The organism is Terrisporobacter mayombei, from assembly GCF_020748465.1.
Lineage (GTDB): Bacteria > Bacillota > Clostridia > Peptostreptococcales > Peptostreptococcaceae > Terrisporobacter > Terrisporobacter mayombei.
On record NZ_JAHZMP010000002.1, the window covers coordinates 806011 to 861028 of the forward strand.

The window sequence follows — 55018 nt, forward strand, 5'->3', positions numbered from 1 at the left end:
TAAAGGAAGCTTTGCCACGTCTGTCAAGAATATTACAAAGAACGTAGTTTCAACAGTACTCATAAAAGAAAATCCAACTTCACTTATTCCCCACAAGTTTCTTATCTGCTTGTTAATCTTCTTCATATACTCACCCCTTCACAATTATTTTAAATTTTCTAAGTACTTTATTTCTTTTATTAACTAAATTATAAAATCCATAATTTGTATACACAACGTAAGTATTTACAAATATTTTTTATAAATTTCACAGATTTGTATATTAATTTTTTGTTTAATTATTATAAAATTCTTAATATTTTTTGTTGTATATGGACAAAAACATTTTTAACTTTTAGTAATATTCAACTTTGTTTTTTTGTAGTAAGAAATAGTTCTAAAACTATGTTAATATTTAAATGTGGTAACTTTTATAAAAGGAGGATATTTCTTTGATCACAATAAAAAAGATTGCAGACAAGTTATGTGACTATGATATAAATACATCTATAATAAAAGACTGTGAATTAATTGATTTTAGATATTTATCAAAAAGAATTTCAAATTTCAATCCTTATAGCCTTTATATTTTTAAAGCCAGTAATTTACCAAATGAAATAATATGTCAAGAGAAAATAAACTTTTTAATAATAAAGGATAAGCCACTTCCAAGTTTTTTATTAGAAGAAACTACAAAGGAAAAATATAATTACATAATATTAAACAATAAGGAATTGCCAATTTACAAATTAATTTATATTGTTCAAGATATTTTTAACTTAAATACTTCTTTAATTTCTTTTCAGGAAGATATTTTAAATGCCATTTTCAATTCAAAATCAATAGATGACATTATTAAAATAAGTTTTAATTATTTAAAAAATCCCATAATACTTTTAAATTCCATGTATCACACTTGCTCTTATTATTATGGTGAAATAGTTATAGATGATCCTTCTTGGAATTATCAATTAAAAATGAGCATTCCACATCCTATATACTCTTTACTCTATAATCAAAATACAAAAAATCGTAAGATGGGAGAAAATAAAGAAGAAATAATTACTACTTTTTTTCCTGAGGTAATGAAATATAAAGAAATGACAATTCCTATTGTTCATGATAATTTCACCATTGCTAGAATAAGTGTATTGGAGTGTAATAATGCTCTAAATGATCGTGATTTTGAAATACTTAAAACACTTGGAAAGTTAATTTATCCCTTACTTTTGTTTGATAAACGTTTCTTAGTGGAAGATAATACTGAATTTGATAACATAATGAACTATTTACTTAAAACAACAAATCCAAATAAAGTGCTTCTTAAAAACTCATTATCAACTCTTAATATTGATAATTCAAATAATAAATATTTACTTATTTTAAGAGATAATGACAATGTAAATTCAAAAACAAAAATAAATTATGTAAAACAGTATATTGCATCTTTATTTTCAAAACATATTGTTTTTGTTTATAAAAATAGCATAATTGTAATTTATAATAATAAAAATTCTTATAAAAAGTTCTGTGAGTCTGATGAATATGAAGATTTTATAAAATCAATAAAAGATTATACTTTAAAAGTTGGTGTTAGCAAGTTATTTAATAGCTCTGAAAGTTTTAAAATTGCTTATGATCAATGTGAAAAAGCCATTTGTTTCGGTGAATTAATTAATAAAAAAGAAGATTCTCCATATTACTTTGATGATTATGTTATTTTTAATATAATCTTATCTTTTTTAGAAAAAAGAGATTTGAATAATCTTTTAGATTCAAAGTTGAAAGATTTAATCTTAAGTAATAGCAACGATTTATATTATACTTTATACTCTTATATTCAATGTAGAGGTGATACAAAGCTGACTTCTGAAAAATTAAATATACATTATAATACTCTAAAATATCGACTTAATAAAATAGAAAACTTATTTAATATGGATTTGGGTGATGAAGATTATTTGGTCAAACTAAAACTTTCGTTTAATGCTTTAGATATGAAAAAACTTGGAGGTGCTATAAATGTCCACCACTATGAATGAAATAAGTAAATATTTATTAAAATATAAACCTAAAGTTTTAATCCAAGAAAACATAACTATTTCCAATTACTACTATTTACATAATAAACTTAATGACTTTAACTCCAACTGCTTATATGTTTGTAAGTCTTCTCAATTACCAAATAATATTAATAATAATGACATAATAAATTTACTAATAATTTTAGATGCTCCTTTGCCCTCCTATTTACAGTGGTGGGATAGATATAATTTAATTTTGCTGGAAGAAAATAGTTGTAACATATATGTACTTTTGGAGAAACTTCAAGATTTAATAAATATGGATAGCACTTTAAATCACCTTACAACAAAACTAATAGACGGTATTTCTAAAAATTTACCTATTAACGAATTAATAGCCATCGTTTATAATTATTTAAAAAATCCAATTCTGCTTACTAATACTTGTGGCTATGTATTGTCTTCTTATGTGGGAGATGATCCTATTGACGAGCCTATTTGGGAAGAACAAATAGGTACTGGGTATGCAGATGTTAGTTATTTAAAAAATATATATTATGATTTAAATTTTAGACAATCTATTTCTTTCTTTAATCAACCCATAATGGTGGATTATACAGATATGATGAACCATAGAATGTTAATTTCCACATTAAAAAAGGAAAATTTTAATGTAGCCAATATTCATGTATTAGAAGTAAATAAACCTTTTTCAAGAATTGATATGAAAATTCTAGATATGTTAAATAAAATACTTCTACCCTTAATTTCAAATGATAGTAGAATTGTTCTTTCAAAGCAAAGTCCCTTTGATTATCTTTTTTACTATTTAGTAAATTGTAAAGAGTATGATGAAAATTATATTAACGATTATTCTAATATTTTCGACTTAAATTTGAAAAATGATCTACTTTTAATTTATATAGAAGATTTAAGTCATATAGATTCGTATCAGAAATTAAAGTATTTATATGATATGATAAGTCACATATTTTATAATAACTACATTTACTTTTATGATAATAAAATATTCATTCTTTATAAAGGAAGTAAAAAGCTAAAAGAAGATGAACATAGATTATTTACTCAATTTTTAAAAGAAAATAATTTAAAAGCTGGTGTTAGTCAGCCTTTTGTAAATTTAAAAGATTTTAAGAATGCAAATTATCAAGGAATTAAAGCCATTTATGTATCAAAAAAAATGAATAGAGGTGAATACATTTCTTATTACAATGATTTTATAATTAATAATTTAGTATTTACTTTTATTAGAAATAACAATATGAATGATTTAATTGACATTGCTTTAATGGATTTTATTGGTGAAAGTAATGAGGAGGTTGTTGAAACATTAAAAATTTATTGTGAAAATAATGGTGATATGCAAAAAACTTCTGGCGAGCTACATATTCATTATAATACTTTAAAATACAGACTTCAAAAGATTAAAGATTTATACTGTATGGATATTTTTGATAGTGATTATATTCTAAAACTAAAGTTATCTTTTTTAGCTTTAGATTTTCTTCAAAGCAAGATATAAAAAAGTACCCTATATTTTATAGGGTACTTTCTATATTCTTATATTATAAAGTCTTCGTCTTTTAATTCTTCGTATATACCCTTTTGATATCCATTGCCTTTTGTAGAGAAGAAATCATGTGTCTTGGTTTCTGTACTTAGACCATTTAAAACTATTGGATTTACAGGTTTTACTTCGTAGTAATCTTCAAATCCTAAATTTTCAAGTGCTCTATTTGCGTTATATTGTAAGAAGCTTATAACCTCTTCTTCTAGGTTGCTGTCTTTATAAATAAGCTTGGTATATTCTATTTCATTTTCCATAAGGTCGTTAAAAATTTTATACATCTTATTATTTAATTGTCTTTTTTCTTCTTCATTGAAGCTTTCATATTTTTCTTTTGCAAGAAGTCCTATATACTTTCCATGTAGTGATTCATCTCTTAAAATAAGTGATATTATCTCTCCACTTGATACCATTTTTCCTTGTCCTGCTAAAAATAGCGGGTAGAAAAATCCTGAATAAAATAGAAAACTTTCTAGAAATACACTTGTTACCATGGATAAATATAAACTTTTTTCATCATTTGTATTTTCGTATTGTTCTAAAATTAACTGTGCTTTTCTTTGTAGAGTTTTTTCTTCTTCTATCCATTCAAATAAGTCATCTATTTCTCTATTTGAAAGTAGAGTTGTAAATATTGATGAATAACTTTTTGCATGAATTTCTTCCATAGTTCCCATAAATGAAAGTACAGCCTTTCTTTGAAGGTTATCTGTTAAACTCATCATGGAAGGTATTCCGTTGTTTCCCTGTTTTGTATCAAGTAGTGTTAAGCCTGCTAAAACTTTTTTATATAAGTCTCTTTCCTTTTCACTTAGGTCATTCCAAACTTTTAAATCCTTTGATACAGAAATTTCTTCTGGAAGCCAAAACTGCTTCACATTTTGTTCCCAAAAGGCTTGTGTAAAATTGTCATCTTCTTTGTTCCAGTTTACTGCTTTGTGTATTTTATTTAAAGTAAATGTCATAATTTTCTCTCCCTATACAGAACACATTAGACATTCATTATCATCTCTTGTCATTTTTGTTCTTGTGTAATATAAACTTTTTAAACCTTTTTTATAAGCATAAATATAATATCTTGCTATATCTCTAGTTGTTTTGTCATCTGTTACAAATAATGTGGTAGATATTCCTTGGTCCACATGACTTTGAGTTGCTGCTACTATGTCTATAACTTTTCTCATGTCCATTCTATAAGCTGATTGATAGTAAAGCATGTTCTCATTAGTTAAAAATGGCATAGGATAAATTGTTGTAGAATCTCCATAAGTTCTAACTTCCACTGGCTCTGTTATTGGCATTATACTGCTTGTGGCATTTTGCACGTAGCTAATGCTTTGTGTTGGTGCTATTGCTGTTAAATAGGCGTTGTATATACCATTTTCTTTTACTTCATCTAATAGTTTTGACCAGTCATTTATAGTCGGAATATAAATACCTTCAAACAATTCTTTTGTTTTATCAGTCTTTGGTAAATAACTTTCATTGTAGTATTTTGATAAAACTTCACTATCCTTACCTTTTGCATATTCTGATTTTTCAAATCCGACAAAAGTTTCTTTTCTTTTTATTGCTATATTCATAGATGCTTTTATGGCATAAAATCTTATCATAGCAAAGAATACATTACAAAAATCCACAGCTTCTTCAGAGGTATAAAGTATATTTTCTCTAACTAAATATCCATGTAAGTTCATTGCTCCAAGGCCTATAGAATGTGATTTATCATTTCCATTTTTTACTGTTGGAACTTGTTTTATATTAGTTTTATCTGAAACAAAAGTTAAGGATTTTATGGCTGTTTCTACTGTTTTTTCTATATCTTTATTGTCCATAACATTTGCTATATTTAATGATCCTAAGTTACAACTTATATCTTGTCCCCATATGTTGTCTTCTGTATAACCATTTATGTGTGAAGGTGTTTGATATTGGAATATTTCACAACATAAGTTTGACATTTTTATAAGTCCTAAATCTTTTAAAGTATGTTCTTTATTTGCTGTGTCTATAAAAATAACATAAGGATAGCCACTTTCTTGTTGCATCTGTGCTATTTTAGTAAGCATTTGTCTAGGATTAATTTCTTTTTTTCTTATATCCTTATCATTTACAAGCTTGTCATACCATTCATCCATTTTCATATCATCTAAGTGAATTTTATACTTTTTGTATACACTGTATGGATAAAATGCGTAAGCTTTCTCATTTTTTTCTGCTAATTCCATAAATTTATTGTGAATTATAGCACCTAAAGATAAAGTAGTTAATCTTATTTTTTCGTCTGCATTTATTTTCTTTGTATCCATTAATAATTCAAAATCTGGATGGAATACACTTAAATAAACTGCTCCTGCTCCTTGTCTAGCTCCCATCTGATTAAAGTAACTAAATGATTGCTCAAGCATTTTTGCAACTCCAACAGGACCTCCAGCTGCTCCTTCAATTCCTTTTATAGGATCTCCACATGCTCTTAGCCTACTTAAATTTAGAGCTACTCCTCCACCTATTTTAGATAAATGGTTGGCAGAAGATATTGCATAAGAAATTCCCTCTGTGCTATCTTCCACTGAAAGTAAAAAACAAGATACCATCTCACCTGCTCTTGCTCTTCCTGCATTTAAAAATGTTGGAGTGGCTGGCTGAAACTCTTGTTTTATTAATTTATCTGCTAAATTTAAAGTTAAATCCTCGTCTCCATCACCTAAGGCTAGTGATACTATTAAAACCTTGTCATTGTATGTTTCTAATATTGTTTTGTTATCGTCACTTTTTAGGGCATAGTTTTGATAAAATTTATTAGCACTCATATAAGATTGGAATTTAAAATCGCAATTTTTTATATGAGTGTACATCTTTTCTATAAAGTCTATGCTGTATTTATTTATTACTTCTTTGCTGTAATAATCATTCTCTATTAAATAATTTAATCTTTCTTCTATGCTATTGAAATTTTTTAATCTTGGATTTACATATTCATCTAAATAACTTTCTAAAGCTTCTTTGTCTTTCTCTAATTGATATTTTCCTTCATTGTCTTTTATTATGACTTGGTTGTTAAGTTCTATCCAGTTCATCTTTACCTTCCTTTTATAAGCTTAATTATATGTATTTTTTAAAGAAAACACACTATATATAGTTATTAATATCATTTTTGATACTACATATAGTATATACACAATTTATCATTACTTTAAACTTTTTTATTAAAAATAAATGATAGAGATTTAAGAAGATTTTTCAAATAAATTTACAATTAAAAAAGGTGTATCAAATTTATTGATACACCTTCAAATAATATTATTTTCTGTTTTCTAAGAATTTAACTAAATTGTTTACTGTTGCCATGTCACTTCTTTCTAAGTCTGTTGGTTGAAGTGCTATTCCAAGTCTATCTTCTATCTCAACTAAAACTTCTATTATAGCTAATGAATCTAAAAGTTCTGCTTCAAATAAATTTAAATCTAAATCATCTCTTATTTCATCACATTCTAATACGTCTTCAAATATACTTATAACTGTTTCTTGCATAATCTATCCTCCTAAAATTTAAGCGAAATGTCCTGAGAAAATTAACAATCCAAAACATGCTATATGGAATGTTATAACTATTTGTACAATCTCAAACCATTTTTCTTTCTTGTGTTTTTTATAAAACTTTGATTTTTTCTGATATATGTCAGTACCTACAAGCACTAGACCTTGGTATAGTCCGTAAAGGATGTAATACCATGTAAGTCCATGCCAAACTCCCATAACACCCATTGTAATCATCTGAGATACATGAGATGCTGTAGCTCTTTTTTTGAATCTTTTATTTCTAATAAACCCAATAGTGAATCTAGAAAAAATATAATCACCAAACCATCTTGATAAACTTATATGCCATCTTGTCCAAAACTCTTTCATGTCCTTACTTATAAATGGTTTATTAAAGTTGTCTGGTGCGTGTATTCCAAAAATATAACTAGTACCTACTGCAAACAAACTATATCCTCCAAAGTCAAAGAATAAGTATAGGCTGTATGCATACATGTAGTTAATAACATTTACAAAACTTAATTCTGCTGGTATGTTGCTCATCCAAAGTATATTTATTAAAAATGCTATTACGAATTTGTATCCAACTCCCATAAATATTTTTTTAATTCCTGGGATTAAATATTCGTTTATATATTCTTCTCTTGGTATTTTTTTCTCCAACTCTTGCTCAAATCTTCTAGATCTGTCTATAGGACCAGAACTTAGTGTTGGGAAAAATAATACAAAATAAAGCATACTACTAATATTAACTTCCTTTATTGCTCCATCATAAATTTCGATTACCATTTGTATAGTTCTAAAGTTCAAATAAGATATTCCAATAAATCCTATAAGACCTAAAGATGTAAATGGTGAAATTTTATTGATTATTATTGGAAGCATGGAAGAAAATAAAAATAATCTATATATAAGCTTGCTATCTGTTTTCTTTCTTACATATTCATATCCTTTAACTACTATTACTTCCCATATTATAAATCCTATTAAATATGAAAGTCTAACATTTACGCCTACAATTAATATTATCATGAAAACTGTTGCTATCATACCATAATATTTTATATTTTTTTCTCTAAGTCCTAAAACTATTGCAGGTATTGCAGTTAATAGTAATATATAAAGATAAAAATAATCTCCATATTGTGAAAAAGTCATTAATTATCCTCCATAAGTTTCCTTCTATCTATTTTCCCATTTACATTTGTTGGAAAGTCTTCTATAATTTTTATAGTTCTTGGTACCATATATGAAGGAATATATTTATTTAACTCTTTCTTTATTGCTATACCCTTTTTCATATTGCTTAGTTCATTATCTTCTTTTAGCTGAACTATTCCTTTTAAGTAAGCAATTTTTTCATCTTTATACACAGGTATAACAATTGCATTTTTAATATTTTCAACTTTTCTTAAATTACTTTCAATATCTTCTATTTCTATTCTAAATCCATTTAGTTTTATTTGAAAATCTACTCTACCACAGTAATATATGTTTCCATTTAACATATATCCTTTGTCACCTGTTTTATACGCTCTCTGCTTAACATTATCTATTTCATCATAGAAAAATGATTCATTTGTTTTTTCTGCGTTGTTAAAATATCCTTTTGAAATAGAAGGTCCTATTATGATAATCTCACCTTTTTCTCCTTCTTTAACTTCATTTCCATTGTCATCTACTATTTTTATTTTGCAGTTTGGCATAGGATATCCAACAGGAAGACTTTTCTCATCATTTATTAATTCATAAGACATGTCATTTACACTAACACCAACTGTAGCTTCTGTTGGTCCATATCCATTTATAACTCTTGTATTTGGGAATCTATCCAGTAATTCCTTAGCTAAACTTTTAGGAAGAGTCTCTCCTATAAATATCATTGATTCAAGTTTAGATAACATATTACTATCAAAATCTTTTTCTGTTGCACAAACTCCTGCAAAAGATGGTGTAGAAACCCATACAGCCATATTTGATCTTTTTAATTGACTAAACAATTCTTTGTAATCAGCTAGTACTTTCTTTGATAAAGAGAATAAAGTTGCTCCGTGTACTAAAGCTGGATATATGGAAGTTACTGATAAATCAAAAGAATATGCTGCTTGATTCATTATTACTTTTTCGCTTCCATCAATTTTTAAATATGGGCTTATCCAATTTACAAAACTATCTAAGTTATTTGAACTTATTTGTACACCTTTTGGTTTTCCTGTACTTCCTGAAGTAAATAAGATATAGGCATTTTTGTCACCTTTTACCCAGTTTTCTTTTCCTATTGTTTTGTTTTCATATTTTTTTATTATTTCTTTTAGTTTATCTTCGTTTATTACATTTAAATCTCCAAAATTTGTTTCTTCACTAAAGTTAAATAATACCTTAGGTGAAACTTCATTTGTTATATCAAATACTCTGTCCATTGGTAAGCTTATATCTAGTGGAACATAGGCTCTTCCAGATTTTAAAGCTCCTATCATACATGGCATTATCATATTTTCCTTGTTTCCATATATAACTATAGGTGTATCTTCTTCTTTGTATATATCTTTTAAGTATAAAGCAATTGCCTCTGAATACTTTTCTAAATCATTGTACGTAAGTTTTTCATCATTGCATATTAATGCAATTCTATCTGTAGTTGAATATTTTTTTATTCCTTCTATAATTTTCATGCGAAATCTCCCTTTTATTAGAACTCATTATATATAAATGGTAAGTCTTTAAATGAAGTAAATGTGAATACTAATATAGCTGCCACTATTATTATTGTAAATGTAGCACTCATCATTAAGTACTTATTTTTGGTCAAATTCTTTATATAATTTCTCACAAACATCCACCCAACCTTTCGTTCCAAGATGCATTACATCTCGTAAGTAGTACTTTTCATTTTCTTTGTCTCTAAGGTCCATAACTTTAAAGCCTTTTGATTTTGCAATACTTTCTGCTTTATCATAAAACTCATGTCTTTCAGTTTGAGAAATACCAGTAACATTATAAAATTTATCCATGGCTGGTAACATTATAACTACAGGTTCTATTCCTAAATCTCTACAAACATCTAGCGTAAGTTGATAATCATCAAACTCTTTTGATTCAAGAAGATTTACATCTTTATATTTATTTTTTACTTTGTTTAAATTATCACCAAAGTTCTTTTTATAGTAGATTTTATCAATACTTAGATCGTTGTCTCCAACTCTTTTTTTAGCGTCTTCAATGGCTTGTTCTTTTTCCATTTTCCAATCTATAGGTTTTTTAGGTTCTGGTTTTTTATCTTTTTGTGATGATAAAACTACTAATTGTTTATATAAAGTACCTTTTTCTTTAAGCTTTACAGCAAACTTTCTAATTTCAAAATAAGGTTTTAAAAGTACTTTTTCTATATTTGAAACAAAAGAATCAGAAGTATATAAGCTAGCATATACAGCCTCTGATTTGTATTCATCTGCATCTGCTAGTAATTCACTTGATCTAGTAGCAAATTTATTTTTATTTTCCTGTGAAATTTCTGGATTACTTAAAAACTCATAAAATTGAGTTGGTGAAAATCTAGTTTGGTAATGATGGGGAGTAACTCCGTTTTTATCCATAAACCACTGCATAGAAATTAACAAAACAACTTTCTTGTCTTTTACTTCTGGATTAAAACTTCCTAATGATGCAGCATCCTGTAAACTTTGAGTATAGGCTCTTCCTATTGGCGCTACACCATTTTTACTTCTGTTAGTGTTAAAATAGTAAGTTGGATGTTGCTTCGTTGAATGGCTTAATTCTGATGAACCTAACATCATAATATTATTTTTTTCTATAAAATGATTATTAGCAATTGTTCCTTTATCTTTTACATCACTTAATGCATCATTCATTATGGGCATTAAATCTTTTTCTTTAAGCATATAATCTATTTCCTTATCAAGGAATTTATTTAATCCACACAAAAATATACCACCAATCATTAATGGTATAATAAAATAACTTAATTTCTTCATATTTAATCTTTAATCTCCTCTAAAAAATTGCTAAAAAACCTGCGATTCGTCCCCAATTATTATATCTTATTTCAACTTTTAATATAACTAAGTGTAAATATCTTGTCAATGAAATGGGGATGATTTTCATATTACATTTTCGTAATAATATTAATAAAACTTTTTTGTAACCATTGTAATTACTACATTTCACTGTGTTTTCCACAGGTTTCAATTTCCTTATAAAAAATTTTAAATATTTACTTTTTTAACACAACTTACTTACAAAAAAAGAGCGAATATCTTCATATATTCACTCTTTTTTCCTTATTATATTTAATATATTTTATAAACTATATACAACAATATCCTACTATTTTATAGTCTGCTGGTATTTTATAATCCTTATTTAAACTTCCCACATACCATTTTAAGTCAAACATTGTTGTATCTATTATTAAACTAAAATAAAGCATTGCTATTCCTGTATCTATACTACCTTCATAGTCACTACTAAAATCATCTGTTTTAACTGCTAATATAACTTTTCCACCGTCAATAATAAATCTCCATGGTTGTCTATTAAGACTTGATGGTGCCATTCTAGCATAAGAAAATGCATCTAGTAGATATCTTTCTTCTAATTCAGTAACATTCGCATTATTTCCCCACTCATCCATGAATACGATTTCTTCAACACCTAATCTGTCTGAAGTACTTTTATGTTTACTATTTCTATCATCTTCGTATCCTAAAGCAATTATAGCTGTAACTTCTTTATCACTTGAAATATTTAGTCTTTCTTTTATTGATTTGCTATCTTTAAAAGTTATCCAACAAGAATCTATTCCTAAATCTTCAGCTTTTAATATTAGTCTTTCTCCAATATATCCGCTATTTTCTATATAGCCTTCTTTCACATCTGAAAGTATTATAATGTAGTTTGGTGCTTGTATTAAAAATCCGTTATATCCTGCCAATTCGTTTATCTTTTCATAACAATCTTTAAAGTCATACATTCTCATTTCAACTTCAATCTCAGGAAGTAATTTTTTAGAACTTTCTATATAGTTTTCTATTTCACTGAAGTGTTTTGTATCTATACTTGTGTCCTTGAAGTCTCTTACTGATTTTCTATTTAATATAAGCTTTTTGTAATCCATAATATGTTCCCCCATCTTAAAATTATTATTTGTTATATATATACCCAACTTATACCATATCTAATTATTTATTATATAATAATACTTAAATTTGTATATAATCAATTTTTTCACTTTTGTGAATGTAAGAATAAATAATATTAATATAATCGATATAAGATTTGTCATATACTACTTTATTATTTTTATTTAATTTAAATTTTTCAATTCTTTGTATTATTTCACTTTTCTTTTTTTCGTCAAACTCTTCTTTATTAATAATCTGTGAATACTCCACTTTTACATTATTAATAAAGTACAACTTGTAATTATTTTCATTCATTTTCATCCAAAGTACAAATTTACAGTTATTTTTAAACAAATCAAAAGTATTTTGTTTTTGACTTATACTTTTAAGTAACTCAATGTTACTTTTTATTTCCATGGCTTTTTCAAAGTTTAATAAGGATGATTGAGTTATCATTTCATTTTCCAACTCTTTTATAAAATCATCTTTGCCTTCAAAAGTGTTCACTAAAATTTTGTAAATTTCTTCATATTTTTCCTTTGTATTTACTCTACAAGGACCTACACATTTTTCAATATTATATCTAATACACTTTGTCTTTGTGTTGCATGTTGGTAGTTTAAAATAATCTAATAAAAAATCTCTTAGTGTAAATAGTCTTTTATTCATGGAAAATGGTCCAAAGTAAGTACAATCCTCATCTTTTTCATCAACAATATCAATCAAATTTAGATTATTAGTATTTAGCTTTATGTATTTATATTTTTCATAGTTGTTCATTAAAGTGTTGTACATAGGCCTTATGTTATGGATATAGTCACATTCCAATAAAAGAGCATCCAACTCTGTATCTGTAGTAATATAATCTATATCATTTATGGATTTTACCATTCTCTCAATTTTTCTAGATCTATTGAGATTTTCTCTAAAATAACTTTTTACACGACTTTTTAAATTTATTGATTTTCCCACATAAATTATATTGTTATAAGCATCTTTCATTATGTAAATACCAGGGCATTCAGGCATTTTCTCTATTTTGTCTTTTAAATTCATTAGTCTTTTCCTCTTGATATTTAGTTTATATTTTCAAATTAAAATTTTTCATAATGAACTTTATCAAGATTCAGATGACTATCATCATAAGGTTTCTTTTCTTCGTCCTTATGTCCAATAGCTACAAGGGATAAAACTCCGTATTTCCCCGGAATATTAAGAACCTCTCTAACAGCTTCTTCAGAATCTTTTTCTAGAGATTCTCTTTTTCTCATTTGAATCCAAGTAGACCCTAGTCCTAATTTTTCAACTTCTAGCTGAATTAAAATAGAAACTATAGAAGCATCTTCAACCCAAACATCGCTTAATTCACTATCAGCTATAATAGCAATAACAAGAGGTGCAGTTTTTAACGGTAAAGTACCATGTTTTTTGCAAGTTTCTAGTTGTAAAATTGTCTTTTTATCTTCTGCAACTATCATCTCCACTGGATTTTTACCCATAGATGAAGGTGCAAATAAGCCAGCCTTTAGTATTTTATTTAAATCTTCTTTTGATACTTTCTCATCTGTGAACTTTCTTATACTTCTTCTATTTTTTAATATTTCCAACATAAATTTCCCTCCATAACCTAATAATTTTTATTTCTATTATATATAGTAAGTTTTAATAGTTTACTTTTGTTCTTATTATATGTGAATTAAATGTGTCATTATTTTTAAGGTTAATATTTAATTTATCACTATTTTTAATTATAGCTACATCACCATTTTCCAACAATTCACATTCATTGTCTATACTTATATTTATTTTCCCATTTACAATATAAAAAACTTCTGCCCAATTTTCGTATTTATCATTATTGTCATTATCAATAGTTATTTCATTTTCCAAATTTATATGTTCTATTATACCATCAGTATTTTTATTTAACATTAAGTTAAAATCAGTTACTTTTCCATAGCTTTTAGTGTTCCAATCTCCATAAAAAGTGTCTTGGTCAAACTTTTCAAGAGTAATCTCATGGTGATTTTCATGTACTAATTCAAGCTTTCCATCTAATATCATAATTTTTCTTTTTATATTTGGTAGTTTAGTAAAAGTAGACTCTTCTAAATCGACTTTAGCTGAACTGATTCTAAATTTAAAATTTCTATTTTCATAAAGTTCATTTTCTGGATAAATATAAAGCTGAGTAGTTGTTCCCCCTGACCACTCACTTGTTGAAAGTTCCTCTTTTTTTATAACTTTAATATGACTCATAATATTCCCCCTTTTATCTAGTGAATAATATACTTTACATTAAATAAGTTAACTTTTCAATTATCATTAATATAGTTGTTCAAATTCTATATTATTTAGTAAATCATTTAATTTTTCTCTTTCATTTTCAATGTGAATTTTGTCTTGTTTATCAAGAATATTTCCAAATTCTATTAATGCTGAGTTAATTATTTGCCTATATTCACCTGTACTTTCTTCGTACATTCTTTCTCCCCTAGAAAGTACTTCTTTATTTTTTTCATTTTCCCTAGGATGAATTTTTAAATAGCTTAATTCTTCAAATCTTGCATTAGCCTCTTCTTCGCTAATTTTATCCTCTTGTTTTTGAATTATAACTCTTTTCTTTTCTCCACTAGAGTTTACTTTTACTATTACTTCTAGAAGAGAGTTTATGTCATAAGTATAGGTCACATCTATAGATTCTTCACCTACTTTTCTTCTAGGTACATTTACAGTTATTTGTCCAAGTTTTAGGTTATTTTTTACTAATCTACTTTCTCCTTGAATTATTTCCACCACAACTTTGCTTTGGTTGTCATGTGCAGTGTAAAAAGTTTCTGTTCTACTTACAGGAATAGTTGTATTTCTTTCAATAATTGGACAGAAATATGTTTCATTGTATCTATTATTTGATGAGTCAATTACAACTTCTGTTCCAAGGGAAAATGGGCATACATCTGTAAGTATTACTTCTTTTATGGATTTATTTCTTTCTTTCATAGCACCTTGCAAAGCTGCTCCCATGGCTACAGCTTCATCTGGATTTATGCTTGTATTAGGTAATCTGCCGAATATTTTACCTACAAATTTTCTTATAGTAGGAAGCTGTGTTGCGCCTCCTATTAATATTATTTCATCTATTTGATTTAATTTTATTTTTGCATCTTTTAAACTTTTTTCTATAGGTTTTTTAAGCTTTGATAAAATAAGCTCACAAGACTTTTCATAGTCGTCCATATTTATATTTGTTTCATAGATTTCACCTTCTACGTTGCATCTTATTTGAACAACCTTACTAGAGCTAAATTCCACCTTACATTTCTCACATTGCTTTTTTATATGAGATATACTTTTTTTACTTAAATCTTCTTCTTTTAATTTAACTTGGTCTAAAAACATTCTATAAAGTATATCTGTAAAATCTTCTCCACCTATGAAATTGTCTCCAGCTACTGCTCTTACTTCCATTATACTGCCGTACATCTCAAGGATGGATATATCAAATGTTCCCCCACCTAAATCAAATACTAGAAATCTAGTATTGTCGTCTCTTTTGTCTATTCCATAGGCAATTGCTGCTGCAGTAGGCTCACTTATGATTCTCTCCACCTTTAAACCTGCAAGCTCTCCTGCTTTTTTTGTTGCTTTTCTTTGTTCATCATTAAAATAAGCAGGAACACTTATAATAGCTTCTTCTACACTTTCTCCTAAGTAAAATTCAACATCTTCTTTTATATATTTTAGAACAAAAGAAGATAATTCTTCTGCTTTAAATTTCTTATCTCCTAGTATAAATTCTTTATTTGTACCCATACTTCTTTTAAAAACATCTACACTCAAGTGAGGATATAGTATTTTTCTTTCTTTTGCTATCTTCCCCACATATATATTATTATCTTCGTCTAAACTTACAACAGAAGGAGTTAAACTGTCTCCAAGTCTATTTGGTATTATTTTTATTTCTCCTTCATTGAAATAACAAGCTAAACTATTTGTTGTTCCCAAATCTATTCCTATTATCATTTTCTCACCTCTTAGCAGCCTAGTATTTCTCCAAAGCCAATTATATCCACATCTGATTGATCTATTTTTCTTCCTTCTTCTAAATATTCTCTAGCTTTATCCATATTTTCTCTTAAAATCTCCAAGTGAATAAGCTCTACTATTGCATCTATACACTTACATCTTTCGCAATGCAAACATTTAGGTGCTTCCAATGCTTTTTTTAAATATTCTTCAGCTTTTTCATATTCTCTACAAATTGCATAAGCGCCTCCTGCATACTTATACATAAGAGGAATTAAGCCTTTTTTACTTTCCAGATCCTTTGGTAGTAATCTTAATACCTTTTTGGCGTATTTAATGGCTTCATCTTCATATCCTAATCTTGAACATATTCTACCGGCAATTATGAAATTATTCTTGTTAGGTTCTTCCCCTAAATTATTATCAATTTCTATGGATTTTTCAATACAAGATAATGCCTTTTTTAAATTATTTGTATAATAGTAAAATCCACCTTTATCCATATTTATTTCGCTATCATCAGAGAGTATTAGTGAAAAGTATTTTTTTACCTCTGATAGTCTATTGCTTTGCCAAAGCATCATGGCAATTTTATGTCTATACTCTACACTAAACTTAGATAAATTCATTTCTTTTAGATATCTTTTTAAATATTCTTCACCCTTTTTTAACTGTGCAATTTGCATATATAGGACGTATGTTTCATATAAATTATCTTCGTTTTTGCTTATTTCATAATCTTCTTCATAACATTTAACAGCTTCTTGGTACATTCCAAGTCTTCTATACATTGTTGCTATTCTGAAATTTAAATATCTAAGTTCCTTTGTTTCATTTCTGTCTTCTATAGATTTTGCTTTTAAATAATATTTTAATGCTTCTTCAGGTTTATCTAGCACATTGTAATATATTCCTAAGTCATCATAAACTCTTGGATTTTTTGGCATGACCATTTCCAAATAAGTTAAATCTTCATATACACTGTCGAAATTATATAAGTCCATATTTAAGGTTATTCTATCAAAATAGTCTTCATCATCATATTCCAATTCTATTTGTTTAGTATAATACTCTAAAGCCTTGTTAAAATCTCCTCTTAGTCTATAAATATCACCTAATTTAGTGTTTGAATATGAATTTCCTTCATCTATAATATGTAACTCTTCATATATCTTTTGTGCTTCATCCAATTTATCTACTTCTATTAGATACCAGCCTTTATAATACATTAGCTCCATATTTTTGCTATCACATTCAAGTCCCTTATTTGCCAACCTTATTATGTCTTCTGGGTTTTTTTCTTTGTAAGTGCATTTTATATAATATAAATAAACTTCTTCCTCAAACTCCATAACTGTATCTTCATTTGACTCAATTTTTTCTATTATACCTTCAAAAATTTCTTTGGCACTTCCTATATCATCTTTACAATATGCTATAAGTCCTTTTATAAAATTTATACTCTCAGATTCTACTTCTTCTTTTTCTAGAAAGTCTAATATTTCTATTGCATCATCTATTTCTTCCACTTCTATTAATATTCTTGCTTTATGAACATAAGGGAAAATTTGATATTTATACATTTCTAACATTTCTTCACATACTTCAAAGGATCTTGAAAAATCACCCATATCGTATAATGCTTTTGCTTTTATCCTTTGTATTACTTGATTTTCAGGATTTAATTTTATTATTTCATTACTAAAATCTACAACTTCTTTAAGCTTTCTTTGCTTATAAAGTATTCTTGTTTTCCACTCTAAATTATTTATATCAGTAGGAAGAATTTCTAAAGACTTATTTATATATTTCAATGCTTCATCCATTTCTTTTTGATTTATATAAATAAGTGACTTTGATTTATAAACTCGACTTAAACATTTATATCTTCTATTTAAATCTGTAATTTCTATCTCTTCATTATTTTCTATGGATTTCTCCCATTTTTCTAGATAGTTAAAACTTTTAAGATTCTTATCCAAATTACTGTGAACTTTTGTCATCAATGCATAATACCCACATCCTATGGATTTATCTACTTCTATGGAATTTAATAATTTTAATGCATTATCAAAATAATTATTTTCATTATAAGCCCATGCTATTTCAATTATTTCACTTTTATTGTAATTTTTACTTGGATTTTCTTCGTATGTACTTATTATTTTTTCGTTTATATTGTCTAAAATATCAATTATGTAATAATCTGAGTATCCTTTATAGGATAAACCATATATTAAGGCTTTTGCATCTAATAGTCTATCTTCACTTTGATAAATAGAAGTTAATCCTTCTATTGCTATAGAGTTTCTAGGATCCTTGTTTAAAACTTCATAAAGATATTCCTTTGCTTCATCAAGCTTTTCTTGTTTTGTAAGTATCATTGCTTTAATTATCTTGGTTTCTACTACTTCCTCGTATTTTGGATCTATGTTTTCAATAAATTCCAAGGCTTTGTCATATTCTTTCATAGAATAGTAAATTTGAGCTTTTTTCTTATCAAGTTCTGGATGATAAATATTTAGATCATCTATTTTTTTAATTAATTCTATGGCTTTGTCATGTTCATTTTCCATATAAAAATCATTTAATTCATAAACCATACTTAAAAATTCATCATAATTTAATTCTTCATTTATATCAAATAAGGAATATAAAGGATATTCATCATCAGTTATTCTATAAACAATTACATTATCTATAAAAGGTCTTGGGTAGTTTTCATATAATTCATCTAAATTCCCCATAAAATCAAACTCTTCATTTAAAAACCTCATAATTTTGCCTGATACATAGTAATTATCCATAAGAAATTCTAAAATAGCGTCTCTAGATTCTATTTTACTATCTAATCCTTGGCATACATCATCATTTAAAAGCTGTGACCATTTATCAAGATCATTTCTTGTTTTAAAATTGTTGTACACTAATTGTACCTTTTCCATCCATAAATCTATTTCACTTTTATCTTTATTTAAATTATCGTTTTCATCTGAATTATTAGTTTCATCTCGTGAATCTGCATACTCTAAAGCTTTCTCATAAGACTCTCTTAACTGCATAAATTCTTCTGGTTTGTCCTCTGGATTTGTATTTTGTAATTTTGATAAATAAGCTCTTTTTATAATATCTTTATCTTTTGTTATGTTTACATTTAATATTTTGAATATATCCATAATTTCCCCTCACATATTATACTTTATTGTCTTTTGAAAAATATTATAGCATATAAAACGTTTTCTTGCTGTTAATTACAATTATTACAAAATAAAAAATACTGAAATATAATTTTATATTTCAGTATGAATGAGTAAAGCTGTAAAGTTTTATTTTTTCTTTATAGCTTTAAATGATGATATGTTCTCCTTAATGGCTTTTTCTGTTTCAACTGTTTCTAGAGAGGAAGTTATAAAGAAACCATCTATGTTTTCAACTTTTTCTATTATATATGCAACATCTTCTGGTTCTATTATAGGACCTCCATGGCAAATAACCATTATATCTGGATTAACTTCTTTCCCCGCTTTAATTATATCTTCTATTTTTTCAACACACTCCTCTAAAGTAAGAGTTGTTTTTACCCCTATTGTTCCTTTTGTAGTTAATCCCATATGCGCAATCAATATGTCTGCTCCTGCCTCTGCCATTTTCTTTGCTTGCTGTGGATCAAATACAAAAGGAGTAGTCAGCATGTCTAGGTTATGGGCTTTATTTATCATTTCAACTTCTAAGTCGTAACCCATCCCTGTTTCTTCTAAGCTTTGTCTAAAAACACCATCTATTAATCCTACTGTTGGGAAGTTTTGTACTCCACTAAATCCTTGCTCTTTTAATTGTTTTAAAAATATGTCCATTAGTCTAAACGGATCTGTGCCACAAACACTAGCTAGAACAGGCGTGTTTTGTACAACTGGTAGTATTTCTGCTCCCATCTCTACTACAATTTGGTTTGCATCTCCATAGGATATTAATCCTGCCAGTTGTCCACGCCCTGCCATTCTATACCTACATGAGCTATAGATAATAAGCATGTCTGCGCCCCCGGCTTCACTACTTTTAGCTGTAATGCCTGTCCCAGCCCCAACTCCCACTAGTATTTTCCCTTGATTACACCTTCATTAAATTTGTTAATAATTTCTTTTCTTGTCATCTTATTCATTGAATTTTCCTCCAGTTAGTTCTCAAATTTTTATATATAAATTATTAATTATTCTCAAATTTAACCATTTCTGCAATTGTAAAAACTGCAATTTTTGTAGAAGTAAAATTGGATTTGTCTACATCCACAATGGTTGGCATCATAATAAGGTCATTTTTCCCCACGTATTGTGATGTGTTTTCAGATGAAACTCTTGATATCATAAGCTTTGGTACATCAATAGGTAATGCCTTCATTGCAGGTGTTATTAATGAAGTCTTTTTAGAACCTGCAAAAAAAATAATTCCATTAAATTTCCCTTGCTCATAAAGTTTAGGTATTAAATTTTCCATTCCCTTTGATAAAACCTCTGATGTCAATTCTATGTCTTTTTTTTGAGCAAGAACTTTTATATCTCCCCCTGCTGCTTGTACTACTTCTTCTCTGGAAATATCTGGTTTGAAAGTTGATTTAGATACACCTGTATGTATTATATAAGTATTTAGCTCTAAACTTTCAATTAGATCTTTGGCATATAAATATTCCGTACTCTTAGTATCAAAGGAACCTGCAATTGCAACGGTTTTCATCTATAATTCTCCCCTTCTGATTCATTTTGTCAAATTAATATAAATTATGTAATTTTTGGTACCAAAATTAACCTTATATTTATACTATTATTTTTCATTTTCTAAGTAAATGTTTTTATGTTCTAACTTTTTGTGTTTATGTTTTATTGGGGAGTATCCTTTATACTTTTTGAACATTTTGCTAAACTGAGAATAATCATTATAACCGACTAATGTAGCTACAGTTGATAAAGGTATATCTTTTTTATTTAGTATATCAACTGCTTTGTTTATCCTAAATTTTACTAAATATTCTGTGAAACTACAACCAACTTCTTTTTTAAATAAACTACTTAAATAACTTCTAGATACATGAACTGATTTAGCTAAATCTGCAAATGATATGTCATTCATATAATTTTTAGCAACATATTCTTTTACATACTCAACATAATCACAGTTATTTGTAATTTTATCTAGCTTTTTAGTTATTAAATCATCTTCATCCACATTTGAAGATACTTTGAAAGTTTTTATAGTTTTTGTAATAGCTTTTTCTAATGGTATTTTATCAAAAGGAGAACCACCAATATATCCCATTAAATTTTCATTACTGTACATATATTGAATATCTAGTGGAGTTTTAATAGGTCCACCATAAATTAATTTAATTACATAAGGGTTTATCTCATTACATTTATTAAATATTTTTTCCATTTTAAGTTTTACATATTCCAGTGAAAACTTTTTTTTCTCTCCTAACAACTCGTCTTCTGTCAATCCCAGATGTACACATATAGCATCAGCTCCAGCTTCAATCATTTGCTTAGCTTGTATTTCATCAAACACAAATGCTATAGTAAATAAACCTTTATTATTGGCCTTTTTAATTAATTCAACTTCTGATAAATAACTGCATCCTGATTCTTCAAGAGCTTCTCTAAATTTACCATCAATAAGTCCAATTGAGGGGTAATTATTAACACCAGAAAAACCATTTTCAATTATTTTATCTAAATAAGCATCCATATTTTTAGTAGGATCCGTTGCATTTACTCCAAAAATGACAGGTATGTCTTTGACTAAGGGTATTATTTCTTTTGATCCAAATTCCATAACCAAATCATTACTATTACAATAGGGTAGAAAACTTGCCAATACTCCTCTTCCCATTTGCCGAAACCTTGCTGAACTAAGAGTTAAAAGGAAATCTGCCCCAGCATTTTGTGAGTACTTTGCTGTTATACCACATCCTGTTGTCACACCAACAATATGGTTTCCTTTATTTATTTGTAACATAAGCTTTTCCAGTATTTCTTTTCTCTTCATAAGTTTTCCCCTTATATATCTTTAACATTTTATACCCCTTTTACATTAAATAAAGCTACTAAATAAGTATATCATATACAAATTTAGTAGCTTTATCATTATATATTTGCCATTTCAATTTTTACTGCGTCATTAATATTTCGATCAGTTTTATTATCCGTATCATCGTCAATACGATCATCATTAGAAAGATTTAAGATTATTTCAAAGGTAGTTCCTTTATTTTCTTCACTATCAATTTCAACTTTACCATTGTGCATTTTAATTATTTCGTCTACTATGCAAAGGCCTATTCCACTACCTTCGTTTTTTCTCGATAAAATAGAATCTACTTGATAGAATCTATGGAATATTTGATCTACTTTTTCTTTTGGTATTCCTATTCCATTGTCTTTTAAACTAATATACACGAATTTATCGTCATGTTTTATACGAACTTCTATTTTTCCATTTTCATTAGTAAATTTTATTGCATTGGATAGTATGTTTAAAATAACCCTTTCTATCTTTTCCTTATCTATAGAAGTTATTATTTCTTCTGCATCTGTATCAAATAATACTTCTATATCTTTCTCATTGGCATAATCAACTGATGCAAATACTATATCTTCCACCACATAAACTATATTTTCATTTTTGCATCTACATTCATAAAAACCTGAATCAAATTTTGTAATATCTATTAAATTATTTATAAGTCTTCTTAATCTGTTACTATTTTTGTTAATTCTTTCTACTTTATCTAGTATATATTCTTTTTCTACTTTTTCATTTTTATTTACCTTCATTTCCAACAATGTGCTTGCGCTACTTATAATGTTTAAAGGCGTTCTTAGTTCATGACTCATATTTACTATAAAATCAGTTTTCAATTGCTCTCTTTCCTTAGCAATATTGTATAATTTTTTATTTTTAATATTATTTTTTCTATGCTTGAACATCATGGTGATTATATATAGCATAGTAATAAGTAAAACTATTATAATTAAATATACTTGAATTCTCTCATTTTTTGTTATTAATAAATCATAAGGTTTTTTATTAATTATGATAGTTTCTTCTGGAAGATCTGATGGATTTATATCGTACTTATATATTTGATTATAATCGACCATATAATTAGCACCTACTCTATTGATAAATGGTACTGAAGATATACCTTCTTCTTTATATATTTTCAAAACCATCTTCCCTAGTGATTTTCCATATTCACTTCCCATATCAATATATCCACCTATAACACCTTTACCTATATAGTCTTCTCTACTTGTATATATTGGTATATGTTTTATTTTTTTTATTTTGCTAATAAATTCCTCAGAATTAGCATAATCATAAGTATTTTTATCTTTAAATACTCCACATATTAATAAGGCTTCATTATTTTCATCCATGTCTTCAATTTTTTCAAGTATTTCATTTTCATATTTAGCTTCAATAAAATTTAAATTTATGTGATCGTCTAGTAAATATCTATTTCCCAATAATTTATCTTTTATATCTTTACAATAATTAGTATCATCAATTAAAACGTTTATTGTTTTTACTTGTGGCTGAAGACGTGTAATTAATTTTATTAGTTCAATCTTTGATCTACCATCCATAAAACCTGTTATATATTCTTTCTCTTCAGATGTAAGGCTTATTAGTTCACTTACACCAGTAGTAACTATTATTTTTTTGTAAAATATACTATTCTTATTGAGTAAACCTTTCCTAGCTAAATTGAATGCTTCGTCGTCTATTGTTACAACCATATCAAAGTTACTATCTCTATATTTTGTATTTAGTAATTTCTCAAAATCTCTTAAATATTTTTCATTATTATTATTCCTAATATCTAAATACTCAGTTTTTATATTAATATTAGGATTATTTTTCATTGATTCTTTGAATCCATCGTTTATACTATTTTCCCATTTATTATCTATATCGTATGAGTTTATCAAAAGAATATTGTGTATATCCTTATTATCTTTTGTCTCTCCATATATATTGGTAATTGAACTTAGGAATATTATTAATGATATTATTAGCAGCCTATTTATATTTTTCATCTTAATTTTGTGCTCCTATTTGTTAAATTATTATGCATATGTAAATATCCTTAATATTGAGATTTATATAAATAGAATAAATGATAATAAAATTTTCCCTTCATCTACTATTTATTGTTTCCTCATGTATTAAATATATTTATAATAATAATTAGACAAAAAATTTAGTTTACCTTTTCGACAATTATTATTATATATAAATATTTTATATTATATTTCACTTTAACATGACATATACCGTCAAGTTTTGACTCTCCTAATATCTATAATAAAGAACTTTTGCCTATATTTCAAATAAAAAAAGTTAAATACTAAATTTACTTAAAAAAAGTCTAAGCTTTTGCTTAGACTTTTATATAAAGTATTTCAATTTTACTATCTTCATAAATTTTAATCTAATAAACATCTGATAACTCTAAAGTTATTCTTTCTTTGTCTACATCATAATCTGTTAGTCCTTCTTCTAGTTTTATATTTGGTATTTCTATAGTAAATTCACTGCCTATATTTTCAGTACTTTCAATATATATGTTTCCTTGTAGTAAGTCTACTAATGATTTCACGATGCTAAGTCCTATACCGCTACCTTCATTTTCTCCTCTTAATGATTTATCTACTCTAACAAACTTTTCAAAAATACTCTCTAGCTTTTCTTTAGGAATACCAATACCATTATCTTTTATTTTTATATGTACATAATCTTCATTAAAAATTAAATTTACAAATATCTCGCCTCCATTTGGAGTATATTTAATTGCATTTGAAAGAAGATTAAGCATAATTCTTTCCATATATTCTCCATCGCATCTTATTATATGTTCTTCTTCTTCCGTATCAAATATAATTTCAATATTTTTTTGTTGTGCATACGTTAACACAGAAAATGTAACATCTTCACATAACCTTACTATATCGTAATTATTAAATTTAACTTCTTTAAAATTTGAATCAAGTTTTGTTAAATCAATTAAATTTGTAATCATTCTAAGCATTCTATAAAAATTTATTTTTAATCCGTGACTATGTTTTTTGTATGATAATTTAAAATCATTTTCTTTTTTGTCTAAGTTTAAGTCTAATAATTGTATGATGGAATAGAAAATGTTTAAAGGTGTTTTTAGTTCATGAGATAAGTTTGCAAAAAAGTCAGTTTTTAACTGCTGGTGAACTTTCATTTTTTCATTTTCATCTTTTAATAGTTCCAACTCTTTTCTATATGTAATATTTCTAGATGCAAATATCCAACCTTGATCATTAATTGGCGTTACCAATGTTTCAACATCTATAATTTTTTGATCCTTACATATTAAATGAAATTCTTTAAATATTATTTTCTCGTTATAATTGTAGTTACTGTTATCATTATCAATTAGTATATCCCTTACTTTAAAACCAATTATTTCATCTTCTGCACATCCTAATAACTTATATACTTCATTGTTTACATACTTGATTCTTTCATCTTTGTCCGTCACCATTATTAAGTCCCCAATTTTTTCAGTTAGTACATCAAACATTCTATTCTTTTCTTCTACTTCTTTTTTTAATTTTATCACTTCTTTATTATAATCAATTTGAACAACGTATATTTCACCATGTTCTTTACTTATTTGTTTTTTTACATCTAATAAAATTTCATTATTATTTCTTATAGGAATAACACCTCTCCAACTACTATTATTTTCTAGTGATCCCATTATAGTAGTTTGATACTTTTTGTCAAATCTCTCAAATTTATTTTTGCAAATTTGACCTAAAAATTTGAATGATTCCACGTTGTATTCACTAATTCCATATTGTTTTCTTACTGCTTTATTGGCGTAAATAACAGTCCAATTTTTCTTTAAAATATACATTTCTATATTCATAAATTCATTATCTAATATATTATAAAATACATCTAAGTCTTGCATATCTTTTAATTTATTATTCGTTTCCATATTACTTATAATTAATACTCCTATACTATACATAATTAAACCAATATACATAATTAATAGTGCTAAAGTTGCATATTTACTATTTTCTATATTTCCATTGTAAAACACTAATGCGTAAAAATCCTTCAAGCACCTGCTTAACAAAAAAACTGTCCATAAAATATATATACAATCCTTTGTACTTTTAAATTTTTTTAAATATATAGTTGAAACATAAATATAAATTATATTTCCACAAATAAATAAAATTTGTACAACATAATTTGTAATTAAGGCTTTACTACTAAAAAGTGTCATTTCTATGTAAGATAATATTAAGCATATTAATACTATACAAAAAGTAAAAATAATCTTTCGTTCCAAAATTTTATTTTTAAAGTTTGTATTTGGCATAATAGTCATTACTATAAGTATTTTATTAATAAAAAATAAATTAATCAATAAATGTTCCTCTTGAATACAAACCAATATTGTTTGATTTGAAAGATGTAAAAAAAAAGCAATAGCAAAGTATATTAAATAAAAAATTGCATCACTATTTTTCTTTAATTGATAATAATACAATGATGATATTGTGGCTGCTAAATACATCATTAGAGATAATATTGATACTAAATCATGTGTATTTCTACTTTTAATATTAATACTTAATGCTGAATCATGTATTCCTAAAGCCATTAAAATCATTATTAAAATCATTGCATACTTAGCAAAATGTATAATAAACTCTTCATTTTTTGTTGCATTGTAAACCATATCCTTACCCCCAAATAATTTCTTCGTCATTATCATATATTTTTCTGCTTTTACATTTATATAATTTGATTTTTATATGGATTTCCCTTCAAAAAATATGAATTTATTAAAACTTTCTCTATTTCCTTATCTATAACATATAAAAAAGCCCTCCAAAAAGGAGAGACTTTTCCTTATAAAACTATATGCAATGTTCTTTAATAAACTGAATTGCCGACATTACTGATTTATATAACTTTCCACTTATAAAGTTTTCCTTCATTTTATTAGACAAAGTCTGAGATTTAAGTGGCATATATTTTAGCAAGAAATAAAGTTCCACAAAGCCATGTTCCATCTCACTGTAATTTTGACAGTATACTTCTGTTCCACTGTTTTGTAGCATTTTTGCATATTTTTCACCTTCATAACGGAAATTGTCTTCTTCTCCACAGATCATTATTGTCTTTGGCATACCTTTTAATTCTTCTTTTGAAGCATAAACAGGCGATACGAAAGGATTTTTAAGTTCAGCCACGTCGTTTACATATTTATCAGGAGTTATAAAATCCCCACATATATTTTTATTTATGCTTGTAGTTAAATCTAAACAAGGGTAATTTAATATTTGTGTTTTTATATAATTAGTGTTGTTGGCTCTATCAAGAAGAGCTGCTGATGTGGCAAAATTGGCACCAATGCTACTTCCAAATATTATTACCTTATCTGTATCAAAATCAAGCTGTGATGCATTTTTCATAAAATAGCAAATCACATCATAAACATCGTTTATAGCACATGGAAACTTGCTTTTTCTAAAATTTTTATATGATATAGAAACTACATTACACTCAAACTCACTGTGGATCATATTCCAAAATAAATCGTCATAGGAGTAGTTATCCGTAGTAAATTCACCACCATAAACTCCAAATATAATAGGTGCGTTTTTTTTCTTTGCTTCGTAATAAGTAACTTCTATTTTATGTCCACTAAGAGGTAGATATATGGGCTTTCCACTTATACATATTGGTTCAGATTTCTTTTCTTTATTGTTAGATATTTTTTTTATCTGTTCTTCCACTTCTTCATATACTGGGATTAGTTCTTGTTTCATTTTACTCCTCCTCTACTTCCATTTTTTTTACTGCAAGTTAATTATCTGCTGTATGTATGTTTAAGTATATTAAACTACATTTACCTTAAGTAATCCTTAAGTTTGCATTTCCTTAGAAGTAAAAAAGCCATAAAAGTTATTATAGCGTCGGGCTATTTATATACCTTCATGGCGTGCTTTTATGTATGTTTATAGTTTTTAATCAATTATTTTTCATATATTAATAACTTCTATTTTTATTTCTTGAACCCTTTTATTTATTAGTAAATTCATATAAAATTAATCATTTAAACAAATACTATATTGAAAAAAACAAAATTTTTACTACTTAGCTTTTTCTTTTTTGTACTTATTTTTCAAGTAACTCATTTGGTAAATCTTCAGATTTCACTTCAAATCATATTGAAATAAAAAATGATGAAGCCCTAACAAATGAACATGGATATCCAGTGCTTAGAGTTAGGAACAATACAAATATGGATTTAGATGTGACATATAGTTTTTATATAAAAGAGACTGATTCATCTCATTTCAATAATAGTTTTCTTGTTAAAGCAAAAGATTCCCATGAATCACAACTTGGTTAAAATTATTAAAGAAAGGGTGTATCTTTTTTGATACACCCTTATTCCATCTTTATTGTTCTATTATTTTATCTAAATTTTTAACTATTTCTTCTATTATAATATTACAATCTTCATTAAACATATTTTCAAAAAGGTCCTTTAGATTTTCTTCAAAATCCATTGGAAGTATTTCACATAAATCTATACATTGTTGTATTAGTCTTTTTTCCCCAGGGTGGCTTACCTTATTTATAGCAAATATTATGTCAAAGTAACTTGCTAAAAACTCAGTAACCCTATGATTTATGCTAACTTTATCATTACGTTCTATAGCTTTTTTAATTTGCATGTCATAAGATGGAAGTACTCCATTTAGGAGTTTTCTATTTTTACTTATAATATTATGTCTTAATTTATCAGGATAGATTATATTATATTTTCTTTTTAATTTTTCTAATTTACCATCTTTGTCGTATAAAACTTTGCACGTATTTAGGTTATTCCATAAACAAGTGGTATATCCATTATTAGCTATATTTTTTTGTACTATATTACCTATTGTCAAATCAAAATCTTCTATATTACGATAAATAATATCTATATCAGTATTTGAATTTAAAGTGCAGTTATCCTCAACTTCCCAGTAATGATTTTCTATTTCCATTTTGCAGCAGTATTTAGATAATATGTTCATTCTAGAGCCTTTGGGAATATTTTCCTTAACATATACATAAACATCATAGTCTGATTTATCATCATATTTTCCACTTACTCTAGACCCTCCAAGGGCAATAGCTTCCACTTGGTTGCACTTAGAAATATCTCTAAACAAATCTTCTACATTTACCTTATTCAATATTTGCATCCCCTTTATTAAATTATTTATTTACCTTTACTACTTCATTCTAGCACTCTTTCTTTATATTCTATAAGTGTTTTTATACTTAAAATCTTAATCTCACAAAACATAACTTGGTTTAAATTATTCAAAATAGGGGTGTATCTTTTTTGATACACCCCTGTTTCTTCTTTATTTGTTTTTGCTTTCATAATCTTTTCCATCAGCTACACACTGTGTCCACCCGTTGTCAAACCCTTTGGCATATCCTCTGTCATAATCGCTTTTTATAGATCCGTTCCATTCATTATCACCTATTTGAGCTTTGTAATAACCATCTTCGTAACCCTTTTTGTAGCCTTTATCGTATTCACTTTCTTCCTTTTTATTTGAAGTATCGCTTGTCTCTGTTTTTTCACTATCACTGTCTTTTTCTTCCTTTTTATTTGCTGTATCACTTGTCTCTGTTTTTTCACTGTCAGTGTCTTTTTCTTCTTTTTTGATTTGTGGCTTTTGGCTTAGCCATTGTGTTTCTTTTCCACATTCTTTACAGTATTTACTTTCTTCCTTTGATTCAGCTGCACATTCACTGCAGTAGACTATTTTTTCTTCTTTTGGTGTCTCTTCTGTTTTTACATTACTTTGTGCGCACCCTGTGCTTATACTTAATACTACTATTAGCGCTAATATTAATTTTTTCATGTCTTACTCTCCCTCGTAATTTAAAGTACCATTTTTTGTTAATTAATGTAATTATATAATAGCAGATTTTTATGAAATACAAAATATGGATTTAGATAAAGTTTAGGGGTGTATCATTTTTGATACACCCCTATTATTGTATTTGACAATTAGTAAGTAAAAAATAGTATTATATATCCATTCCTATTCCATTATTCTTAAGCCACTGTTTTCTTACATCATAATCCGGCATAATAGAGGAAACCCTGTTCCAAAACTCCTTGGAGTGACTCTTATATTACATATTGGAGCAACAGCAACTAAGTCACTTAGCTTGTTTCCTGCGCTTTTCTCTATTTATATATTGACAGTTTTTAATTAAAGTTATAATATCAAAAGGATTGTAGTTTTTTTTAGTACATAGATAATTATGTTCATTTTAAAACTACTAAGAAATATAATTTTTTATATTTGGATAATCATAAATTTAAAATAAAGGATGATAAAATATGACAGAACAAAATATAAACTTGATTGATGAGGTTAAAAGAAGAAGAACCTTTGCAATCATTTCCCATCCCGATGCAGGAAAAACTACATTAACTGAAAAGTTTCTATTATATGGTGGAGCCATTCGTGAAGCAGGTTCAGTTAAATCAAGAAGATCTCAAAAACATGCAGTATCTGACTGGATGGAAATTGAAAAACAAAGAGGTATATCTGTTGCATCAAGTGTTCTTCAATTTGAATATGATAACTTTTGTATAAATATTCTTGATACTCCAGGACATCAAGATTTCAGTGAGGACACTTATAGAACTCTTATGGCAGCAGACTCTGCAGTAATGGTTATTGACTCTGCTAAAGGTGTTGAGGATCAAACAAAGAAATTATTCCAGGTTTGTAAAATGAGAGGAATTCCAATTTTCACTTTTATTAATAAAATGGACCGTCAAGGAAGGGATCCATTTGAACTACTTGAAGATATTGAAAATGTTCTAGGAATCCGTTCTTGTCCAGTAAACTGGCCAATTGGTTCTGGTAAAGAGTTCAAAGGTGTGTTTAACCGTCACAAAAATCAAGTTGAAGTATTTGATGATGGTAACCATGGACAAGCTATTGCTAATTGTATAACTGGAGATCCATCTGATGAAAAGTTTAATACTCTACTTGGTGATGATCTTCATGAAAAACTATTAGAAGATATTGAACTTTTAGATATTGCTGGAGATAATTTTGATTTGGATGGAGTACTAAATGGTGAATTAACACCAGTATTCTTTGGAAGTGCCCTTACTAACTTTGGTGTGGAGCCATTCTTGGAGTCATTCCTAGATATAACAGCACCACCGAGTCCTCGTAGCAGTAATTTAGGTGATATTGATCCTAACTCTGATAATTTCTCAGGATTTATATTTAAAATTCAAGCTAATATGGATAAAAATCATAGAGATAGAATTGCATTCCTTAGAATTTGCTCTGGTAAATTTGAAAAAGGTATGACAGTAAATCATGTACAAAGAGGTAAAAAAGTTAAGCTTTCTCAGCCTCAACAGTTTGTGGCACAAGACCGTGTTATAATTGATTCAGCTTACCCAGGTGACATTATAGGTATACATGACCCAGGAATATTTAATATTGGTGATACATTAAGTGAAAAACAATCAAATTTACAATACACTGGTATACCACAATTTGCTCCTGAACACTTTATGAGAGTATCTACAAAAAATGCTCTTAAAAGAAAACAGTTCGTAAAGGGTCTTACACAGTTATCAGAAGAAGGTACTATACAGGTATATAGACAACCTAACTGGGGTATGGAAGAGCTTATTGTAGGAGTAGTTGGAGTTTTACAGTTTGAAGTCTTAGAATATCGTCTAAAACAAGAATACGGTGTTGATATACTAATGAACTCACTACCTTACAGCCATGTACGTTGGATTGAAAATGATCTTTCTAAATTTGGTAAACTTACAATGCCAATGGATACACTACTAGTTGAGGATAGAGATAGAAATCCAGTAGTGTTATTCGCAAATGAATGGTCTATTAGAACTCTAATGGATAGAAATGAAGGTTTAGTTTTAAGAGAAACTTCTTTATAAAAAATAAATGTTAATCCCCCCTACGTATATTTTAAACGTAAGGGGGATTATTTGCTTATACATTTACCAGCCAAAGTATTCTCCAACATAGAAAATCCCATGTTTTGCTACTACCCAGTTTTCTAATATTTCTTGTGTAGCTTCTTCTGTAGGTGGATTTGTCAAAGTATATATTTTTTCATTACTTTTCACATCTGCTTCATAATGATCATTTGAAACTTGTAATGTAATTGCTTTAATTGGAAATCCTGTTCTCAAAAGCGCAAGTCTAAGTGCCCCCATGAAACTAATCTTTTTATTTTACATTATTCTTCTTAACTTAACAGAGCCTCATACATATTATTGAAATTTTTGTAACTTGTGTTTATATTTTAAAGTTTATTTACAACTTATTTATATAGTCTATTTTTTCTACATCATCTGTATTATTCATATTTCTTATTAATATGGTTCCTGTATTCAAACCATGTAAATCACTTATTTTTGATATTCCTTTAATAGTTAAAATATTATTTTGACTTTCTCCTCTACCTATAGTAACTTCAGCGTCCACATTTTTTGTATTTTCTCCTATAGTTACATTTTTCATAGATAGGTGTAAATCTTTATCACTTTCGTTCTCAACACTTACATAAACTTTAGCTTCATTATTTACTATTTTTATTTCCTCTGCTGTAAATGTAGTCTTAGCTTCATCTATATATAAAAAACTTCTTCCTGAGAATTCTTTGTAAGAAACATATTTATCACTGTCTATTTTTTGCATTTTGTTATTGTTTATCTCGTATGAAATTTCTTCTACTTTATCACCATTTTCATCAGTTTTCGTAAAAAGTAACACTTTAGTTGTTTTACTATAATCTGTTTTATAAATATATCTTTTTTTATTTTCTATAACTTCCCTAGTTCCAATATAATCAGGATATGTACCTACTTCTTTTAACTTCCATATGTTATCAAATGCAGATTCATCTATATTTTCTTTTTTTACATGATGATAAGTTACCTTTGATTTTCTGCCTAAACTTTCAACATATTGTGTTGCATCTTGGTTTATTTCTTCAAATAATTTTTCTGATCCCTTTGAACCATTTATAATATCCAACGCTTTATTGGCTTCTTTTCTTGGAAACATATCTTTTATGGATTTTTCCAAATTAGCTCCATCACTTACCATTTTCATATCTACAAAGTAATATTTATTATTATCTTTTAATTTACTGCCTTCTTCCTGGTTAGTTGTAAATGTTATTTTTAAAGGTGCTTGTGAGCTAGCATGTACCAAATTAAATATATTATTTTGGAATTCATAATCTCCATAAGTTGCTATTAAGTAAATTTCTATTTTATCATTTTTAGTAGATTTACCTAAAATTTTATGAGCTTCTACAGATAATTCTCCATCCCCAGAATATATTCCTGGATAGTTTTTTTCATGTTTTGGTCTATATTCTTCTAAAATAACATTTGATATGGCATTATCTAAATCATCATCTACTTTTATAATTTTTGCATTTGTAAGTAATACTCCACTCATTACAAGTAAACAAATTATACCTGTTACTGTAAATATCTTCTTTTTCTTAGATAAATTCTTACTATTTTTTATTAGCTCTACTCTTTCTCTCATAGTTTTCTTATCATTAGCCATATTTAATCCTACTCTCATTTTAGAAGTAAAATTAATTTTTTCTAAAACATTAAGCATTGTAATACCATATTTGTTATGTTCATCTTCATTTAAAAGATTTAATACCCTTTCATCACAAGCTATTTCCATGTCATTTCTCATTTTTTTGAAATAGTAATGAATAAGTGGATTGAACCAATGTACGAATTGTAACACTCCAAGTAAATTATCTATGTAATTATCTTTATTTTTGTAATGGCATAATTCATGTAAAAATATGTGTGTTAACTCTTCTTCACTTAAATTTATTAAATGTCTTGGTAAAATAATGTTGACTTTAAACATTCCCACAAGTGATGGTGAGCTTATTGTATCATGTACTATTACTTGAATATTTTTATTTATATTTAATTGTGATTTACAGTTTTTTAATATTTTTTCTAGTCTTTCATATTTTAATATAGAAGATTTTTTTAAGTCTTTTATAAAATAAATATAAATTACCATGTGACCAATTATTGCAAATATAAATCCAAATAACCACACAAATGACAATATTGTTGATAGTTTATCTTTATTTATACCTAATATTGGTCTTGAGGCAGTATTATTAATTACTTGACTATTTTGTCCAACATTTTCATTATCCTCATTATTACTGTAATTATCTTTAGAAGTTGAGGCTGTACTATTTACTCCATTAGTCTTATTGTCTGCCTCTATGTAGTCATTAGTTTGCGACGCATTTGAATTACTATTTGTATCATCTAATTTAGTACTGTTATTTTCTAGTTGACCTCTATTACTGCTCAGTATGTTTTCCATATTAGAATTTATTGGTATGCTATTAAACAAACTTATATTGCTCTCTGGTCCAAATGGAATTATTAGTTTTATTACTAATATAATCCAAAGTAGGTATGCATATCTTTTGTTAATTTTATTTTTTAGTAAGGTTTTTATTAGTAGTATTATAAGACCTGTCGCACTTCCAAAAACAGTAGCCCCAACTATATATCCCCAAATATTTTCCATAATTCATTTCCTCTTTTATTTACCCTCTTAATATTTTAATTTACTTATCAATATCATTTAATTTCTACTCATCTTTTAACATGTCTTTTAACTCTTCTATTTCTGATTTTGATAATTTTTTACTTTTTACAAAGCTAAGTACCATTTTATTTATTGATCCACTATAAAGTTTTTCTAAAAATGACTTACTTGCATCATCTTTGTACTCATCTTCACTAACTGTTGTGCTATAGATATATGATTTTTTATTGCTTTTGTCTACTTGTACAACTTCCTTTGATACTAATCTTGTAATAAGTGTTTGAATTGTTTTTGGTTTCCAATCACTTTTATCTTTTAGTTCTTCTATTATTTCAGCACTGGTTGCTTCTTGTTTTTGCCATAATATTTTCATTATTTCTAATTCTGATTCAGAAATATTTTGTTTCATTATTATCCCTCCCTAAACTTACAATTGTAATCTTTAATTAAATCTTACAACTGTAATCCAATAAAGTCAATAATTATTTACTAAGTAATTTTTCTGATGTATTAATTCTTCATAAACTTTGCATAAAAAAGTATTGCAAAAACAACTGATGCTGCTCCTCTTAGTCCTGAATCTGATAAACTAGATAACCTTCAATCTAGACATAATTATTTCGGTTTAAAAAATAAATTATCTGCTTATGACTATGTAAATAAATACAAGGGTAGAGTTGATAAAGTAATAAAAATTTACAATAAAATAAAAAAAGTATCATAGGACTACAAAAAAGCCTGGAGCATTAAACTCCAAGCTTTCATATTTGTTTTCAAAATAAAATCACTATAATAATTATTACTGTAGGTAAGTTTGTTTTACACAAATCTATTTACAGTCTTCAATTGCAGTTTATTTACCTGTATTAAATACCTATGATGCTTCTTTCGTATTTGTATCACTAAATTCCTTATCTGTTTCTATATAATTTTCAAGTACTCTATATTTATCTAAAAAATCATCAGTCTTTGAACTATTTTTATCTGAATATTCATTGTAGTTACCAGATGGTTCAATTGCAAAATCATAAAAATTTGTATATGAATTATATGTATCACTTATTATACTTAGCACATCTGATAAATCTTCACTACCTTCAGGTATTGATTTTAATTTACTATATAGTGATTGAATTTTTTCATCGTAAGTTTTAGCTAATTCAATCTCATCTTTTTTATCCAAAATAGCCATTAAAATAGCTGAATCTATACTAGATCCATGTTTATCCTTATAAATATTTTCATACCAATATTTTTGAACTGTATCTGAAATATCTTCTAAATTTGCCCCAGCTGATACTATTTCGTGTTGATATTCTTTTAATAATTTAATATATTCTATCCTTGCTTGTTGTTGTTCTTGTTTTTTATTATAATTATAAGCCGAAATACCTATAATGCTAATACCTACTATACATAGAATTATTATTAAGTGCTTCTTGTTAAATTTAGATGAAACTAGATTTTTTCTTGGTTTATCTTCATCTGTTTTCATCCCACATTTAGAGCAATAACACTGTCCATCTTGCAACAAGTGACCACAATTTGTGCAAAATTTATTTTCTTTTAATTCTATTTCCTCAACTTTAGTTAATTTTTCATTTATGTCTGTTTCTTGATTTTTTTCTTCCTGTGAAGGTCTTTGTTCCTCTAATTGTAAATCGTTAATGTTATCATGGTTACAAATTTTGCATACTCCATTGTTGTCTAATAAGCATTTTTTATGGTATATAGTATTACAGCTTTTACACGAAAATTTATTTTCCTTGTCAACTTCTTTACCACAAAAAACACATATATTTTTATCTGTTTCTTCCATATTAGCTTTTCCCCCACATTATATTTTTAAAATTATATGATTTTATGTGAGTATATATGTACCTTGAGTTGTAGTAGTAAGTTCTTGAAACAAATTGCCAAGAACTGCACCACCAGAGGTCATACAAGTACGAAATTCTTATTTATACCTTTATTTTCTAGTTTATTATATCTTGATATATTTTTATATAAAGTACAAATTTATTTTCATCTATAAATTACCAATATTTTAACAAAAACTTAAAGGTATCTATCTTTTTTATACAACTACTTTTTTCTTAATTTTATGCTTATGCTTTTGAACATAGCTTGCTACATCATATGAGTTTAATGAAACCATCTTTATACTTGTTTTTCAATTATACCTTGTAACCCTGTTATTAAGTCCATAACATATTTTATACTTTTAGCATCACTTTGTTTATAATGAAAATTATCCATTTTCATATAATTATCATGTCCATACTTTTCTCAAAATTTGTATGCTAGGATTGCTTTTATAGTATTTTCAACTCTTAGTATCCTCTTAGGAATGATTGATTTTAATTCAAAATCAATTTCATATAATGCTTTTATTTCTTAAAACTCAGCTTTATCTTTATATATTTCATCTGTTATTGATGTTTTTCTTGTTTCTAAAAATAAATCCTTGTATCCATTTATAATATTATAATAATTTTCTTTTTCTAAATACCTTTTTGCTGATTCATCAGTAGAAAAACATAAGCCTCTACTTTTCAAAACTTCCAACGGTTCATCAACTGTTTTAAATTCTTTTTGCTCTATAATAATTCCTTTCAACATCAGATATTTCTAGTTATAATAAAAAGGCCCTGGTCCTCAAAGGTTTCCAGAGCTCTAATCATTATAGTATATTTAGTTATCTTATAAATTATGTTCAATAGTTTATAAGTTATTATCAAGTTCTTAATATAAATCGTCAAAAATCACAACTACAATCATCATTCTGAATTATTTTCGAGACCCAGCTGATAATTATTATGTTAAGCATAAACGTTTACGACTAATTTTATAGAATCCTTCTTCCTCACTAAATTCTGATATCCACCTTTTATTTGCACACTCACTTAAAAATTCTCTATTTACTCCATTAATTTCAAACTTAGGTCTACCATTAGTAAATATCTTTTCGTGCTCAATCAAGCCTATACATTTTATAGCTTCTTGTGTTTCTGTTTTAGATAACTTATACAGAGAATTATTTAAAAGTTTTAATTTTGTATCATTTACTATATCATCCTCTTTCAATAGCTCTATAAGTAAATCATAATTAAAATCAATTTTATCTTCAATAATCATATTAATGTGTTCTACACATATATTTAATGTAGTATTTTTTATTAAATCACTAGAATCCATATAATTCTGTACTAAATCTATAAGATCTGATTTATCAAAATTATTATTAATTATGAAGTTTTTAACACTATCACTACATTCTATCTGTGATATGGATATTTGCCCTTCAAAATTAGAACTAAGTTTTATTTTAAAATCATCATCTATATTTGATGATAATAAAGTTATTAACTCATCTTTTTTAACTTTAGGCAAATCTTCAATCTTATTTATATATTTTTCAATATTTTTTTCAATAAAAATTATAAATAATTTATTATAATTTGATTGTAAAAATTCTATATTTTGAGCTGTGACTTCAAATTTATCTAATTCAACTAAGACTTCTACTCTTTCTCCTGATAGTTCTTCTATTTCTTGAGTTGGAGCAGGATATATATATTTAAGTTCTTTTAATATTTTTATATAATTTTCTATTTTTATATCTTCACATACTGCTATTGATTTAAATATTTTTTGAGAACTACCCTCACCAAATGTTTCATCTATGTATGTTTGAGAAATTTCAAACTTGATTTCACCACTATTAATGAAGTTTATCAAAATTTCATCTAGTGTACTATCCATAGCAAAATAATAAATAAGAATATTTTCTATAGAGTACTTAATTTTTCTGTTTTGTAATACATATGCCCATAGTTCCCTATTTTCTATATCTTTAAGTAGTGTCAACTCTGTATCCAATAACATTATGTATTCCTTTATTTTAGTTAGATCAACATCATTGTTATTTATTAATTTTAATGCAGCTTCTTGTACATCTAATATTTTATCTTCACAGTTATTAATTATCATTTCTATGTAATTTTGAATGTTTTCATTTACATATTCTAAAAGTTTTGAATTAGAATTTTCCAATAGAAGAGAATAGTTCTTATTTTTTATATCATATTCATTTTCAACTTTAAAAATATATCTTAGAATTAATGATATATTTTCTTGATTAAGCTTATATAGTTTATTTTTATAAACTGACTCAAATAATTCTTTATTAGATTCTTCAAACACTAAAGTCTCAAACTTAATATTTAAAATTATAAATTCTTCTATAAGCTTTTCTACATTAGGTTCTTCTATATTTAAAAACATCCTATCTGATGATATAGTATTTGATAAAAATCCGTCCTTATTAATATTTTCTATATCAACTTTATCAGAGTAGTAAAGTGTTTGTAATATACACTCTTTCATTTCTTTGTATGTAAATTGTGAACAAGAATTAATTTCTTCTAAAAATGTAGTCCAATATTTATTAGTTGTTTTTATATACGTAGCTAAATCCCTCGTGAAATTAAAATATCCTTGCATAAACTTAAACTGTCTACTATCTCTTAATTGATTCATAAATCTATCTAAATATTTTTTATTCTCATGTTGATATTGTAAAAGATATTCAAATAAATTAAAGTTTAATGTTTCTATTTCATCAAAATCTACTTCTTTAAGTCTATACAATACTAATCTCTGATTTTCTATATTATATGTCCATTCTTTAGCTTTTTTATCTGTTACACTACGTAAGAACATTTTATCATTTCTTGATAAGCTATTAGGATAAAAATATGTCATATAATCTGTATATGTTTCATCAATATATCCATTTCTAATTAAATATTTTATTAGATCAAAGTATTGACTTGATTTAATTTCATTAAAATCATTAATTTCACCTATAAAGTTTTCATAATTTACATCAAAAATTTCATTAATATTTTCTCTTGTTATAATCTCACTTAATTTCTTATAATTTAATATTACTTTTTCATCATTTAAAATATTAATTCTCTCTTTTATTTCGTAATACGTATTGCTTTGCCTTAGTTCAAAGTTTTTCTTTCTCTCAATATACTGTGGATTATTACAGTTTACAGACAATTCTCCATACATATTTCTACTTCCATATATTAAATCTAATTCTCCTATATTATTAATATGTTCCTTTTCACAATCATTAAATTTATCTTCTAGTTCTTGTATCTTTATATTTATTTTATTTATTTCTTCTTTTATTATCTCTTCTTTATTTGCAAATATTGTTGATACAAACCCTACATTAATTTGTGTCTCACTAAAGTCACGTGGAAATATATTTTTATATACAATCATTGCAAGTAACTTATTATAATCTTGCTCTGTTGTTCCAATTCTATTGTAATAAATTACGAATTCATTATAAATATTCTTCAACATTCTCATATCATCAACATATAGTGATATACCTTGCAAGAAATGTTCATCAAACTTATCAAATATATTACCTGCTTTAAGATGAGCTATAAACTGATTATATGAATTTGAGCTATCTATAACAGGTACTATAGGCACAATAAAATCAAAAAACTTAGTTCTATCTTTAGATATAAAAATATCATCTCTAACTAAATATAAAAATCTTAATACTTCTTTATGACTTCTCACTCTTTTAGAATTAACTAGTATATTTATTTCTCTTAGTCGTTGAAATATTTCATTCATATTATATCTATCTATATCCTCAAAAACAATAACGTCTGCATCACAATTTTCAAATATATATAATACTTCATTTAGATATTTATCAAAATATGATTCGTCACTTTTTTCAAAAATCTCTATTTCATTACCGCTAAAGTTTAACTTTTTAAAAATACTTTTATTTTTTTGCATCCTTACAAAATTAAATACTGCTATTACAAATATTACGCTAAAAATAACACCACTAAAAAATAAACTTATTCCTTTAGTTGTTATCTGAATAAATCTCAAGCTATAAAATTGATTCAAACTATTTACAAAATCAATCCATTCTTTATGATAACGTAGATGCAAACCTGAAACAATAAAAGCTATGATAATTGCGGTTGTCTTAATAATACTTTTATTCGGTACTGTGTTTTTTATTTTAAAATTGGTTTGAGGTATATCAGATGGATTTATTTGATGAATTAATTGATTAAGTATTTTACCTTCTAATATAGATTCCTTTATATAAGTTTTTGTATCATTATTATTTTCTTCTTCTTGCTCTTGACTATCATCATCTATTTCATTTAATTTATCATGTCTTTCAAAATTTGCTAAAGATATATGTAAAAACTTTTTAGTTGGAACGTGCTTTTTATAGGATTCTACAACACTACTTTTACCGGCACTCTAAGCACCTGTAATAGCAATATTCCTTATTTCATTGTTCTCAAATACAAAATCTAATGCCTCTTTATATGTTTTTAATTCGACGTCTTTAATTGGAGTAAGTTTTTCAAAATGTATTTTCCCCATTGTCATCCCCCTATTTTAATAATATTTTATTAACAAAAACCGATACATTTAAAGGTAGAAATTTTAAGCATAAACCTAATTATTTGATACAAAATCCCCATTCATAAGTTTTGAAATTAAACTTATACCTTGTAAACATCTGCATCTTCTGCAAATCATTTGTGTCTTCAATTAACTCTTTTGTTTTTTCAATATTTATTATAACATGTATTTCTACAAAATAATCTAGTCTGTTTTTCATCAAAATATATACTATAAATAAAAAAATGTCATTTTGAATTTTGTCAAAATGATATTTTTTATTACAACCTTACCATACTATTAAATTAGCTGTTCTAAAATTTCTTCATAAGTTCCTCTAACTAAAATGTCTTCATATATAGCCTTATACATACATTTCCATACTACATTATCATTTATAAACATTTCATTTTCTTTTTTATCCTTTATAACTTGATTTAACAGATTATATAGATCTTCTTCACTTAGTTTTAAACTCTTTGTTATTTTCTTTATCCAGTCTATAACTGCAGGTGCCAAGAATATCTGATTTTTATCATATCCTAATCCTATTGATCCACCATTTGTAGCTCCATTTAAGTCATAATAACATACTAGCATATATAACTTTAGAGCTTCTTTTAGATTTCCCATTTTTTCATATATTCTTCCTCTATCCATAATATAGCATCTATATATACCCATGTTATTATTTAATTTTTCATTAACAGAAATTTTTTCTATTTCCTCAATTAATGCTTCTTCTATAGTAATATTTCTTTTAGATACTACCTTTTTTACCTCCTTTGCACTAATTGGTAAATTATTAATTATATTATCAATAAAATGTCTTCTCGCTCTTTCATTTCTTATGTTAACCATTAATTCATTTTCTTCTTTTGTTAGTGCTATTTTCACACCTGTAAATATACTATTTTTTATTAATATATCGTTTTTGCATTTTGTACATTTACCTTTAGACACAGGTAGTTTTTCCACCTTTTCTTTACAATATGGGCAAATATAATGGTCATAGAATTCTTCATTTTTATCAAAAATATTAGTATCTATCTTTTCAAATAGAATACTTTCTTTAAATATTTTATCTGGTTCTTTCTTCTCTCTCTTCTTAGGCTTAATAGATGGAACATAGGCCTGTGATTTTCTAATCTCTTTTAATTTAGTTTTTGTAATTTCATGAGTCTCTGACAATAAATCATGAATATATGTTTTAAATTCACCATTTTCCAATAAACTTGGAATTTTAGTGTACCTTTCATCTATTGAGATATTCGCTATTAATGTTATATCTTTCTCAGGACATTTCTTCAAGTCAAATAATCTTAAGTCTATGCCGTTTTTATTGTATCTTTCAAATAATATATTTGAAAGCTCATCCTCAAAAACTAAACTTTCATTCTTGATATATCTATTATTTTTAAATCCAACTTTGCTAGCTATAGCCATTACCTCTTTAGGCATAATTTCTCCATATAATTTATACTTAGCTAAAAGATACAAATCGGATATGTACATATCATCTACATCCTCTGTATCTTCTAATAACTGTATAAATAAATCTGGTCTATTACGTATTATACAAGTAGCAATCAATGCATTTGTAGAATATGAAATAAAAGACTGATTTTTATGATTTTTTCTCAATCTACATAATATATTCCATGCTTTTGTGTAGTCTCCAAATAACAAATGCCTTTCTAATCCATAATAAAATAAAAATACATAGCTAATATCTATTTTATTGTCTATGTTTTTAAGCCAATTTAGATAAATCCATCTTTGCTGAGGAGTTAATTCATCGTAGGATGGGTAGTACCCTGGAGTTTCAATGTCTTTATTTTGTGAGTTTTTAATCATATTATTTATACTTATTAGGCTTGGTTCTTGCTTTGATAAAAAGGAAAAAGTTATAGTTATTCCATTTGATTCTATTTTATCTTCTTTAGCCTTTTTATCTTCATAGTTTTTGTATTTTCCATCTTTAAACCAAAGTAGCTCCATAATGTCATTAGGTATATTTATAAACATATTTTCCTTATTTGATGATAAATTATTATTAACATTTATTAAGTTACCTATTTTACTTAATAATCCCATAGTTATTACCCCCTTTTTAGTTATTTTTGCATTATTTAATCTTTAAAATTAGCAAATGGCCTTTCATTGTTATTTTTATTCTTATATTCCATGATAAGCCTCTTTTCTTCATCTCTAGGTTTATTATTATTTTTCACTTCATCATTTAAGTCATCAAATATATAATACTCTATTATTAATTTTGTACTATTTTTAATTTGCCACAAGGCTTTTCCACCTCTATGATTCTTGCACTTACCGTATGCATATTTTACAAGAGATGTAATTCTATTTCTTAAACTTGTAGCTTTTCCATAATATAAAATATCTTTATCAACCACTTTATTATACTTTTCTTCTAAATATTCTTTATTATAAAGCAAGTTTTTACCTTTATGTTCTTTAATACCTGTTGTATTATTTGTTATCTCAACAGTAAAATTTTCAGGTACTTTTACAATGTACACTCCTCCTCTTGTAGGTATATCTTTATACCCATTTTTATAAAGTTCTTCTACAGTTATAGTATAATGCATTTTTACCTCCCCCTAATTATTTAACATTTATTTGTTACATCTTATAACTATTTTTAAAATCACTTACAATCCCCTCAAAAAAATTAGCAAAGCCCCTTATCATTTAATACAACAATATACTGCTAACAACTGATTTTTTCTGTTTCCCTTCATAAATATTCACAAAACTTAGTAATGATTTACCTTTATATTTTCGTTACTAATTAAAGTCTTTTTTTAATATTTATAGTTATATTATATAAGATTTTTAGTTATCACTGGTGATTTTACTATTTTTTACTTAAACAAAATCATTATTTTTGATTACAAATAAGTAAGTAATCTTCCTTTTTTAATAAATCCCATAAATTAGGTCGAAATTCAGTGGTGTATCATTTTTGATACACCACTATAATAATCTAAATAGTTAATTCTTATTATAAATAGTAAAGTATAAAATAATGTCTAGACTCTCAACTAATTTACTCACTAAATTTTATTCATTCAGTATAAGTATATAAAAAAAGAACCAGATAAATCTGATTCTTTTAAAATAACAACATAACCTATTTATTTTCATTCGCTAAGGGACTATACCTTCCTCTTCTATACTCCCCAAAGTATCCACCAACAGAATACTCAAATACTTCATATGTATTTTTATCAACGTAAAACATCATATTTCCTGTTGCCTCTTTACCCATCTTAAAAATATAGTACTCTCCCTTTCCTTTAGTTGGGTGTTCACCTTCTTCTGAATAATCCACATCTTTAAATTCACTTCCGCATGAATTTACTATTGCCTTCTTGGCTTTATTAATTTCATCTGACTTTGGTTGATTGTTTTTTTTATCAGTTTCTGATTCTTCTGATTGATCATCTTCCTTTACTATAGATATTCTATATTTACTTATATCTTCAATTAAATCTTTTATATTAAAATCAGTAAAAAAACCTATTTGCATGCCTAAAAACAGACTTATTATTATTAAAGTCCACGATATGTTTATATTTATTATTTTATTACGTAGAATCTCTTTAATGTTTTTTTTCTCTTTTATTTTTTTCTTACTTTTACTGTTTTTTGATATTCCCCTTCTTTTTTGATGCTTGTTATTTGATCTCTTGTTTTGTTCTAATCTTCTTCTATCTCTCACCTTTTACCCCCACTGTCAATTACTACATATCCATATCAACTATATAATATTTTTCTTCTTTGTTTTGAATTACTATGTTCTCATCTTCTTTTGATATGTCACCATTATTATTAAGAGTTATGGAAAATTTCATATCTAAATAGTCTTTGTCTACGTTTTTTCCTTCATAATATTTCTCATCAACTAAGGATTTTACACCTATGTGTTCTTCTTTTATGTCTTTTCCTTTGGCACCTGTATTATTTAGAAGAAAATCTACGTAAACTTCAACAAGATTACCCTTCTCTATTTTTTCCATAGATGAATTATGCGCTTTCATATCTTCCTTTGAAAGATCTTTTGGTGGATTTTTTTTGTAGTAAAGATTATGTTCATATATAGCGAGTATATCTGATGCTGTTTTACTTCCCTTTGATTTGAATTTCTTCAACTTGTCAACATTATTTAAATCTGGGCTTAAGCATTTTATCATTGTGTCTTTGTCCTTGTTATAGGTTGCTTGCACAAAATGCTCTACTACACTTTCTGCTGATGAATTTGCTTTACTAAACATATTTTTAATTAACTTTTTGCTATTAATTCCTATAAATATTCCTATACTTACACATAGGATACATAACAACACATTCTTAAGTATTTTTTTCATTTCTATAATAGTACCTTTCTAAAATAGTTTTTAATTTAATATTAGAGTTTTTTAGCTTGCTGTTCTGAAGAAAAAACTATTCACTCCCTCTTACTGTATATACGTTAGTTATTCACTTTTCTATATACTTTAAATATTGGCTAAATAAAATTTTTCAAAAATAAAAAACTATCCTAACATATGTTCAAAGAACACATCTTGTCAAAATAGTTTTTGGCTTTGTTAGATAATTCTAAATTATATTAACTGTTCCTAGAAGATACTTTCTTCTTAACTAAAAAACTTATTATACCTAATATATTATATATTATTAATAATTCAATACAACTTCCCATATTAAACCATAAATTTATAGGTATAATAAATGATATTGAAGATAAAAGAAATCCTATAAGCAATTCCTTTTTAAAATCTGAATACATTATTCCTTGTATGATAAAGATAATTGGAAATAGTAAAAACAATCCAACTAATATATTTTTATCAGCCCTACCCCATAAAGTTATTGCGAGTATTATAATACTTGGCAATATTATAGATAATATTTTTTTCATGAAATTCCCCTCTTTCTTGATTATAAAATTCGCATTATATAATAACCGCCAACTTTCATGTTGCTTGGCAATTAGACAATCAATAACAGTGGATAAATTATTAATCCATGCCATCGACAATATAGTCATCTATACTTACTTTAAAAACAACCTCATTCTCATCTTTGTAATATATACCAATTATATACTAAAGGTTTATATAATTCCAACTTTATGAAAAAACCAAGGGTGTATCTTTTTTGATACACCCTTGGTTTTCAAAATTATACACATTGAGTTTTACGCTTTATCCAAATGAAAAACTGGTCTTACCTGACCTATTGTGTATCCCAGACTATTTATTAAATCTTCACCTCTAAATTTGTTCAAGGCCTTTATCTCTTCCAAAGTTAGCACACCAAGCTCCTCCAAACATCTCATAACAACAGGAGGTATAGCCCTTGTGTAATTCCCATCTTCAATTTTTATAGCAATGCCAATATCTGCACCCTTTACAGCCACACAATAAACACCATCAGCTCCCAGCTTCCCAATAATTTTCCCATTAGTATTTTTTATTAATTCTGTGCAAAATCCATCTATACCAGCAACCATCTCTGGTGCATTATTCATGGATTGAAAAATTCTATCACAAGCATTTTTCACATCTATTTGTAAATCATCAGTATGAGTAAATTTAGCAAAAGCTAGGGCAGCATTGTAAAGAGGCATGCCATGTACAGGAACGCCGCATCCATCCACTCCTATTAAAATTTTATCTTCATCTATTTCACAAAAATCAGCTACAAGTTTTTTTATATCTTTTTGTATGGGGTGATTTATTGAGTTATAATTTTCTATGTCATATCCTTTGGTTAAGCAAGATGCAAGCATTCCACTGTGTTTTCCTGAACAATCAGAGTTGGCTGGAATTAGCTGAATATGATTTGCTATTTGGAATGTTTTATAATCTTCATTTAAAGAATATCCTCCCTTACAAAGAAGATTTTCTTGTGTCAGTCCTATTTTCTCAAGTATTTTGTCTATAACTTCTCTGTGTATGTCTTGGCCATAATGAGATGCACACATAAGTGCTATTTCTTCATCTTCAAAATTGTATTTTTCATTGGCACCACTTAAAAACACATTTATAGCTTGAACTGGTTTTAGTGCTGAGCGTAAGTATGCTACTTTGTAAGGATCTCCTTTATAGTATTTAAGCTTCCCATCTCTTCCTACTACTGCCATGTTACCTCTATGGATATTTTCCACCAATGGCCCTCTACTTACTTCCAAAAGAATTTCTGACATTTTATACTCCCCCTTTTTTAATTACTCAACCAACTGTATTTTTTATCTGAAAATCTTTTAATATTTATACTTATATTATATATTTTTTCTTATCTTAAGGTTATTCTTTAGGATTGTATACTTGAAAAACAATCATATATAACACCTTATTATAAAAATCATGATAACTCCAAAAACTGTAACCTTTGTCTTATTTTCCTTATATGATAGAGTAATATTAATTTTTGAAAGTTGGTGATTATATGGAGTTTGACCTAAACAAACTTGAAGCTACATTCAAACCATCTATGACACCCTCAGGACCAATTGAAGGTAGAAAGTACACTCTTACACACTCAGATACTACAGACATGCTATTTTTAGATATCGGTCCTGAGTACAATTATTCTGCCATAAATGAAGAACTGAGGGATGAACTTATAGGGAAATATAAAAGATACGGTTATAACTCTTATATATTGATTTTTTATGCTTATGTTGGCGATTCTGATTATTTTGCTGTATCAATGAAATACAATGATTTCAAATATCATCTAAGATCTGCTCTTCAAGCTATTTTTTATGGAGATAAAGACTTATTAAATGAGCACGATTTTTTGCTTGACACGCCTATTTACGTGAAATTTGATTCTGAAATTGCTATCTTTGATAATTATGAATGTTATGGTTATGTAAGAGACTACATCTTATAGTTTAAATTATTAGGCTATATTAGCTCACTTCGTGATAAATATAGCCTATAAATTGTTCGTAATATATTAAATTTACGAACCTGTTATTTTGCTAAAAACATCATTTTAATTTCTTTAACAACATATCATCAAATTAATAGTAATTATAATTATAAAATTTATCTACAATAACTATACACAGCAAGATATGTTTTATTGAACATAAAAAAAGATATCGATAATATTTAATATTATTAATATCTTTCAATTCGCATTATTCATCTAATTCTTTTGATAATTTTTCAAGTGCTTCATTTTCAACTCTGTATACTGTCCACTCATCCATTGGAATTGCACCCATCTTCTTATAAAATTTTATAGATGGTTCATTCCAATCAAGACACCACCAATCTAATCGTCCACAATTTCGTTCTATAGCAATACGTGCTAATGCTGAAAATAGAGATTTTCCAAGTCCTAATCCACGCATTTGTGGCTGTACATATAAATCTTCAAGATACAGATTAGCTTTACCTAAAAATGTAGAGAAATTATGGAAAAATAAAGCAAATCCAACAGGCTCTCCATTATATTCTCCTATTATTACTTCTGCTTGTTTTTTTACAAATAAAGAGTTATATAAAACTTCTTCTGTAGCAACTACTTCGCTTAATAAGTTTTCATAAACTGCTAATTCCTTAATAAACTTAAGAATTAGCTTAGTATCTTTTTCAGTTGCAAATCTTATTTCAAAATTTGGTATTTTCGTTTTTAAATTCATTGTTATATCCCGTACCACCTTTAATTTTATAATTTAAGCTTAAATATAAATTTATATACATATAATATGTGCTTTATATTATACTGTAAAAATACATTTGATGTAAAGTTTCTTTTCATTTGTATAATAAATGTGATGTTTTCGTGACCACATGAGGTAACTATAAAATTTATCTAAATCAAATGTACAAAATAATATATATTTTCTTGAATACTAAAAAAACTAGATATATTCTTATACCTAGTTTTTGCTATTATATTATGCTTTATGGTTAACCATTATATTTTTAACTTCATCTATGCACTCAGGTTTTATTAACTCTAGCATTCTTGGGATAAAGTTCATCATATATTCTTTATTAAAAGGCATTGCCCCTCTTAAAGGCACTATGAAAGAGATTTCTATGTTGAAGGTGATAAAGACTTCCATCTAGGAATTGTTTTAATTCCATTTTTATAAGTAAAAAAGCCAATAACTAAAATTTAATCTTAGTTATTGGCTTTCCATTTATCTAACTTGCTTGATTTTCAAGTTTATTTTCATCATCTTTCTTAACTGCTGACTTAAACATAGTTACTGCTGTGTAAAGTACAACTGCAACTACTAACCAGTTTAACCAGTATACTGGCATGTTAGTAACAAATTTTAATGCAAGTATTGAACCTACTATACCACCTATAGTTATACCCATAGATACTTCTCTTACATAAGCTCCTTCTTTAACGAACTTAGTACAAGCTATTGGTCCAACAAATGCACATGATCCCATCATTATTGGGAATGCTGCCTTTGGATTCATTCCAAGAAGTGCAACCATAGCCATACATGGTGCATATAAACCTATACCTGCAGTCATTAATGCTCCAAGTACAAAGTTGCCTACAACACCTATTATTAACTTAGTTCCTTCAAGTGCCATAGCATCTCCACCTGCTGGCATTACTCCTAATTGTTTTGCTATTAGTAATCCTGCTGTCCCAAGTAAAGCTATCCCCATAGTTAACTGAACTTTCTTTTCTGGTAACTTAGATATTATCCCTGCTCCTATCCAAGAACCTGTTACTGCTGCAACTATCATACATACTAATGTAAATATATCGATTTCTATTACTGTTAATGACATAAGTGCTTGTGCTACCATTGGTAATGCATGAGCTACGTTTAATGTTCCTGGTAATAATTTATCAGGTACATTAACTTTTTTATCAAATTTTAAAATTGCTGTTGTTGTTGCAAATGATCCTACTCCGATTGCATCTAGGAAATCTGTTATAAATCCTATGATTAAACTTTTCTTAAAAATACCTTTGTTAGCTGAATCTCTGTTTTTTCTGAAGTCATTTACATAGACTGTTGAAAAACCTGCTGATATTACTGCTATTGCCCCTAAAATTGCTTTTAACATAATTCTTTTGCCCTTCTTTCTTTTATTGTCGCGAACAAATTATATCACCTTCGGAAATGTTTTCCAATAATATTAATATTTTTTTATATATATTTTATATTTATTTTAGCTGTCATAAATTTCTAATATTTTACATAATTTAGAAAAATATAAAAATTTTCTTATTTATTTACTTCTTCTTTCTAATGTATCGCTTCATTATCATACTTTGTACTTCCCCTGTATTTCCCTTTATATATGAAAAATCATTGTGATTCACTGCATCTGAAAAGTAATATAAATAATCATAAATTATTGTGGAAACAGCATCTTTCACTTCGTATGATGATGGTGGCTTGGTATATTCGTAGCTTAAGTGTATATCTAAACTTCCATCAACTTGTACCACATTACTTTTTATGTTCTTTCCTTTGTATTTTAAAATACCATTTTTAAAGTTTTATTAAAATGATCAAAATTAAATCTGTTAAAGAAGTCGCAGAATTACAACTTATGGTAGATGATTATATTGATTACTTTGATAATTATAGGTACCAGTGAAATCTATAAAAGCTGACTCATATTCAATATAGAAATCAGCTTTTAATAACCGCTTAGGAACTCTTTTTTTCTAATGTTCTTGACAATGGGTCCATTTTACTCAATGTATAGGTACTGTCATTACGAACATGGATCTTACTCAAAATGAGAAAACACTTGTTAATCTTCTTAATCAATTACAAGAATGTTGTAACCTATATATTAAGACGTCCTAGGCTAATTTCTTAGTTATTACAGTGACGATCATCACAACAGCCATCTTTAAACCAACTAGATTGATTAACTTCTACACTAGCTGTCGCTGTATTATTGTTAAGGTTTGGATCTGGTGTTGTTGAAATAACGTCTGCAATATTTATTATTTTACGATTACGTGTTGGCTTCACGGTTCCACTTATAAGAATAACTGTTGAAACTCCTGCTGGTAATGTTCCTAAATTAAGGCGTCCAGTCCATAAATTGAAGGTTGAGCCCCCATCCATCGAAAATTCTGGTGAATCAAGGAAATTTACAACATTATCTATTAAAATAACATTTTCAGCCGCTGATGGGCCTGCATTTGATACTATTATTGTAAAAGTTAACTAATCTCCTACACAAACCTTTCTTCCACATGCAACTTTCTTTACAGAAATATCTGCTGATGGTATTTCAGCCTATAGCTCTAGACATATAGATGATGTGTTGTTAATTAAATTAGGGTCTGGTGTTGTTGAACTTACAATTGCTGTATTATTTATAGTTCCTGTAGCTGTTTCTCAAACTGTTCCTCTTATTAAAGCTCCAGCTGCTAATGTTCCTATATCAATAAATCCTGGCCATGGGTTAAATGTTATGTCTCCAACTACTAAGAATTCTGGTCCTATAATACTTGATGAAACATTATCAGTTACAGTTATAGTTAATAATTGGGTTAATATAACAAGTATATTACATCCGTATGTAAGGAGCTTGGGGTTGGGAGAACTACTATAAGAGATAGATTTAAAAAGGCTAATTATAGCTATTCTAAGGAATTAAATAAATATACATATAATTTAAAAGAGCTTACAGGGCAAGATAACGGTTGTATAACATCTGATACATATAACAATAGTAATACAAACTTATTTGAAGATAACCATGTTTCAAGTATATTAAAAAAATCAGATGAAGATTTTCAAAGTAATATAATTGACTTAGTAAATAATTATGATGTATTAAAAGAAATAATTGAATTACACAAACGTAATACGTCCGTTATAAACAACAAATAATTATAGATTTAGATAATAGTGAAAATAAATTAACAACACTAAGAATTAACAAAACTATATTAGATAAATTCAATGAGTTCTGTGAAAAAAATAAACAATTTACAAAGGTAGATTTACTAAGTCAAACACTTAAAGATTTTATAGAATTACATAGTTAAAATACACTAAATTTAATGAAAAGTAGTTAAAAATATTGAAAAAACATTTTAAACATTTCTCAAAGTAACTATGGAGAATATGAAGAAAAATTAAACATCCTAAGTAGTAAAGGTGGCATCATGACAGACTTATTCGGATCATGAAGCCATCTTTACTATTTACTTACTTTTTGCTTTGATTTTTAAAAATGAGTAAGATAGCGATAAAAAAGCATTGAAATAAAATAATATTCGCAAGTTATTTACAATTAATAGCTTGCGAAATTTTGTTGTTTATAAAAAAATAGTACATTTATTGTATAAAAATGTAACAAAACATTTTTAAAATAATAGTATATTATAGGCCTAAAATGGTTCTAAAATAATAGTATATTATGGGCCCAAATATTATAATTTTAAAGGTGTGATAATATGACGACAGTTTCAGGACAAGTCATTTTCGATAGAGATAGAAGTTCTACTATTAATACTGGAGACTCAGGAATAGCTAATGTACCAGTTGTATTACAAAATACGTCAACAGAGGTTAGGTTGGTGGTTCTTACAGATACTTCAGGAAATTATTCATTTATCAATGTTCCAAATGGTAGCTATAGAATTGTAGAGGCTTTTGGAACTACAGGAGGAGTACCAACGCCAGGAGATTTTACAAACGCAGTATTCGGGTCAGTTCCTACTGCTACGGTACCGCCCATCAGTTTTGTTACGAATCCTCCTTCAGGGACAACAAACTTAGACTGTACAACTCCTAATACACTGTTAATAACAGTAACAGGAACTGATATAACAAATCAAAATATATTAAATGGTCCAGTGATCTATACACATATACAAACTATATTGGATTCATGCACAACAGTATCCAATATAAACCTTATTACAGATGCAGATAATGGAACATTTGGATTTTTTGAGCCAGGGACACCAGCTAATACAGGACCTGCTACCGCACCATTTCCAGGTGTTACGCCAGATTTTACGTATGTAGTACCAGATCCAACTAAGTTTACACCTATAGATGGCGAATATACAGTACAAAATATTATGAATAATGCAATGAGTAATCAGATAGGAGCTTGGTGGCGTATTGCGGATCATACTACAGGGAATGAAACAGGAAGGATGATGGTAGTAAATGGTTTTAATCCAGGTGCTGTATTTTTTAGATCTACAGTATCAGTTACGCCTAATACTAATTTTTTATTTAGCACATGGATTCTAAATCTATTTAAGGTAACAGGATTTCCACCGGCACAGTTAGGTGTTAGAATACTTGATCAAAACGGCAATGTACTGTTTCAACAAGCATTAGGAGTTTTAATTCCAGTTAATACCAATGCACCAGAGTGGAAACAAATAGGGACTGTCATTAATTCTCTAAATAATACTCAAATTACAGTAGAATTTTTTAGTGAAGGTGAAGCTGTTATTGGAAATGATTATGCTATCGACGATGTCTCTTTACAAAAAATCACGGTTCCAATATTTACTCCAATAAAAGAAAGTAGTGCGTCAACTGCAAATGTGGGCGAAATAGTAACATATACGGTTAGACTAAATAATACTTGCACTAGTCCTTTGACTAATGTATTTTTTAAAGATATTCTTCCAATTGGTTTATTATTTATACCTGGAAGTGTAATGGTTAATGGAGTGCCCAATCTAGGAGCAGATCCTAATATAGGTTTTGATCTACCAAATGTTACAGGACTAGGAAGTGTTGAAGTAACTTTTGATGTTAGGGTTGAAGGTATCCCTAATCCAAATCCTGCTATTAATACAGCAACAATAGATTACTCTTATACACCTGTAGAGGGCGGTATCCCAGGGAACTTTTCAGTAGATTCTAATCCAGTTCCTCTTGAAGTTGTATCAGTACCAGGAGAAGCAGACATTGCTGTAACAAAGCAAAGTAATGAGCCAGTAGCTGTACCAGGAGAGACGCTCAGCTATACGATTGTAGTCACAAATTTGGGACCATCTAATGCGCAGAGTGTCCTTCTAACGGATAGTATACCATCTTCTATTCTTAACCCACAGTTCTCAGTAAATGGTGGATCAACTTTCCAACCATGGACAGGTAGCCTTAACTTAGGAACAATAGAAGCACAGGGGGCAAGAATTATCATAATAAGAGGAACAGTAAGTTCAACAGCAACAGGCATGATTACAAATACAGCAACAGTAAGCTCACCTACACCAGATCCAAATCCAGATAATAATGTTTCTACTGTAGAGACTCCAGTATCAGCCGTAGTAGCAGACATTGCTGTAACAAAGCAAAGTAATGAGTCAGTAGCTACTCCAGGAGAAATATTCAGCTATACGATTATAGTCACAAATTTTGGACCATCTAATGCGCAGAGTGTCCTTCTAACGGATAGTATACCATCTTCTATTCTTAACCCACAGTTCTCAGTAGATGGTGGA

47 protein-coding genes and 2 pseudogenes (1 of these 49 cut by a window edge) are annotated in these 55018 nt (G+C 27.1%); 7 read left to right on the forward strand and 42 right to left on the reverse strand.

Going from position 1 to position 55018, the window contains the following annotated elements:
• Positions 1 to 126, reverse strand: partial view of an MFS transporter gene (locus K0039_RS10455; protein ID WP_228104996.1) — the start only. 1242 nt of this gene lie to the left of the window's left edge; only the first 126 of its 1368 coding nucleotides appear in the window; its start codon is at positions 124 to 126; its stop codon lies off the left edge, out of view.
• A 305-nt stretch (positions 127 to 431) separates the two neighbouring features.
• On the opposite strand from K0039_RS10455, the gene K0039_RS10460 reads away from it, so the two are divergent.
• Positions 432 to 2021 (forward strand): PucR family transcriptional regulator, encoded by a 1590-nt coding sequence (locus tag K0039_RS10460; protein WP_228104997.1) that lies wholly within the window; start codon positions 432 to 434, stop codon positions 2019 to 2021.
• The gene (locus tag K0039_RS10465) at positions 2002 to 3546 is read left to right on the forward strand and encodes a PucR family transcriptional regulator (RefSeq protein WP_228104998.1); all 1545 of its coding nucleotides are present in this window, start codon (positions 2002 to 2004) and stop codon (positions 3544 to 3546) included. Before K0039_RS10460 ends, K0039_RS10465 begins: the two co-directional genes overlap by 20 nt.
• A 38-nt stretch (positions 3547 to 3584) precedes the next feature.
• Here K0039_RS10465 and nrdF read toward each other — a convergent pair whose 3' ends face one another.
• The 19 genes from nrdF to K0039_RS10560 all read right to left on the reverse strand — a co-directional run bounded on the left by nrdF (position 3585) and on the right by K0039_RS10560 (position 28183).
• Positions 3585 to 4556, reverse strand: coding sequence for a class 1b ribonucleoside-diphosphate reductase subunit beta (gene nrdF, locus K0039_RS10470; protein WP_228104999.1), 972 nt, complete (start codon positions 4554 to 4556; stop codon positions 3585 to 3587).
• A gap of 12 nt (positions 4557 to 4568) precedes the next feature.
• On the reverse strand, positions 4569 to 6668 hold the full coding sequence (nrdE, locus tag K0039_RS10475; RefSeq protein ID WP_228105000.1) for a class 1b ribonucleoside-diphosphate reductase subunit alpha: 2100 nt from the start codon (positions 6666 to 6668) through the stop codon (positions 4569 to 4571).
• 223 nt (positions 6669 to 6891) lie between these two features.
• A complete protein-coding gene (gene dltC / locus K0039_RS10480) occupies positions 6892 to 7122 on the reverse strand; it encodes a D-alanine--poly(phosphoribitol) ligase subunit DltC (protein WP_228105001.1) in 231 nt (76 codons plus the stop codon).
• Between the two features lie 18 nt (positions 7123 to 7140).
• Entirely contained in the window at positions 7141 to 8289 is a 1149-nt protein-coding gene (gene dltB, locus K0039_RS10485; RefSeq protein WP_228105002.1) for a D-alanyl-lipoteichoic acid biosynthesis protein DltB, read from the reverse strand.
• Positions 8289 to 9803 carry a D-alanine--poly(phosphoribitol) ligase subunit DltA gene (dltA, locus tag K0039_RS10490; RefSeq protein ID WP_228105003.1) on the reverse strand — a complete coding sequence of 505 codons (1515 nt, stop codon included), beginning with the start codon at positions 9801 to 9803 and terminating at the stop codon, positions 8289 to 8291. The genes dltB and dltA overlap by 1 nt, the downstream gene beginning before the upstream one ends.
• Positions 9804 to 9820: 17 nt before the next feature.
• Complete coding sequence (locus K0039_RS10495) at positions 9821 to 9961, reverse strand: hypothetical protein (RefSeq protein ID WP_018590837.1); 141 nt, start codon at positions 9959 to 9961, stop codon at positions 9821 to 9823.
• Positions 9927 to 11123: a D-alanyl-lipoteichoic acid biosynthesis protein DltD gene (gene dltD, locus K0039_RS10500; RefSeq protein WP_228105004.1), complete on the reverse strand. Its 1197-nt coding sequence runs from the start codon at positions 11121 to 11123 to the stop codon at positions 9927 to 9929. The genes K0039_RS10495 and dltD overlap by 35 nt, the downstream gene beginning before the upstream one ends.
• Positions 11124 to 11455: 332 nt before the next feature.
• Entirely contained in the window at positions 11456 to 12265 is an 810-nt protein-coding gene (locus tag K0039_RS10505; protein WP_228105005.1) for a nitroreductase family protein, read from the reverse strand.
• Positions 12266 to 12350: 85 nt separating this feature from the next.
• Positions 12351 to 13328 (reverse strand): GIY-YIG nuclease family protein, encoded by a 978-nt coding sequence (locus K0039_RS10510; RefSeq protein ID WP_228105006.1) that lies wholly within the window; start codon positions 13326 to 13328, stop codon positions 12351 to 12353.
• A 38-nt stretch (positions 13329 to 13366) separates the two neighbouring features.
• Complete coding sequence (locus tag K0039_RS10515) at positions 13367 to 13882, reverse strand: nitroreductase family protein (protein ID WP_228105007.1); 516 nt, start codon at positions 13880 to 13882, stop codon at positions 13367 to 13369.
• Between the two features lie 52 nt (positions 13883 to 13934).
• On the reverse strand, positions 13935 to 14531 hold the full coding sequence (locus K0039_RS10520) for a HutD family protein (protein ID WP_228105008.1): 597 nt from the start codon (positions 14529 to 14531) through the stop codon (positions 13935 to 13937).
• A 66-nt stretch (positions 14532 to 14597) separates the two neighbouring features.
• The gene (locus K0039_RS10525) at positions 14598 to 16295 is read right to left on the reverse strand and encodes a molecular chaperone HscC (RefSeq protein ID WP_228105009.1); all 1698 of its coding nucleotides are present in this window, start codon (positions 16293 to 16295) and stop codon (positions 14598 to 14600) included.
• Positions 16296 to 16306: 11 nt separating this feature from the next.
• Positions 16307 to 19474: a tetratricopeptide repeat protein gene (locus K0039_RS10530; RefSeq protein ID WP_228105010.1), complete on the reverse strand. Its 3168-nt coding sequence runs from the start codon at positions 19472 to 19474 to the stop codon at positions 16307 to 16309.
• A 150-nt stretch (positions 19475 to 19624) separates the two neighbouring features.
• The gene (locus K0039_RS10535) at positions 19625 to 20389 is read right to left on the reverse strand and encodes a phosphoenolpyruvate hydrolase family protein (RefSeq protein ID WP_334302533.1); all 765 of its coding nucleotides are present in this window, start codon (positions 20387 to 20389) and stop codon (positions 19625 to 19627) included.
• A gap of 112 nt (positions 20390 to 20501) precedes the next feature.
• The gene (locus K0039_RS10540) at positions 20502 to 21026 is read right to left on the reverse strand and encodes a Tm-1-like ATP-binding domain-containing protein (RefSeq protein WP_228105011.1); all 525 of its coding nucleotides are present in this window, start codon (positions 21024 to 21026) and stop codon (positions 20502 to 20504) included.
• 87 nt (positions 21027 to 21113) lie between these two features.
• The gene (locus K0039_RS10545) at positions 21114 to 22334 is read right to left on the reverse strand and encodes a phosphoenolpyruvate hydrolase family protein (RefSeq protein WP_228105012.1); all 1221 of its coding nucleotides are present in this window, start codon (positions 22332 to 22334) and stop codon (positions 21114 to 21116) included.
• 98 nt (positions 22335 to 22432) lie between these two features.
• Positions 22433 to 24391, reverse strand: a complete 1959-nt coding sequence (locus K0039_RS10550) for a sensor histidine kinase (RefSeq protein WP_228105013.1) — start codon at positions 24389 to 24391, stop codon at positions 22433 to 22435.
• Between the two features lie 395 nt (positions 24392 to 24786).
• A complete protein-coding gene (locus K0039_RS10555) occupies positions 24787 to 27117 on the reverse strand; it encodes a sensor histidine kinase (protein WP_228105014.1) in 2331 nt (776 codons plus the stop codon).
• A gap of 151 nt (positions 27118 to 27268) precedes the next feature.
• On the reverse strand, positions 27269 to 28183 hold the full coding sequence (locus K0039_RS10560) for an alpha/beta hydrolase fold domain-containing protein (RefSeq protein ID WP_228105015.1): 915 nt from the start codon (positions 28181 to 28183) through the stop codon (positions 27269 to 27271).
• A gap of 449 nt (positions 28184 to 28632) precedes the next feature.
• Here K0039_RS10560 and K0039_RS10565 point away from each other — a divergent pair, with 449 nt between their 5' ends.
• Positions 28633 to 28770, forward strand: coding sequence for a hypothetical protein (locus K0039_RS10565; RefSeq protein WP_228105016.1), 138 nt, complete (start codon positions 28633 to 28635; stop codon positions 28768 to 28770).
• A 49-nt stretch (positions 28771 to 28819) separates the two neighbouring features.
• On the opposite strand, the gene K0039_RS10570 is transcribed toward K0039_RS10565, so the two are convergent.
• From K0039_RS10570 to K0039_RS23875, 4 genes and pseudogenes are all read right to left on the reverse strand, one after another.
• Positions 28820 to 29605: a nucleotidyltransferase domain-containing protein gene (locus tag K0039_RS10570; protein WP_228105017.1), complete on the reverse strand. Its 786-nt coding sequence runs from the start codon at positions 29603 to 29605 to the stop codon at positions 28820 to 28822.
• Between the two features lie 44 nt (positions 29606 to 29649).
• On the reverse strand, positions 29650 to 29799 hold the full coding sequence (locus K0039_RS10575) for a hypothetical protein (protein WP_228105018.1): 150 nt from the start codon (positions 29797 to 29799) through the stop codon (positions 29650 to 29652).
• A complete protein-coding gene (locus tag K0039_RS10580) occupies positions 29780 to 30289 on the reverse strand; it encodes a hypothetical protein (RefSeq protein WP_228105019.1) in 510 nt (169 codons plus the stop codon). Before K0039_RS10580 ends, K0039_RS10575 begins: the two co-directional genes overlap by 20 nt.
• Positions 30290 to 30458: 169 nt before the next feature.
• A pseudogene (locus K0039_RS23875) lies at positions 30459 to 30551 on the reverse strand (M48 family metallopeptidase); the annotation flags it as partial.
• 226 nt (positions 30552 to 30777) lie between these two features.
• On the opposite strand from K0039_RS23875, the gene K0039_RS10585 reads away from it, so the two are divergent.
• The gene (locus K0039_RS10585) at positions 30778 to 32376 is read left to right on the forward strand and encodes a peptide chain release factor 3 (protein ID WP_228105020.1); all 1599 of its coding nucleotides are present in this window, start codon (positions 30778 to 30780) and stop codon (positions 32374 to 32376) included.
• A 63-nt stretch (positions 32377 to 32439) separates the two neighbouring features.
• Here K0039_RS10585 and K0039_RS10590 read toward each other — a convergent pair whose 3' ends face one another.
• From K0039_RS10590 to K0039_RS10650, 14 genes and pseudogenes are all read right to left on the reverse strand, one after another.
• On the reverse strand, positions 32440 to 32658 hold the full coding sequence (locus K0039_RS10590; protein WP_228105021.1) for a hypothetical protein: 219 nt from the start codon (positions 32656 to 32658) through the stop codon (positions 32440 to 32442).
• Between the two features lie 100 nt (positions 32659 to 32758).
• Positions 32759 to 35041 (reverse strand): M56 family metallopeptidase, encoded by a 2283-nt coding sequence (locus tag K0039_RS10595; protein WP_228105022.1) that lies wholly within the window; start codon positions 35039 to 35041, stop codon positions 32759 to 32761.
• Positions 35042 to 35105: 64 nt separating this feature from the next.
• Positions 35106 to 35471, reverse strand: a complete 366-nt coding sequence (locus tag K0039_RS10600; protein WP_228105023.1) for a BlaI/MecI/CopY family transcriptional regulator — start codon at positions 35469 to 35471, stop codon at positions 35106 to 35108.
• Between the two features lie 465 nt (positions 35472 to 35936).
• The gene (locus K0039_RS10605) at positions 35937 to 36881 is read right to left on the reverse strand and encodes a PHD finger domain-containing protein (RefSeq protein WP_228105024.1); all 945 of its coding nucleotides are present in this window, start codon (positions 36879 to 36881) and stop codon (positions 35937 to 35939) included.
• Between the two features lie 578 nt (positions 36882 to 37459).
• Complete coding sequence (locus K0039_RS10610; RefSeq protein WP_228105025.1) at positions 37460 to 37684, reverse strand: Abi family protein; 225 nt, start codon at positions 37682 to 37684, stop codon at positions 37460 to 37462.
• 195 nt (positions 37685 to 37879) lie between these two features.
• Positions 37880 to 41380 (reverse strand): annotated as a pseudogene (locus K0039_RS10615) (YobI family P-loop NTPase); the annotation flags it as partial.
• A 12-nt stretch (positions 41381 to 41392) separates the two neighbouring features.
• The gene (locus tag K0039_RS21985; RefSeq protein ID WP_265589458.1) at positions 41393 to 41518 is read right to left on the reverse strand and encodes a hypothetical protein; all 126 of its coding nucleotides are present in this window, start codon (positions 41516 to 41518) and stop codon (positions 41393 to 41395) included.
• Between the two features lie 79 nt (positions 41519 to 41597).
• Positions 41598 to 41759, reverse strand: a complete 162-nt coding sequence (locus K0039_RS10620) for a hypothetical protein (protein ID WP_228105027.1) — start codon at positions 41757 to 41759, stop codon at positions 41598 to 41600.
• An 80-nt stretch (positions 41760 to 41839) separates the two neighbouring features.
• The gene (locus K0039_RS10625; RefSeq protein WP_228105028.1) at positions 41840 to 43636 is read right to left on the reverse strand and encodes a TerB N-terminal domain-containing protein; all 1797 of its coding nucleotides are present in this window, start codon (positions 43634 to 43636) and stop codon (positions 41840 to 41842) included.
• A 35-nt stretch (positions 43637 to 43671) separates the two neighbouring features.
• Positions 43672 to 44151, reverse strand: a complete 480-nt coding sequence (locus K0039_RS10630) for a hypothetical protein (RefSeq protein WP_228105029.1) — start codon at positions 44149 to 44151, stop codon at positions 43672 to 43674.
• 545 nt (positions 44152 to 44696) lie between these two features.
• The gene (locus K0039_RS10635; protein WP_228105030.1) at positions 44697 to 45287 is read right to left on the reverse strand and encodes a hypothetical protein; all 591 of its coding nucleotides are present in this window, start codon (positions 45285 to 45287) and stop codon (positions 44697 to 44699) included.
• A 22-nt stretch (positions 45288 to 45309) separates the two neighbouring features.
• Positions 45310 to 45933: a hypothetical protein gene (locus K0039_RS10640; RefSeq protein ID WP_228105031.1), complete on the reverse strand. Its 624-nt coding sequence runs from the start codon at positions 45931 to 45933 to the stop codon at positions 45310 to 45312.
• Positions 45934 to 46175: 242 nt separating this feature from the next.
• The gene (locus tag K0039_RS10645; protein WP_228105032.1) at positions 46176 to 46487 is read right to left on the reverse strand and encodes a hypothetical protein; all 312 of its coding nucleotides are present in this window, start codon (positions 46485 to 46487) and stop codon (positions 46176 to 46178) included.
• 279 nt (positions 46488 to 46766) lie between these two features.
• On the reverse strand, positions 46767 to 47777 hold the full coding sequence (locus K0039_RS10650) for an asparaginase (protein WP_228105033.1): 1011 nt from the start codon (positions 47775 to 47777) through the stop codon (positions 46767 to 46769).
• Positions 47778 to 48019: 242 nt separating this feature from the next.
• On the opposite strand from K0039_RS10650, the gene K0039_RS10655 reads away from it, so the two are divergent.
• Complete coding sequence (locus K0039_RS10655) at positions 48020 to 48469, forward strand: staygreen family protein (protein WP_228105034.1); 450 nt, start codon at positions 48020 to 48022, stop codon at positions 48467 to 48469.
• A gap of 253 nt (positions 48470 to 48722) precedes the next feature.
• Here K0039_RS10655 and K0039_RS10660 read toward each other — a convergent pair whose 3' ends face one another.
• The 4 genes from K0039_RS10660 to K0039_RS10675 form a co-directional block, all read right to left on the reverse strand.
• A complete protein-coding gene (locus tag K0039_RS10660) occupies positions 48723 to 49229 on the reverse strand; it encodes a GNAT family N-acetyltransferase (RefSeq protein ID WP_265589459.1) in 507 nt (168 codons plus the stop codon).
• A 511-nt stretch (positions 49230 to 49740) separates the two neighbouring features.
• On the reverse strand, positions 49741 to 50634 hold the full coding sequence (locus K0039_RS10665) for a sulfite exporter TauE/SafE family protein (RefSeq protein WP_228105035.1): 894 nt from the start codon (positions 50632 to 50634) through the stop codon (positions 49741 to 49743).
• Positions 50635 to 50803: 169 nt separating this feature from the next.
• Positions 50804 to 51022: a hypothetical protein gene (locus K0039_RS10670; RefSeq protein WP_228105036.1), complete on the reverse strand. Its 219-nt coding sequence runs from the start codon at positions 51020 to 51022 to the stop codon at positions 50804 to 50806.
• 376 nt (positions 51023 to 51398) lie between these two features.
• Complete coding sequence (locus K0039_RS10675) at positions 51399 to 51746, reverse strand: DUF11 domain-containing protein (RefSeq protein WP_228105061.1); 348 nt, start codon at positions 51744 to 51746, stop codon at positions 51399 to 51401.
• Positions 51747 to 51858: 112 nt separating this feature from the next.
• Between K0039_RS10675 and K0039_RS10680 the strand changes: the two genes are divergently transcribed.
• Positions 51859 to 52149 carry a hypothetical protein gene (locus K0039_RS10680; protein WP_228105037.1) on the forward strand — a complete coding sequence of 97 codons (291 nt, stop codon included), beginning with the start codon at positions 51859 to 51861 and terminating at the stop codon, positions 52147 to 52149.
• Between the two features lie 850 nt (positions 52150 to 52999).
• Positions 53000 to 55018 (forward strand): SdrD B-like domain-containing protein (locus K0039_RS10685; protein WP_228105038.1); only part of this gene is annotated, 2019 nt, incomplete at its 3' end.

Excerpts from the sequence above, each read along its gene's own strand:
- K0039_RS10590 (WP_228105021.1), bottom strand. The coding sequence starts at position 32,658 with ATGGGGGCACTTAGACTTGCGCTTTTGAGAACAGGATTTCCAATTAAA.
- K0039_RS10525 (WP_228105009.1), bottom strand. The coding sequence starts at position 16,295 with ATGATAATAGGAATAGATTTGGGAACAACAAATAGTTTAGCTTGTTAT.
- K0039_RS10660 (WP_265589459.1), bottom strand. The coding sequence starts at position 49,229 with ATGAATTTAAAAACGAAAATACCAAATTTTGAAATAAGATTTGCAACT.
- K0039_RS10620 (WP_228105027.1), bottom strand. The coding sequence starts at position 41,759 with ATGAAAAACAGACTAGATTATTTTGTAGAAATACATGTTATAATAAAT.
- dltB (WP_228105002.1), bottom strand. The coding sequence starts at position 8,289 with ATGACTTTTTCACAATATGGAGATTATTTTTATCTTTATATATTACTA.
- K0039_RS10640 (WP_228105031.1), bottom strand. The coding sequence starts at position 45,933 with ATGAAAAAAATACTTAAGAATGTGTTGTTATGTATCCTATGTGTAAGT.
- K0039_RS10655 (WP_228105034.1), top strand. The coding sequence starts at position 48,020 with ATGGAGTTTGACCTAAACAAACTTGAAGCTACATTCAAACCATCTATG.
- K0039_RS10575 (WP_228105018.1), bottom strand. The coding sequence starts at position 29,799 with ATGAAAGCAAAAACAAATAAAGAAGAAACAGGGGTGTATCAAAAAAGA.
- K0039_RS10530 (WP_228105010.1), bottom strand. The coding sequence starts at position 19,474 with ATGGATATATTCAAAATATTAAATGTAAACATAACAAAAGATAAAGAT.
- K0039_RS10600 (WP_228105023.1), bottom strand. The coding sequence starts at position 35,471 with ATGAAACAAAATATTTCTGAATCAGAATTAGAAATAATGAAAATATTA.
- nrdE (WP_228105000.1), bottom strand. The coding sequence starts at position 6,668 with ATGAACTGGATAGAACTTAACAACCAAGTCATAATAAAAGACAATGAA.
- K0039_RS10540 (WP_228105011.1), bottom strand. The coding sequence starts at position 21,026 with ATGAAAACCGTTGCAATTGCAGGTTCCTTTGATACTAAGAGTACGGAA.
- K0039_RS10505 (WP_228105005.1), bottom strand. The coding sequence starts at position 12,265 with ATGGATTACAAAAAGCTTATATTAAATAGAAAATCAGTAAGAGACTTC.
- dltC (WP_228105001.1), bottom strand. The coding sequence starts at position 7,122 with ATGCAAGAAACAGTTATAAGTATATTTGAAGACGTATTAGAATGTGAT.
- K0039_RS10630 (WP_228105029.1), bottom strand. The coding sequence starts at position 44,151 with ATGCATTATACTATAACTGTAGAAGAACTTTATAAAAATGGGTATAAA.
- K0039_RS10585 (WP_228105020.1), top strand. The coding sequence starts at position 30,778 with ATGACAGAACAAAATATAAACTTGATTGATGAGGTTAAAAGAAGAAGA.
- K0039_RS10520 (WP_228105008.1), bottom strand. The coding sequence starts at position 14,531 with ATGAGTCATATTAAAGTTATAAAAAAAGAGGAACTTTCAACAAGTGAG.
- K0039_RS10645 (WP_228105032.1), bottom strand. The coding sequence starts at position 46,487 with ATGAAAAAAATATTATCTATAATATTGCCAAGTATTATAATACTCGCA.
- K0039_RS10550 (WP_228105013.1), bottom strand. The coding sequence starts at position 24,391 with ATGAAAAATATAAATAGGCTGCTAATAATATCATTAATAATATTCCTA.
- K0039_RS10650 (WP_228105033.1), bottom strand. The coding sequence starts at position 47,777 with ATGTCAGAAATTCTTTTGGAAGTAAGTAGAGGGCCATTGGTGGAAAAT.
- K0039_RS10465 (WP_228104998.1), top strand. The coding sequence starts at position 2,002 with ATGTCCACCACTATGAATGAAATAAGTAAATATTTATTAAAATATAAA.
- K0039_RS10605 (WP_228105024.1), bottom strand. The coding sequence starts at position 36,881 with ATGGAAGAAACAGATAAAAATATATGTGTTTTTTGTGGTAAAGAAGTT.
- K0039_RS10595 (WP_228105022.1), bottom strand. The coding sequence starts at position 35,041 with ATGGAAAATATTTGGGGATATATAGTTGGGGCTACTGTTTTTGGAAGT.
- K0039_RS21985 (WP_265589458.1), bottom strand. The coding sequence starts at position 41,518 with ATGGGGAAAATACATTTTGAAAAACTTACTCCAATTAAAGACGTCGAA.
- K0039_RS10625 (WP_228105028.1), bottom strand. The coding sequence starts at position 43,636 with ATGGGATTATTAAGTAAAATAGGTAACTTAATAAATGTTAATAATAAT.
- K0039_RS10610 (WP_228105025.1), bottom strand. The coding sequence starts at position 37,684 with ATGTTGAAAGGAATTATTATAGAGCAAAAAGAATTTAAAACAGTTGAT.
- K0039_RS10665 (WP_228105035.1), bottom strand. The coding sequence starts at position 50,634 with ATGTTAAAAGCAATTTTAGGGGCAATAGCAGTAATATCAGCAGGTTTT.
- dltD (WP_228105004.1), bottom strand. The coding sequence starts at position 11,123 with ATGAAGAAATTAAGTTATTTTATTATACCATTAATGATTGGTGGTATA.
- K0039_RS10545 (WP_228105012.1), bottom strand. The coding sequence starts at position 22,334 with ATGAAGAGAAAAGAAATACTGGAAAAGCTTATGTTACAAATAAATAAA.
- K0039_RS10510 (WP_228105006.1), bottom strand. The coding sequence starts at position 13,328 with ATGAATTTAAAAGACAAAATAGAGAAAATGCCTGAATGCCCTGGTATT.
- K0039_RS10555 (WP_228105014.1), bottom strand. The coding sequence starts at position 27,117 with ATGACGAAGAAATTATTTGGGGGTAAGGATATGGTTTACAATGCAACA.
- K0039_RS10560 (WP_228105015.1), bottom strand. The coding sequence starts at position 28,183 with ATGAAACAAGAACTAATCCCAGTATATGAAGAAGTGGAAGAACAGATA.
- nrdF (WP_228104999.1), bottom strand. The coding sequence starts at position 4,556 with ATGACATTTACTTTAAATAAAATACACAAAGCAGTAAACTGGAACAAA.
- K0039_RS10580 (WP_228105019.1), bottom strand. The coding sequence starts at position 30,289 with ATGAAAAAATTAATATTAGCGCTAATAGTAGTATTAAGTATAAGCACA.
- K0039_RS10515 (WP_228105007.1), bottom strand. The coding sequence starts at position 13,882 with ATGTTGGAAATATTAAAAAATAGAAGAAGTATAAGAAAGTTCACAGAT.
- dltA (WP_228105003.1), bottom strand. The coding sequence starts at position 9,803 with ATGAAAATTATAGAAGGAATAAAAAAATATTCAACTACAGATAGAATT.